The following is a 56,430-nucleotide window of genomic DNA, read 5'->3' as shown; positions in this document are numbered from 1 at the left end:
ATGCAGGAGCCGCGCCTGCTGCCGCCGGATTACCAGGTGCAGCGCGGGCAGGGTGATGCCGGTCAGGACGAGGTCCGGCATGTGCAGGCACGCAAGGTGTCGGACTATATCGCCGGCATGACGGATCGCTATGCGATGCGCGAGCACCGCCGGCTGTTCACGGTCGACGAGATTTAATCCAGCTCGCGCAGCGGATGCGCATGCGCCGGCCAGGCCGGCGCGAAGAAGCGCTCCACCATTGCGGCATCCACTTCATCGAGCGAAGCGGGCTGCCATTTCGGCGCATTGTCCTTGTCGATGACGACCGAACGTATTCCTTCCAGCACCTCGCCGTTCTCGAAGCTGCGCCGGACCATCGTGCGCTCCATGCGCAGGCAGTCCGCCACGCCCAGCGCAGCACCCCGCCGCAACTGTTCCAGCGTCACGCACATCATCAGCGGCGAGCGCTTCTGCATGACGGCCAAGGTCTTCTGCGCAAACGCATCATCGTCATTGGCGAGCAATGCGGCGATGGCATGCACCGACTCCGCCGCGAAGTGCCGGGCAATCTTGCCGCGCTGCGCGGCAAGCAGGCTTGCTTCCGGATCGGCCTCGGCCCGGAACTGCGCGCCGAATTCCAGGACGGCTGCGCGCAGATCCGTGGCGCGGCTCGATGCCAGCATGTCGAACAGGGCGTTCAATGCAGTAGACGGGATGAACACGTCCGCCAGTCCGGCGAGCAATGCGTCGGCCGCGCCGATGACTTCTCCCGTCACGCCAAGATAGGTGCCGATCTGGTCCGGGCAGCGCGACAGGAAATAGCTGCCGCCGACATCCGGAAAAAGCCCGATATTCACTTCCGGCATCGCCATCTTGGTCCGCTCGGTGACGATGCGCATGCGGTTGCTTTCGCCGCCCTGTGCGATGCCCATGCCGCCGCCCATCACGATGCCGTCCATGAGGGCGATATAGGGCTTGGAATAGGTATGGATCAGATGGTTGAGCGCATATTCTTCGGTGAAGAAGTCCTCGAGCAGGGCGCTGCCTGCCTGCGGCGTGCTGTGTCCGGCCTCATAAAAGAAGCGGATGTCGCCGCCGGCGCAGAATGCGCGTTCGCTGCTGCTGCGGATCAGCACCGCGCGCACCGAATCATCGTTGCGCCATGCAAGCAGCGACTGCGTGATGGCGCGCACCATGTCGAGCGAGAGCGAGTTCAATGCCTTGGGGCGGTCCAGCGTGATCATGCCGATGCCGTTGGAAAGAGCGGTTTGGACGAAGTCTGTCATGGGATGGAGTGATTGGCTGTCGGGGGCCGACGATGAAAGGAAGAATAAAAGAACGAGCTTATTGTATCGGCGATGGATGAGGGCCGCAGTCGCCGGCCCGACAGTCCGTGTTCCGGCTGAAGATTCGACTGAAGACAGGAGCAGCGGACATGCATTTGGAAATGCATGTCATCCGGCCAGCAAAAAGGGCGCCTCGGCGCCCTTGATCGTTTGAGAGTGGCTTGCCGTCTTGGCGGCAAGGGAACCTGGGTTCCTTATTCAGCCGGCTGCGGTTCCGGCATGCGTTTGATGGCGTCGCACTGGTAGTCTTGCAGCTTGGCCTTGTACTTGAGTACCTGGCGGTCCAGCTTGTCCATCAGCGTGTCGATCGCCGCGTAGACGTCCTGTGCAAAACTCTCGACATGAATGACGTTTCCCCTTAAGCGCAGATTGACTTCGGCGCGTTGCCGCTTGTCTTTTTCAGAGGGCTTTTCAACCCCAAGGATGACTGCAATATCAATGACATGATCGAAATGCCGAATAATCCTGTCCAGTTTGTTCTCCACGTATTCGCGGATGGCAGGCGTCAGATCGAGGTGATGTCCACTGATTATGAGATTCATACAGCGCTCCTATGATTGGCGTCGCTGGAGGTTCGCAACGTGCCCGCGGCGGTCACGCCGGAACACAGCAACATCGGTACTACGTTGACAACTATAGAGATTTGCGCAGATTGACGGGAGGAATTTTCAAGGCTTCACGGTACTTGGCAACAGTGCGCCGCGCGACCACCATGCCCTGTTCTCCCAGCATGTCCGCAATTTTGCTATCTGAGAATGGATTCTTGGGGTCTTCTGCTCCTATCAACTGTTTGATGAGGGCCCGTATTGCGGTGGAGGAGGCTTCGCCTCCCGCTTCCGTTGCAACATGGCTGCCGAAGAAGTACTTCAACTCGAACATTCCATGCGGGGTAAGCATGTATTTTTGAGTTGTTACCCGAGAGATAGTGCTCTCGTGTAAACCCAGTGTATCAGCAATTTCACGCAAGACAAGGGGGCGCATGGCGACCGCGCCGTGGGAGAAGAAATTGCGCTGGCGGTCGACGATGGCCTGGGCCACGCGCAGGATCGTGTCGAAACGCTGGCGCATGTTCTTGATCAGCCATTTGGCTTCCTGCAGCTGCGAGGAGAGTGATCCCTCACCCTTGCTCTGCTTGAGGATGTTCGCGTACAGCGCATTGACGCGAAGGCGCGGCATGACCTCGTGATTGAGCATCACCTGCCAGCCGTTCTTGGTCTTCTTGACGATCACGTCGGGCACCACGTAGTCCGACGCGTCGGACGCATACAGCGCGCCCGGATGCGGATTGCAGCTCTTGATCACATGCTGGGCCTCGCGCAGGTCTTCCTCGTCGCAGTCGAGCGCCTTCTTCAGCTTGTTGAAGTCGCGCTGCGCGAACAGCGGCAGATACTGTTCGACGATTTCGAGCGAGCGTCGCCGCGTGACCAGCGGCACCTTAGGCATGCGGCGGATCTGGATCGACAGGCATTCGGAGGCATTGCGCGCGCCGACGCCGGCCGGCTCGAAGCTCTGCAGCAGCTTGAGCGCCACGTTGAGTTCGTCGATGTCGATTTCCAGTTCTTCCGGAAGCCGCGCATGGATCTCTTCCAGCGGTTCCTCGAGATAACCGTTGTCGTTCAATGCATCGATGAGGATTTCCACCAGCGCGCGGTCGCGCGGTTCCCTGACGGTGACGCGCATCTGTTCCAGCAGATGTTCGCGCAGCGTGGTTTCATGGGCCTCGAGCTGCGGGCGCGCATCGTCGTCTTCCGGCGCCTTCGAAGTGCGGGCAACATCGTCGAAGCTCCATTCGCTGTCCGCTGCCGGAGCGTCGCCGCCGCCTTCGCCATTGTCGCCGCCTTCGAAACCGCCTTCGGATTCTTCGCGAGAAGACGACGATGCCTCGCCTGCCGGCGCGTCGTTGCTGCCGCTTGCACCCGGGGCGCTGATGGCGCCGTCGGCAAGCAGCCGCACGGAATGATCGAGCGGATCGTCCACGCGTTCAAGCATGGGGTTTTCCGAAAGGATCTGTTCCAGCTCCTGATGCAGCTCGAGCGTTGACAGTTGCAGCAATCGGATCGACTGCTGCAACTGCGGTGTCAGCGCGAGGTGTTGCGATACGCGAAGTTGGAGAGTCTGTTTCATACCTGTCTGCTTCTTCCCTACATCCGGAAGTGTTCGCCCAAATACACGCGCCGCACCGACTCATTGGCAATGATGTCATCCGGGCGGCCGCTTGCCAGTACCGAGCCTTGATTGATGATATAGGCACGGTCGCAAATGCCAAGTGTTTCCCGCACGTTGTGGTCGGTGATCAACACGCCGATGCCACGTTCCTTCAGAAAGCGCACGATGCGCTGGATTTCGATGACGGCGATCGGATCGACCCCCGCAAACGGTTCGTCCAGCAGCACGAAGCGCGGATTGGTTGCCAGCGCGCGCGCGATTTCCACGCGCCGCCTTTCGCCGCCCGACAGCGACAGCGCCTGGTTCTCGCGCAGGCGCTCGATCTGCAGTTCGGCCAGCAGCTTGTTGAGCCGCTTGTCGATGGCTTCCTTGCCCAGCGGCTTGTTATCCTCGCGCTGCAGTTCCAGCACCGCGCGGATGTTGTCTTCCACCGTCAGCTTGCGGAACACCGAGGCTTCCTGCGGCAGGTAGGACAGCCCCAGTGTCGCGCGCCGATGGATGGGCAGGCGCGAGATTGCCGCGCCGTCGAGGTCGATCTCTCCCGCATCCGAGGGCACCAGGCCGACGATCATGTAGAACGATGTCGTCTTGCCGGCGCCGTTCGGACCGAGCAGCCCGACCACTTCGCCGCTTTCCACCTGCAGCGACACGTCGTGCACCACCTGCCGGGCGCCATAGCTTTTCTGCAAGCCGCGAACGACCAATGTGCTTGCCATGCTATTTGCCCTTCGTATCCGTGCGCGGCTGTATCACCGCCTTGATCCGGCCGCCGCCCGGCTTCGTTTCACCGCTCGACGTGTTGTTGACGGTGAAGAATTCCGCACGGCTGTCGTAGGAGATGAATTCGCCTTCCACTTCGTCCATGACCTTGTTTCCTTCGAGGCGGCGCATCTTCGCCCGCACAAACAGCTTCACGATTTCCGTCTTGCCGTTGTATTCGATGCGCTCGGCCTGTCCTTCCATCCACTGATCCGGTCCGCTGTCGCGCTTCTGGCGGAATGTCGCCAGTCCGCCCGGCGCCGCCTGCAGCGTTGCATACTGATAACCGGCCGGGTCCTGCGTGACGGTCAGCTTGTACGCCTTCATGATCAGCGTGCCCCGGGTCAGGATCACATTGCCGGTGAAGACGTTGATCTGCTTGACGTCGTCATAGGCCATCTGGTCGGCTTCGACATTCGTCGGCTTGTCGGAATCCGCCTTCTCCGCATGAACGCCGCCGGCGGCGGACATACCCAGCATCAGCAGCAACCACAAAAATCGTTTCATCGGCGATCCCGGAACAGTAGCATCAAGTTATATCGAATCAGCGTTGCGGAGCTTGATACGTGCCATGAACATTGTTCGACAGCTGCAGCTCGCGCGTCGCATTGTTGGCAACCATGCCGGTGCCTGTCAGCACGGATTGCCCGACGGAGATTTTCACCGGCTTGTCGGTCTTGACGACGTCGTCGTCCGGCAGCACCAGCATGTATTCGGAGCGCACGTGCATGGCCTGGGCATTGGCGGTGGCGGGGCGGTCCAGCTGCACGTTCTCGTACAGGTGGATCTGGCTGTTGTCGTTGTTGACGGTGCCGCGTTCGGCGCGCACCACCATAGGCCCGCGGCCGCTTTCCTTGCCCACGCTGTTGATGACGGGAAGCACGATATCGTAGGAGTCGTCCTGCGGGTTGTGCGTCATCTTCGCTCCCGAAAAATGGTACTGCGCCTTGCCGGTCTTGCCGATCTTCACGTAGCTGAAATTTTCCACGTAAAAATCCGGTTCCTTGCGCTCGGGGGGAGGCATCGCCTCGTCGCCGGCCCTGCGCAGAACTTCGAACAGCCAGAAGCTGCCGAGCGCCAGCGCAATCAGGGGCGCGATGATCGCCACCAGGCGAAAGCGGAACATGCCCGGCCCAGCCTTCATGCCAGATACGGCGCCATGGCCGCCGCATAATTGCCCTGCGCGCGCAGGATGAAGTCGCACAGCTCGCGCGCGGCGCCGCGTCCGCCGTGCGCCTGCGTCACATAATGGACGCGCGACTGCACTTCGGGATGGCCGTTCGGTACGCTGGCGGCAAAACCCACGCGCAGCAGGATGGGCAGATCGATCACGTCGTCGCCGACGAAACCGCAGGCGTCCGCCGCAATGCCGGTCTGTGCCAGCAGCTGTTCAAACGCGGTGCGCTTGTCGTGCACGCCCTGAAAAAGATGCTGAATGCCGAGATCGCCGGCGCGCCGCGCCACCAGCGCCGACTTGCGCGCGCTGATGATGGCGGTCGCCACGCCGGAGGCCTGCAGCAGCTTGATGCCGTGGCCGTCGAGCACGTTGAAGGTCTTGATCAGCTCGCCGTCGGCGCCGTAGTGCAGGCTGCCGTCGGTCAGGACGCCGTCGACATCGAAGATCATCAGGCGGACCCTGGAGGCCCTGGATGCGGCTTGCTGGTCCATCAGATCACCTTGGCGCGTGTCAGGTCATGGATATGCAGCGCGCCGACCAGCACGCCGTCGGTATTGGCCACGAGCAACTGGTTGATGCGGTGCTGTTCCATCAGCTCCACCGCCTCGACCGCCAGCTGGTCGGGGTTGATGGTGCGCGGATTGGCATGCATGACGTCGGCCATCTTCAGCTTGCTCAGGTCCTGGCCGGCTTCGATCAGGCGGCGCAGGTCGCCGTCGGTGAAGATGCCGATCGCCTGGCGGCGGTCGTCGACGATGGCCGTCATGGCCATGCCCTTCTTCGTGATTTCCAGCAGGGCGGAGGGCAGAGGCACGTCGGCCTTCACCGCGGGCACCGCGTCGCCGCTGCGCATGACGTCGCGCACGTGGGTCAGCAGGCGCCGTCCCAGCGCGCCGCCCGGATGGGAGCGGGCGAAGTCTTCCTCGCGGAAGCCGCGCGCGTCCAGCAGCGCGACCGCGAGCGCGTCGCCCAGCGCCAGTGTCGCCGTCGTGCTGGCGGTCGGGGCCAGGTTGAGCGGGCAGGCCTCCTTGTCGACATGCGCGTTGAGGTGGACGTCGGCCAGCTGCGCCAGGCGGGACTGCGGATTGCCGGTGATGGCGATCAGCTTGGCGCCCATGCGCTTGATGATGGGAATGATGGATATGAATTCGGCCGCTTCGCCGGAATACGAGATGGCGATGACCGCGTCGTTTTCGGTGATCATGCCGAGATCGCCGTGCAGCGCCTCGGCCGCATGGACGAACAGCGCCGGCGTGCCGGTCGAGGCCAGGGTGGCCGCGATCTTGCGGGCGATATGGCCCGACTTGCCGATCCCGGACACGACGACGCGCCCGGTGCAGTTCAGCAGCAGGCCGACCGCGTTGATGAAGCTGTCCTCGTTCGGATGGACGAGTCGCTCTTTCAGTACCAGCAGGGCATCGGCTTCGATCTGCAGCGTTTCGCAAGCCAGTGCAAGGGCACGCTGGGCAGTCTCTGCATCAAAAGCTTTCGGCAGGGTTTTTGCATCGGTTACACTCATGCCGGAAGTATAAACGAATTAGCCAAGCAAAAAATCTGCCAGTTCAAACAAAAAATTTTGTCTTGAGCCGGCTCAAGCCGTCTTCTTGCGGGTCAAGATTTTTTCTGCTTGCCTATGCTGAACGTTTCGCAACGCCTGCTGTCCCGTACGGCTGCCGCATCGTCACCGATGCAGGCACTTCCGGCGGACGGTCGGCGTCTTCTAATCAAAACGATAACAAAGAATGCATTCGGCTCTTGAACTCACACTGATCCTGCTGAGCACGGCGGTGCTCGGCGTAGTCGTCTTCCGCATGCTTCATCTGCCGCCCATGCTCGGGTACTTGCTGGTCGGCATTCTCATCGGCCCGCACGGCCTCGGTCTGGCCAGCGAAAACGTGACCACGCATACGCTGGCCGAGTTCGGCGTGGTGTTCCTGATGTTTTCCATCGGCCTCGAATTCTCCCTGCCCAAACTCTCGGCGATGCGCCGCACCGTGTTCGGCCTCGGCATGGCCCAGGTGCTGCTGACCATAGGCGCGACCATGCTGTTCGGCTGGATCGTGGCCCGCCTTCTCCCGCAGGTCATTGACATCAGCTGGCGCGCCGCCTTCGCGCTGGGCGGCGCGCTGGCCATGTCGTCGACGGCGATCGTATCCAAGATGCTGACCGAGCGGCTGGAGCTGGAAAGCGAGCATGGCAGGCAGATCTTCGGAATTCTGCTGTTCCAGGATCTTGCGGTGGTGCCGCTTCTCATCATGGTGCCCGCGCTGGCCAGGAATACCGACGATCTCATGGCGACGCTGCTGCTGGCCGGATTGAAGGCCGGCATCGTGCTGGTGCTGCTGCTGGTCATCGGCCAGCAGCTCATGCGCGGCTGGTTCCGCATCGTGGTCAAGCGGCGCTCGCAGGAGCTGTTCATGCTGAATCTGCTGCTGATCACGCTGGGCGCGGCATGGATCACCGAAAAGGCGGGTCTGTCGCTGGCGCTGGGCGCCTTCGTCGCCGGCATGCTGATCTCGGAAACCGAATACAAGCACCAGGTGGAGGAAGACATCAAGCCCTTCCGCGACGTTCTGCTCGGGCTGTTCTTCATCACCATCGGCATGCTGCTCAACGTGCGCCTGGTGCTGGAAAACTGGTGGCTGGTGCTGCTGCTGCTGACGGCGCCGGTGCTGTTGAAATTCGCGCTCATCGCCGCGCTGGCCAAACTCACCGGCGCGTCCACCGGCGTGGCGCTGCGCACCGGGCTGGGTCTGGCGCAGGCGGGCGAATTCGGCTTCGTGCTGCTCAACCAGGCCGGCGGCCTGCAGCTGATGGATCCGCTCATCATCCAGCTGATCCTGGCCTCGATGGTGCTGTCCATGCTGGCCGCGCCCTTCATCATCGACAAGTCGGATGCAATCGTCATGAAGCTGTCCGCCAACGAATGGATGATGCAGTCGCTGGCGCTGACGCAGATCGCCAGCCGCACGATGACGGTGCAGAAGCATGTGCTGATCGCCGGTTTCGGCCGCAGCGGCCAGAGCCTGGCCAGGCTGCTGGAAGAGGAGGGCATCGCCTACCATGCGCTCGATCTCGATCCCGACCGCGTGCGCGAAGCCCAGGCGGCCGGCGCGAACGTGTCGTATGGCGATGCCGCGCGCAGGGAAAGCCTGGTCGCCGCCGGCGTCCATCGTGCGGCCGCATTGGTGATTACCTTCGCCAGCACGCCGTCGGCACTGAAGGTCTTGCATTTCGCGCATGATCTTGCGCCGGCACTGCCGGTCATCGTGCGCAGCCATGACGACAGCGAACTTGAGAAGCTGCGCGAGGCGGGCGCGGCCGAAGTCGTGCCGGAAGCGATCGAAGGCAGCCTCATGCTGGCTTCGCATGCGCTGGTGATGCTTGGCGTTCCGCTGCGCCGCGTGGTGCATCGGGTGCAGGCGGCGCGCGACGAGCGCTACGCGTCGCTGCGCGGCTACTTCCATGGCGCAGGCGATGCTCCCGACGACGCCGAGCACCTGCATGTGCGCCTGCATTCCGTCAATCTCGGCGAAGGCGCCAATGCGGTCGGCAAGGCGCTCTCCGCGCTCAGGCTCGCCGAACTCGGTGCCGAAGTGACCATCGTGCGGCGCGGAAAGAGCCGCATCGACGTGACGCCGGAGACCGTGCTGCAGGGCGGCGACATCGTGGTGCTGCGCGGCACGACCGACGGCGTCGCCAGGGCCGAGGACCGCTTGCTGCGCTAAGCCGGAATCGCTTGAGATAGCGTTTCGTCATCTGCCGCCGCTCGTTCAGCAGGCATGCCGGAATGATCGGCGGCCTTGAAATTTCCCCGGAAAAACGCGGCCGCGCAGATCTGGCTACAATGCCCAACGGTATTGGCGTCATCGAAAGTTTTTCATGCAAGTGCTTGAGCGCATTCTCGGCATCATCCTGCCGGTCTTTTTCATCATCGCAGTCGGTTACGGCTACGCCCGCCTGCGCGGCGAACGGGTCAGGAACGACATGCTGTCGGTGAACCGCGTCAGCATGGACGTGCTCTGCCCGCTGCTGATCTTCAGCGCGCTGGCGGCCAAGGATTTCGATCTGGCGCGCAGCGGCACGCTGATACTCGCCGGCGTCATCATCTCGCTCGGATCGGGCCTGATCGCCTGGCCGGTGGCGCGCCTGTTCGGTTATGACGCACGTACCTTCGTGCCGCCGATGATGTACAACAACTGCGGCAACATGGGCTTGCCGCTCGCCGCGCTGGCCTTCGGCAGCGCCGGACTGGCCGCGGCCGTGGCCCTGTTCATGGCCTGCAACCTGATCTACTTCTCGGTGGGCATCAAGATCATCGAAAGCGGCCGCAACCAGCGCACGCCGTTCTGGAAATTCCTGGTCAGCCCGATGATGCTGGCCATGGCCATCGGCATGGTGTTCGCGATCTTCCACATTTCCCTGCCCGCGCCGCTGATGACGGCGTTGAAGATGCTGGGCGATGCCTGCATTCCCATCATGCTGTTTGCGCTCGGCGTGCGCATGCTGGACGTGAATTTCAAGAGCTGGCACATCGGACTGGTGGGCGCAATTGTTTGTCCGGTGGGCGGGCTGATCGTTGCGTGGCTGCTTGACCAGGTCATGCCGATGAACGACATGCAGCGCGGGCAGATGTATCTGTTTGCCGCATTGCCGCCCGCCGTTTTCTGCTTCATGGTGGCGGAACAGTACAAGCAGGAGCCTGACAAGGTGGCTTCGATCGTGCTGCTGGGGAATCTGGCTGCGCTGGCTTTCGTGCCGGTGGGGTTGTGGATGGGGATGCCGGGCCGGTAAATTTGCGGGAAAGGCCTTGACTGCTACTTTAGTTTGAAGTTGGTAAGGGTAGTGTCGAGCTCTGTGCCTGTGCAAAGTGCTTTTGTTCGGAGAAAGCTTGAAGGTTGGTTTCTTCGTTGAGGCTTGCCGGGACTGGCCCCGGCGGGCCACCTACTTCTTTGTGTCGACAAAGAAGTAGGCAAGAAAACGACCCCGATACCGACGCCCCTTCGGGGTTCCCAAAAGAGCGCGGCGCCAGGCGGGAAGCGCGGAAACTCGCCTTCGGCTCAGACAGTCCGCGCTTCTTTATCCGCCCGGCGCTGCGCTCTTTTGGCGTCGTCAGAAGGGGCGAGTTTTTACCCCATCCCCACCCTAGCCCTCCACCTCGCCGCTTGCAAGCGGCTCCGACTACGCAGGCGCAACGCATGCGTTGCGAAACCCCTGCTACGTCCCCTTGAAGGGGAGGGGACTGTAGTGCGCTGAACGAGCGAAGACTACGAGTTCAAACGCCGTAGTTGTCGTACCGTCAAAACAATGGAAGCGACATGCACAACCCTCGATTCCCTCCCCTTCAAGGGCGGCCGGCGAGGTGGAGGGCTAGGGTGGGGATGGGGTAAAACCCCTTGTGCGCAGCCGAAAAAGCAGCGGGTGGCGCGGAAAAGAAGCGAAGCTTGTCTGAGCCGAAGGCGAGTTTGCTTCGCTTCCCGCGACACCCGCTGCTTTTTTCGGGAACCCCGCAGGGGCTGCGTACCGGGGACGTTTTCTTGCCTACTTCTTTGTCGACACAAAGAAGTAGGTGGCCCGCCGGGGCCAGTCCCGGCAAAGCAAGCCTCTACGGAGAAAACAATGTTCAAGCTTTCTCCGAACATCAGTCCTTGGCAACAGGTACAGAGCCCCGTTCTATCTAGCCTTCTTCAAGACGCAAAACTATTGCGTCGCCAACACGTCGAACCCGTCGCCAGGCAGCGCCGCGTCATCAATGGACGTGACGACCACATCGCTGACCTGCGCCGACACGGGCCCGCACTGCGACCACGCAACCATCTGCTCAACCGCCTCGGGCGTGCCGCGCACGGCGGCTTCCACCGAGCCATCCATGCGGTTGCGCACCCATCCCGACAGCCGCAGCGCCCGAGCCTGATGGGCAAACGAAGCCCGGTAGCCCACGCCCTGAACCTTGCCGCTGATGCGAAGATGTCTGGCCGTCATTTCTTCTTCAGCATCGGAGCGAGGTACTTGCCGGTGTGGCTGGCGGGATTCTTCGCCACATCCTCCGGCGTGCCGCTGGCGATGATCTGCCCGCCGCCGGCACCGCCCTCGGGGCCGAGGTCGACGATCCAGTCCGCCGTCTTGATCACGTCGAGGTTGTGCTCGATGATCACGACGGTGTTGCCCTGGTCGCGCAGGCGGTGGATCACCTTCAGCAGCAGGTCGATATCGTGGAAGTGCAGGCCGGTGGTCGGCTCGTCCAGGATATACAGCGTGCGGCCGGTGTCGCGCTTGGACAGTTCCAGCGACAGCTTCACCCGCTGCGCTTCGCCGCCCGACAGCGTGGTCGCGCTCTGGCCGAGGCGGATGTAGCCGAGGCCGACGTCGAGCAGGGTCTGCAGCTTGCGCGCCACGACGGGAACGGGCTTGAAGAACTCGTGCGCTTCCTCGACCGTCATCTCCAGCACTTCATGGATGCTCTTGCCCTTGTAATGCACTTCCAGGGTTTCGCGGTTGTAGCGCTTGCCGTGGCAGACGTCGCAAGGGACATACACGTCGGGCAGGAAGTGCATCTCGACCTTGAGCACGCCGTCGCCCTGGCAGGATTCGCAGCGGCCGCCCTTGACGTTGAACGAGAAGCGTCCGGCCGAATAGCCGCGTTCCTTGGCGGTCGGCACGGTCGAGAACAGGTCGCGGATCGGCGTGAACAGACCGGTGTAGGTCGCCGGGTTGGAGCGCGGCGTGCGGCCGATCGGCGCCTGGTCGACGGCGATCACCTTGTCGAAATGCTCGAGGCCGGAGATCGACTCGTAAGGCGCCGGCTCCGCCTGCGAACCGTACAGATGGCGCGAGGCGGCGTGATACAGCGTGTCGTTGATCAGCGTCGACTTGCCCGAACCGGACACGCCGGTGATGCAGGTCAGCAGGCCGACCGGCAGCTCCAGGGTGACGTCCTTGAGGTTGTTGCCGGTGGCGCCGGCGATCACTAGCTGGCGCTCCGGATCGGCCGGCGTGCGCTTCTTCGGCACGTGGATCGCCAGCGTGCCGTTGAGGTATTTCGCGGTCAGCGACTTCTTGTTCTTCAGGATGTCGGGCAGGGGGCCGCGGGCGATGACTTCGCCGCCATGCACGCCGGCGCCGATGCCCATGTCGACCACGTAGTCGGCGCAGCGGATTGCGTCTTCGTCGTGCTCGACCACCAGCACGCTGTTGCCGATGTCGCGCAGGTGCTGCAGCGTCGCGATCAGGCGGTCGTTGTCGCGCTGGTGCAGGCCGATCGAGGGTTCGTCCAGCACGTACATCACGCCGGTCAGGCCGGAGCCGATCTGCGACGCCAGGCGGATGCGCTGCGCCTCGCCGCCCGACAGCGTGTCGGCGCTGCGTTCCAGCGACAGGTAGTCGAGGCCGACGTTGTTCAGGAATTTCAGGCGCGAGACGATTTCCTTGATGATGCGGTCGGCGATCTCCTTCTTGGCGCCGGTCAGCTTCAGCTTCTCGAAGAATTCCAGGGTTTCGCGCAGCGGCGTCGATGCCACTTCGTAGATCGCGCGCTCCTGCCTGCCGTTGCCGACCTTGACATTGCGCGCCTCGATGCGCAGGCGGGCGCCTTCGCACGCGGGGCAAGCCTTCTGGTTGATGAACTTGGCCAGCTCTTCCTTGACCGCGATGGAATCGGTTTCGCGGTAGCGGCGCTGCAGGTTGTTCACCACGCCTTCGAAGGTATGCTCGCGCACCACCGAGCGGCCGCGCTCGTTCACATAGGTGAACGGCACGGTCTGGCGGCCGGAGCCGTACAGCACCACCTGCTGGGCGTTGGCCGGCAGCTTTTCGAAGGGCGTGTCGACGTCGAAGCTGTAATGCTCGGCCAGGCTGGAGAGCATCTGGAAATAGAACTGGTTGCGGCGGTCCCAGCCTTTCACCGCGCCGCTGGCCAGCGACAGGTTGGGGAAGGCGACGATGCGCTTGGGGTCGAAGAACTCGATGTGGCCGAGGCCGTCGCACTCCGGGCAGGCGCCCATCGGGTTGTTGAACGAGAACAGGCGCGGCTCCAGTTCCTGCAGCGAGTAGCCGCAGACCACGCAGGCGAACTTGTTCGAGTACAGGTGCTCCTTGCCGGTATCCATCTCGAGCGCAATCGCGCGTCCCTCGGCCAGCCGCAGGGCGGTCTCGAAGCTTTCCGCCAAGCGCTGCTTGATGTCGGCCTTGACCTTGACGCGGTCGATCACGACATCGATGGTGTGCTTCTCGGTTTTCTTCAGCTTGGGCAGGTCGTCGACTTCATAGATCTTGGCGGCATGCGTGCCGCTCTGGATGCGGAAGCGCACGAAGCCCTGCGCCTGCATCTGCTCGAACAGGTCGACATGCTCGCCCTTGCGGTTGGCCACCACCGGCGCGAGGATCATCAGCTTGGTGTCTTCCGGCATGGCCAGCACGGCGTCCACCATCTGCGACACCGATTGCGCCGCCAGCGGGTTTTCCGGATGGGTGGGGCAGTAGGGCGTGCCGACCCGCGCATACAGCAGGCGCAGGTAATCGTGGATCTCGGTCACGGTGCCGACGGTCGAGCGGGGGTTGTGCGAGGTGGCCTTCTGCTCGATCGAGATCGCCGGCGACAGGCCCTCGATCATGTCCACGTCCGGCTTTTCCATCAATTGCAGGAACTGGCGCGCATAGGCCGACAGCGATTCGACATAGCGGCGCTGGCCTTCGGCATACAAAGTGTCGAAGGCCAGTGAGGATTTTCCGGAACCGGACAGGCCGGTGATGACGATGAGCTTGTTGCGGGGTAGTTCGAGATTGATGTTTTTCAGATTGTGCGTACGGGCACCGCGAATTCTTATTTCTTCCATGAACTGCTTTCAGTTAGGGCTTGTTCCTGACAATTTGTCGATATGCAACAACGTGATGATGCAATGGTGAAACAAAAGCAAAGAAGCACTGCTGCCCGGCAGGAGGCAACGAAAGCGTCGAGGGGATGTCGTTTTGCGGATGCGGCGCATGCGCGCCCATGCATTTTCCGGGCATGGCAACTTCATCAGTCAGCAAGACGGTCGCGGCCGGCGGCTGCCGATGACTAAACCTCAACGACCCTTGTCCTGTCGGGCTTTATACGGGTCAACCTGCTACTATAGCGGGTTTTAAAGTCCGTCGTATCTTCTGGATTCCAGCCCGTGAGCACTGTGTCAGCTACCTCTCCCGCCGACGACATCAGCACCCGCATGAGCCCCACCGAAATTCGTGCCAGCCTGTCATTGGCATCGATTTTCGCGCTGCGCATGCTGGGCATGTTTCTCATCCTTCCCGTGTTTGCCGTGCACGCGAAATCAATGCCGGGCGGGGACAATGCCACGCTGGTCGGCATCGCGATGGGCATCTACGGATTGACGCAATCCTTCGGACAGATTCCATATGGGGTCGCTTCCGACAAATACGGCCGCAAGCGCATAATAATTATCGGGCTTGTCCTTTTTGCCATCGGCTCCTTTATCGCCGCGGCGGCCGACACCCTGTTCTGGGTCACCGTCGGCCGCGCCATCCAGGGCGCCGGCGCCATCTCCGCTGCCGTCACCGCCTTCATCGCCGACACCACGCGCGAAGAGCACAGGACCAAGGCCATGGCCATGGTCGGCGGCTCCATCGGCCTAACGTTCGCGCTGTCGCTGATCGCCGCGCCGGTGATGTACAACCTGATCGGCATGGGCGGCCTGTTCGCGCTGACCGGCATCCTGTCCATCCTCGCCATCCTGGTGGTGCTGTACGTGGTGCCGGAAGCGCCGCCGATGATCGCAACCCGGCGCGTGCCGTTTTCCGAAATCCTGGCCGACAGGGAACTGATGCGCCTGAACTACGGCGTGTTCGCGCTGCACATGACCCAGATGGCGATGTTCGTGGTGGTCCCGGCGGCGCTGGTCGACTATGCCGGCCTGCCTCTGGCCGCGCACTGGAAGGTCTACCTGCCGGTGGTGCTGCTGTCTTTTGCCCTGATGCTGCCGCCGGTGTTCGCCGGCGAGCGCCGCGGCCGGATGAAGCATGTCTTCCTGGGCGCCATCGCGCTGATGCTGCTGGTGCAGCTCGGGCTGTGGCTGTTCATGTCGCATGGCGGCGCCCACTGGATGCTGCTGGTCGGATTGTTGTTGGCGTTTTTCGTATCTTTCAATATTCTTGAGGCTTGCCAGCCGTCCCTGGTGTCGCGCATCGCACCGCCGGCGGCCAAAGGGTCGGCGCTGGGCGTCTACAACACCCTGCAGGCGCTCGGACTGTTCTGCGGCGGCGCGCTCGGCGGTTGGCTGAAGCAGCATGTCGGCGCATCGTCGGTGTTCGCCGTGGGGGCGGGGCTCACTGTTGTCTGGCTTATAATTGCCGCCAGCATGAGGAACCTGCCGCGCCGCGGCAGCGCGGCCCCCGCACAGGCTGCGGAAGCCGCCTGAGTCGGGCGGGCGGCGCTATCGCATTGCATATCGATCTTTACGATCATTATTGAGTCAGTCAGCTTGAGGAGAAATTTATGGCATCGGTCAACAAGGTCATCATCGTCGGCAACCTGGGGCGCGATCCGGAAACGCGCTACATGCCGAACGGCGATGCAGTCACCAACGTCGCGGTCGCGACCACCGAAAGCTGGAAAGACAAGAACAGCGGAGAAAAGAAGGAATTGACCGAATGGCATCGGATCACCTTCTACCGCAAACTCGCCGAAATCGCCGGTCAGTACCTGAAGAAGGGTTCGCAAGTCTACGTCGAGGGCCGCCTGCAGACCCGCAAGTGGACCGACAAGGAAGGCGTCGAGCGCTACACCACCGAAATCATCGCCGATACCATGCAGATGCTGGGCAGCCGCCAGGGCATGGGCGGCGGCGCACCGTCGATGGACGATGATTACGGCAGCAGCGCCCCGGCGCCGCGCCAGAGCAGCCCGAGCATGGGCGGCGGCGGAGGTGCAGGCGGTGCTTCCCGCGGTGCCAGCCGTCCTGCGCCGAATTTCAGCGACATGGACGACGATATTCCGTTCTGAGACCCTGCTGCAGATCGCCGGATCGGCAGCAAGGTCCGGAAAATTCGAAAAGCCCCGTCATGGGGCTTTTTTTATGCAAAATCATGAACTTGCCACACATTGTGTAACGTTCACTGGAAGTTTTTTGGTGTCGTTGAAATTTCTTGCCTACAATTTGTTAAGATGCTGCAACATGTGGCCTGAACAGGGCTCAATCTTCCTCGACTACGAAGACGTCGACCGAAAGCTTCTTATAAAGACCAGCGTTTAACCATGTTTTCCATGCGCCGCGACCGGACCGAACTTGCTGCACAGGTACAGCTTGAGAGCCTCATGGAGGCGGCTGGCGATGCGGTGTTCCGGCTCGATGCCAAGGGCGTGATTCTTTATGCAAGCCGGCGCGCGGGCGAGCTGATGTCGCCGGGGGAAAGCCTGGCCGGACAGCGCCTGGAAGATTTCGTGATGCCGGCCGACCGGCCCGTCGTCGGCATGGTGATTTCGCAGGTGTTCGGCACCGGCCAGCCGGGCAAGGTTAATGTCCGCCTCAAGACCCTGTCGGCCTCGCTGTGGGTCGAGCTGCAAGTGACCGCTTACGCCGGCGCCGACGGCGACCCGGAACTGCTGGCGGTGGGCCGCGACATCTCCAGCCAGCAGGCCACCGAGGAAAGGCTGCGCCACATGGCCACCCATGATGCGCTGACCGGCCTGCCCAACCGTTCCCTGCTGTCCGACCGCATCCGCATGGCGATTGCCCAGTCGCGCCGCACCGGGCGCGGGTTTGCCGTCCTGGCGCTGGACCTGGACGGTTTCAAGAAGGTCAATGACGCCCTCGGCCATCCGGTCGGCGACGCCCTGCTGAGAGTGGCGGCGACGCGCCTGGCCGATACCTTGCGCGACGTCGATACGCTCGCGCGCGTCGGCGGCGACGAATTCGTGGCGGTGCTGCCCGGCGCCATCTCCGAGCCGGAAATCCAGATCATCGCCCGCCGCATGATCTCCACCATGCAGCTGCCTTTCGAAATCCAGGGACATGCCCTGTATGTCGGCACCTCGATCGGCGTGGCGGTGTTCCCCGAGCACGGCGACAGCGAAGTCAAGCTGCTCGCGCATGCCGATACCGCGATGTACCGCGCCAAGGAAACCGGCAAGGCGCGCTGCGTGATCTACAACCACGAGAAATTCACCCAGCCGGAACACGACGTCTCGATGGAGGCGGCGATGTTCCAGGCGGTGCGCGACGGCGAATTCCTGCTGCATTACCAGCCCATCGTCGATGCCCGCAGCCGCCAGATCATGGGCTTCGAAGCGCTCATGCGCTGGGCTCGGCCGGGGCAGGGCATGGTGTCGCCGGCGCAGTTCATTCCCATGGCCGAGAGCAACGGCCTGATCAACCTGCTCGGCGCCTGGGCGCTGAAGTCGGCCTGCGTGCAGATCAAGCGTTTCGAGGAAATCGCCGGCCGGCCGCTGTATGTCTCGGTCAACGTCAGCCCGCGCCAGTTCCGAAACGACCAGTTCCTCGACATCATGGACGAGGCCATGGCCCTGTCCGGGCTCGACGGCCAGCAGCTGCTGCTGGAGATCACCGAAGGCATCCTGATGTCCGACCCCGAGCATGCGGAAGCGCTTCTGACCGCGATGACCGCGCGCAATGTCAGGATCGCCATCGATGACTTCGGCACCGGCTATTCCTCGCTCGCCTACCTGAAGCGCTTCCCGATCGCCACGCTGAAGATCGACCGCGCCTTCATCAAGGACGTGCCGACCTCGGTCAAGGATGTGGCCATCTGCAACGTGGTGCTGAGCCTGGCCAGCCATCTCAATCTGAGCACGGTCGCGGAAGGCGTGGAAAACGAAGAGCAGCTGGAATTCCTCGCCGCCCACGGCTGCGGCCTGATCCAGGGCTTTCATACCGGCCGCCCGCTGCTGCCGGGCGATATCGTCACGCTGCTCAAGTCGCAGCAGCCGCCGTCCCGCCCGGCCAGCCCGAGGCAAGCCGAAGCGCCGGCCGCCGTCATGCAATAGCGAGACCGACTCCATGAATGCACCCTTGCACCAAGAGCCGGTCAACGCCGACAAGACCATGGAGCTGCTGTGGTCGCGCGTGCGCCAGCGCGGCGACCTGCCCGGTTTTTCCAAGGTCGTGAGCGCCATCCTCGGCGCCATGCGCGGCGACGACGATCGTGAATTCAACATGACGCGCACCGTCCTGCAGGACCCGGCGCTGACGCAGAAAGTCCTGCGGCTTGCCAACAGCGCCATGTATTCCGTCTTCGGCCAGGGCATCAATACCGTGTCCAAGGCGGTGATGGTGCTGGGGACCGAAGCCATCGGGCATCTCGCCCTCGGCCTGAAGCTGGTGGACGGCCTGTCGGCCGCGTCGTCGGAGTCGGCCAATGCCCGCGCGGAAATGCAGAAGGCGGTGCTCGCCGGCCATATCGCGCGCCAGCTCGCCTCATCGGCCAGCTCGCGCGACGCCGAAGAGGCGGTGGTGTGCTCCATGCTGCATTCGCTGGGCCGCATGATGGTGAGCTTTTACCTCTCCGACCGCTGGCAGCTGGTGCTTGAGCATTGCGCGCGCACCGGCGCCGGCGAGGATGCCGGCGCACAGGCGATCCTGGGCCTGAATCTGGACGAAGTCGGCCGGCGCGCCGCCCGGCATTGGGGATTGCCTGCGGCGGTCGTCGAAACCATGCATGACATGCCGGCGAGGAAGCCGGAGGAGCCGCTCGATCACAAGGACTGGCTGATCGCCATGTCGACCGTCTCGACGCGCTGCTCCGGCCTGCTTGCCTCCAATGATGACAATGCGGACATCGAGATCCAGCTTGCGGCGCTGGCCGCCGACTATGCCGACATGCTCGGCATCGATCCTTCGCAGATGCTGTCGGCGTTCGACGCCGCGCAGCGCAAGGCGGTGACCGAGGATGCGGTCGTCATTCGCCAGCGCCGGCGCACCGATCTGGAAGCCAAACCCGAGCCCGAACCCGAGCCGGTGAAACTGGGCAAGCCCGCCGACGCGGCCGCGCTGCTGACGCGCGGCGTGGCGGATCTGCGCGGCGCGCTGCCGACGGCCAGCAGCGGCCAGCTGCTGACCATGGCGCTGGAGACGGTCCATCAGGGACTGGGTTTCAGCCGGACCATTGCCTTTTTGCGCGACCGCGAGAAATCGCGCTATGCGGTGAACATCTATTTCGGCGAGGGGCTGCAGGATCTGCTTGCGCAGCTCATGTTCAGCGACGCCTACCAGCCCGACGTGTTCCATGCCGCGTTGGCCAACGACAAGATGATCTTCGTCGAAAACGCCCAGAATTCCGCCTTCGCCAGCAAGCTGCCGCGCTGGTGGCGCGACGCCTTGCCGACGGTGCGCAGCTTCACCGTGCTGCCCCTGACCCTGAACCGTCAGCCGGTCGGCTTCATCTACGGCGATTGGGACATGGACAGGCCGCCGGCGAAGATCGAGCAGGCCGAGGTGGTGCCGCTGAACGAGCTGCGCACGCTGATCGTCCGCGGCCTCGAACGGCGCCGTGCCGCCGAACCGGCATGGACCCGCAATATCCTGTAAGTGCATCGAGCGCTTCGCTGCATCGTCTTCCTGAGAAGTATCAATGCATGCCAAACGCATGCGCGCCAAGCTATTGCAACTTGATCCACTCCGCCCGCGCAAGCGGACAGGTATGACTGGCTCCCTATCCCGGCAACCCCAACTTTCCGCCAATTCCGCCATTACCGTACTTCTCAACGCCCGCGCCGGCGATACCAACGCGGCGGCTTTCCGCAAGGAAGTCACGGACGCGCTTGCTGAGGCTGGCGCATCGTTCCGCGTCATGGAAATGACGCCGGGCAACGACTTCCTCGCCGCGGCTCGGCAAGCCGTGCTGGATGCGAAAGACCATGACGGCATCGTCGCCGCCGCCGGCGGCGACGGCACCATCAACACGGTCGCGGCGCTGTGCTGCGAGCACGATGTCAAGATGGGCATCATTCCCGCAGGCACCTTCAATTATTTCGCCCGCGACCTGTCCATACCCACGGATGCAGCCGAAGCCGCGCGCAACCTGGTTGAGGGCAGGATCGAACGCGTCTCGGTCGGCTATATCAATGACCGCATCTTCCTGAACAACGCAAGCTTCGGCCTTTACAGCAAGCTGATCCGGCACCGGGAGGAAGTGAAATCCAGGTTTGGCCGCTTCCGCATCGTTGCGGTGCTGGCGGCGCTGGTTTCGCTGTTTCGCGGACAAAAGCCTTTCAGCATCGCAATGCATGTCGGAAAGGAAAAGCTGGTGCGGCGGACCTGCATGGTGTTCGTGACCAACAACCTGATGCAGCTGTCGCATCTCGACAAGGAGGTGGCGCAGCAGACGCCGGAAGACGGCATGGCTGTCTTCGTGATGCGGCCTGTCACCCGGCTGGATATCTGCCGGCTCATCCTGCGCGGGGTGATGCGCAACCTGGCGAGCGACTCGCAGCTCGAAACCTTCTGTACCGACAGCTTCGAGGTCGAAACCCGCCGCAGCGGCATCGATGCGGTGGTCGACGGGGAAATCGTCAGGTGCCGCACACCGCTGTCATTCCGTACCGTGCGAGGGGCGCTGCAGGTCGTCGTGCCGGCCAGGACGTCTGCATGACCCTGATCGTCCACTTGTCCGATACCCATTTCGGTACCGAGATACCGGCGGTCGTGGATGCATTGCGCAACATCGTTTCCGCCCGCAAGCCGGACCTGATTATCGTGTCAGGCGACATCACGCAGCGTGCGCGCCGCGCCGAATTCGATGCCGCCAAGCGCTTCTTCCAGTCGCTTCCGCCCCCGTTGCTGGTCATCCCGGGAAACCACGACATTCCGCTCTTCGATCTGCTTGCCCGCGGGCTTTTTCCCTACAGGAATTACTGCGCGGCGCTGGGCAGGCAGAGCGGCACCTGGTTCGGCGGCGATGTGGCCGTGTTCGGTTTCAACAGCACCAGTCCGCTGCGGCATACCCGCGGCAAGCTTTCGCCGGCGCATTTCAAGGCGACGCTGAAGGAGGCTCCGCCGGAATCGCCCCGCAACTGCATCCGCATTGCCTGCGTCCACCAGCCCCTGCATACCGCTTGGATGCAGGATGCGCATAACAGGCTGATCGATGTCGAAGCAACAGCCGAACAGTTTTCCCGGCATGATTTCGATCTCGTCCTGAGCGGCCATGTGCATGTGCCCTACATCGCCACCACGCGCGAGAGTTTTCCTGCTCTGAACCGGCATTTCATATTGAGCGGGGCGGGCACCGCCACCTCGTACAGGACACGGCCCGGCGCACCCAACTCCTTCAACTTCATCGAAACCGGAAGCAACGGGGAAGACGCGGAAGTCGACATCACGCTATGCCGCTTCGATGAAGAAAAAAGCGAGTTTCTGGAGAACCCGCCATATCGCTTCCGGCGCGTTCAAGACGGCTGGAAGGAAATTCCGCCCGACATATCGCAGGTTGCCGCCCCGGGATAGTTGAACCGGTTCCCAGCCGTCATGCAGCCGGGTGCTTGCGATAAAATGCGCCCACCCGCCGCATCCGCATGGCCTAACGACCGCTCACCATGGCACGACTTCCGCGTCTAGTTGTACCGAATCAGCCGCATCACATCCTGCAGAGCGGCATCGACCAGCAGCCGATATTCCGCGATGCGGCCGACCATACCCAGTTTCTCGGCTGGCTGCGGGACGCAGCAAGGCAATTCAAGGTGGCGGTGCATGCTTATGTGCTTTTGCCGTCGCAGATCCAGCTTCTGGTGTCGCCGTCCGACAACACCGGGCTGGCGCGCATGATGCAGTGGGTGGGACGGCACTATGTCCCTTATTTCAATGCCAAGTATCAGCGTGCCGGCACGCTCTGGCAGAGCCGCTACAAGGCCACGGTCATCGAGTCGGAAAACTATTTCCTGACATGCAGCCAGTACATCGAACTGAGTCCGGTAAGGCATGGCCTGGCAGGCATGCCGGGCGAATATCCATGGTCCAGCCATGCCCATCATGCCGGCATGCGTTCGGACCCGCTGATCCACGATCATCCGCTGTTCTGGGCGCTCGGCAACACGCCTTTCGACCGTGAAGCGGCTTACCGCAGCCTGATCGACCAAGGTCTGGTGGAGAGCCAGTGGCTTGCATTGGAAACCGCGGTCGCGAAGGGGTGGCCGCTGGGCTCGGAAAAGTTTCTCAAGGTTCTTGCCAAGCAGACAAGCCGCAGGGTGAGTCCTGCCAAGCGGGGAAGGCCGGCCAAGCCGAAAGCCGAAGCTGAACCGATTTAGCTCCTGTCAGAAAGTCTCGCTTGTCTAACCATCTGATATCAAGAAGCGCACCAAGTCTGTGCAAATTCTCTCTGTCCCCATTTATTTGTGTGCAAAGTTGGTGAAATACTTAATTTGACTCCGACCCTATTTAATTTAGATTGAACTATCTATTGCGCTGCACTATCCTTCTGCTTCAATACCCCAAAAGTTGCGGAGAATCTTTATGCACGCGCAAGGTCTTTACGATCCTTCCAATGAACACGACGCCTGCGGCGTCGGTTTCATCGCCCACATCAAAGGCAAGAAAAGCCATTCCATCGTCGAGCAGGGTCTGCTCATCCTGAAGAATCTCGACCACCGGGGCGCAGTCGGCGCCGATCCGCTGATGGGCGACGGCGCGGGCATTCTGATCCAGATCCCCGACCAATACTACCGTGAAGAAATGGCGAAGCAGGGCATCAACCTGCCGCCGCCCGGCGAATACGGCGTCGGCATGGTCTTCCTGCCGAAGGAGAACGCCTCCCGCATCGCCTGCGAACAGGAAATCGAGCGCGCCGTGTCCGCCGAAGGCCAGGTCGTCCTGGGCTGGCGCGACGTGCCGGTCGACTTCGACATGCCGATGTCGCCGACCGTCCGCGCCAAAGAGCCGGTCATCCGTCAGATCTTCATCGGCCGCGGCCCGGACATCATGGTCACCGACGCGCTCGAGCGCAAGCTGTACGTGATCCGCAAATCCTCCGGCCACGCGATTCAGGCACTGAACCTGATCCACGGCAAGGAATTCTTCGTGCCGTCGATGTCGGCGCGCACAGTTGTATACAAGGGCCTGCTGCTGGCCGACCAGGTCGGTGTTTACTACAAGGACCTGCAGGATCCGCGCTGCGTCTCCGCGCTGGCCCTGGTTCACCAGCGCTTCTCGACCAACACCTTCCCCGAGTGGCCGCTGGCTCACCCCTACCGCCTGATCGCCCACAACGGCGAAATCAACACCGTCAAGGGCAACTTCAACTGGATGCGCGCCCGTGAAGGCGTGATGAAGTCGGCCGTCCTCGGCGACGACCTGCAGAAGCTGTTCCCGCTGATCTATGAAGGCCAGTCCGACACCGCCTGCTTCGACAATGCGCTCGAACTGCTGCTGATGGCCGGCTACCCGCTCGCCCAGGCGATGATGATGATGATCCCGGAAGCCTGGGAAAACCATACATTGATGGACGACAACCGCCGCGCCTTCTACGAATACCACGCCGCGATGATGGAGCCGTGGGACGGCCCCGCCGCGATGGCCTTCACCGACGGACGCCATATCGGCGGCACGCTCGACCGCAACGGCCTGCGTCCGGCGCGTTACATCCAGACCGATGACGATTTCGTCGTCATGGCTTCCGAGTCCGGCGTGCTGCCGATCCCGGAATCGAAGATCATCAAGAAATGGCGCCTGCAGCCGGGCAAGATGTTCCTGATCGACCTCGACGCCGGCCGCATCATCGACGACAAGGAACTCAAGGACACCTACGCCAACGCCAAGCCGTACAAGCAGTGGATCGATTCCGTGCGCATCAAGCTCGACGAACTCGATGCCGAGCCGGTCGAGCCGAAGTCCGAGATCGCGCTGCTGGACCGCCAGCAGGTGTTCGGCTACACCCAGGAAGACCTGAAGTTCCTGATGGCGCCGATGGCGTCCGCCGGGGAAGAAGCCGTCGGTTCGATGGGCAACGACTCGCCGCTGGCCGTCATGTCCAACAAGAACAAGACGCTCTACAACTACTTCAAGCAGCTGTTCGCCCAAGTGACCAACCCGCCGATCGACCCGATCCGCGAAGCCATGGTCATGTCGCTGGTATCCTTCATCGGCCCGCGTCCGAACCTGCTCGACACCAACAACATCAACCCGCCGATGCGGCTCGAAGTGTCGCAGCCCATCCTCGACTACGCCGATATCGCCAAGCTGCGCAACATCAGCAAGCACACCGGCGGCAAGTTCAAGTCGCATGAACTGAACATCTGCTACCCGGTCGCTTGGGGCAAGGAAGGCATCGAGGCGCGCCTGGCATCGCTGTGCGCGAAAGCCGTCGACGCCGTCAAGTCGGGCCACAACATCCTGATCATCTCCGACCGCAAGTTCGATTCGGAGCAGGTCGCCATCCCGGCGCTGCTGGCAACGTCGGCCATCCACCTGCACCTGGTCAGCAAGGGCCTGCGCACCTCGACCGGCCTGGTCGTGGAAACCGGTTCCGCCCGCGAAACCCACCACTTCGCACTGCTCGCCGGCTACGGCGCGGAAGCCATCCATCCCTACCTCGCGATGGATACGCTGTGCGAAATGGCCAAGGGCCTGCCGGGCGCGCTGTCGGCTGACAAGGCGATCTACAACTTCCAGAAGGCCGTCGGCAAGGGCCTGATGAAGGTCATGTCCAAGATGGGCATCTCGACCTACATGTCCTACTGCGGCGCGCAGATCTTCGAAGCCATCGGCCTCAACAAGGCGCTGGTCGACAAGTACTTCAAGGGCACCGCGTCCAACGTCGAAGGCATCGGCGTGTTCGAGGTTGCCGAGGAAGCGCTGCGCCTGCACAAGCTGGCCTTCTCCAACGACCCGGTGCTGGCCAACGCGCTCGACGCCGGCGGCGAATACGCATTCCGCGTGCGCGGCGAAGACCACATGTGGACGCCGGACGCGATCGCCAAGCTGCAGCATTCGACCCGTTCCAACAACTTCAACACCTACAAGGAATACGCGCAGATCATCAACGATCAGTCCAAGCGCCACATGACCTTGCGCGGCCTGTTCGAGTTCAAGATCGATCCGTCGAAAGCCATCCCGATCGACGAAGTCGAACCGGCCAAGGAAATCGTCAAGCGCTTCGCCACTGGCGCCATGTCGCTCGGCTCGATCTCGACCGAAGCGCACGCCACGCTGGCGATCGCGATGAACCGCATCGGCGGCAAGTCCAACACCGGCGAAGGCGGCGAGGACGAGAACCGCTACCGCATGGAACTGAAGGGCATTCCGATCAAGAAGGGCGAAACGCTCGCTTCCGTGATCGGCAAGGACCGCGTCGAAGTCGACCTGCCGCTGCTGGCCGGCGATTCGCTGCGCTCGAAGATCAAGCAGGTGGCATCGGGCCGTTTCGGCGTCACCACCGAGTACCTGACTTCCGCCGACCAGATCCAGATCAAGATGGCGCAGGGCGCGAAACCGGGCGAAGGCGGCCAGCTGCCGGGCCACAAGGTCTCCGAGTACATCGCCAAGCTGCGTTTTTCGGTGCCGGGCGTCGGTCTGATCTCGCCGCCGCCGCACCATGACATCTACTCGATCGAAGACCTGGCGCAGCTGATCCACGACCTGAAGAACGCCAATCCGAAAGCTTCGATCTCGGTCAAGCTGGTGTCCGAAGTCGGCGTCGGCACGGTGGCCGCGGGCGTTGCCAAGGCCAAGGCCGATCACGTCGTGATCGCCGGCCATGACGGCGGCACCGGCGCCTCGCCGCTGTCGTCGGTCAAGCATGCCGGCTCGCCTTGGGAACTCGGCCTGGCCGAAACCCAGCAGACCCTGGTGCTGAACCGCCTGCGCAGCCGCATCCGCGTGCAGACCGACGGCCAGATCAAGACCGGCCGCGACGTCGTCATCGGCGCGCTGCTCGGCGCCGACGAATTCGGTTTCGCGACTGCGCCGCTGGTCGTCGAGGGCTGCATCATGATGCGCAAGTGCCACCTGAATACCTGCCCGGTGGGCGTCGCCACCCAGGACCCGGTCCTGCGCGCGAAATTCCAGGGCAAGCCGGAACACGTGGTGAACTACTTCTTCTTCGTCGCCGAAGAAGCGCGCCAGATCATGGCCCAGCTGGGCGTTCGCAGCTTCAACGAGCTGATCGGCCGAGCCGACCTGCTCGACAAGTCGAAGGCGATCGCGCACTGGAAGGCCAAGGGCCTGGACTTCAGCAAGATCTTCTACCAGCCTGAAGTGCCGGAGTCCGAGCCGCGCTACCAGGTCGAAGAGCAGGATCACGGCCTCGACGGCGCGCTCGATCACAAGCTGATCGCGCAGGCCAAGGCCGCGCTGGAGAAGGGCGAGAAAGTGTCCTTCATCTCGCCGGTGCGCAACCGCAACCGCACCGTCGGCACCATGTTGTCGGGCGAGGTCGCCAAGCGCTACGGCCATGAAGGCCTGCCGGACGACACCATCCACATCCAGCTGCAGGGCACCGCAGGCCAGTCGGCCGCCGCCTTCCTGGCGCACGGCATCACGCTGGACCTGGTCGGCGAAGGCAATGACTACGTCGGCAAGGGCCTGTCGGGCGGCCGCATCATCGTGCGTCCGAACACCGAGTTCCGCGGCTGGGCTGTCGACAACATCATCGTCGGCAACACCGTGCTGTACGGCGCGATCGCCGGCGAAGCCTTCTTCAACGGCGTGGCGGGCGAACGTTTCGCGGTGCGCAACTCCGGCGCGGTCACCGTCGTCGAAGGCACCGGCGACCACGGCTGCGAATACATGACCGGCGGCACCGTGGTCGTGCTCGGCGCAACCGGCCGCAACTTCGCGGCGGGCATGTCGGGCGGCGTGGCCTACGTCTACGATCCGGACGGCGAGTTTGCCAAGAAGTGCAACATGTCGATGGTGGCCCTCGATCCGGTGCTGTCCTCGGCCGAGCAGGAAGCCAAGTTCGACAAGTCGGTATGGCATGCCGCCACCCGCGGCGCCGAGCGCCAGACCGACGAGGCGATCCTCAAGGGCCTGATCGAACGCCACTTCAAGTACACCGGCAGCACCCGTGCGCGCAACCTGCTCGACGACTGGGCCAATGGCCGCAGCAAGTTCGTCAAGGTCTTCCCGACCGACTACAAGCGGGCTCTGGGCGAAATGTATGCCGCCGCTCAGGCAAAAGAAAAGGTCGCAGCGTAATCAAGGTATTTGCTGTTTTGTCCCTCCTCCCCAGTCCCTGGCGGAGGAGGTTAGGTAGAGGAATGTCCGTCGCCGCAATTCTCAACGGCGGCAGACGCTTCCCGGCCCGAAGCGCCCCGGTAGGGACGCCAGGGAGACAAATAAGAACACTGAAGGAACATCATGGGTAAAGTCACCGGTTTTCTGGAATTCCAGCGCTTGCAGGAAGCAAGCGAAGCCCCCGTCGCACGCAAGAAGCATTACAAGGAATTCGTCGTCCATCTGAGCGACGCCGACGCCAAGGTGCAGGGCGCACGCTGCATGGATTGCGGCATCCCGTTCTGCAACAACGGCTGCCCGGTCAACAACATCATTCCCGACTGGAATGACCTGGTTTACCACGGCAATTACAAGGAAGCGCTGGACAACCTGCATTCCACCAACAACTTCCCGGAATTCACCGGCCGCATCTGCCCGGCACCCTGCGAAGCTGCCTGCACGCTGGGCATCAACAATGATCCGGTGGGCATCAAGTCGATCGAGCATTTCATCATCGACAAGGGCTGGGAAAACGGCTGGGTCGTCCCTCAGATCCCTTCTGCCAAGACCGGCAAGAAGGTTGCCGTCGTCGGCGGCGGTCCCGCAGGCATGGCGGCTGCCCAGCAGCTGGCGCGCGCCGGCCACGACGTCACCGTGTTCGAGAAGAACGATCGCATCGGCGGCCTGCTGCGCTACGGTATCCCCGACTTCAAGATGGAAAAGTCGCACATCGACCGCCGCGTCGAGCAGATGAAGGCCGAAGGCGTGACCTTCCGCACCGGCGTCTTCGTCGGCAAGGATTTCCCGTCCAACGTCTACAACTGGGCCAAGGAAACCATTTCCCCCGACCAGCTGAAGAAGGATTTCGATGCGGTCGTGATCACCGGCGGTGCGGAAAACCCGCGCGACCTGCCGGTTCCGGGCCGTGAACTCAAGGGCGTCCACTTTGCGATGGAATTCCTGCCGCTGCAGAACAAGGTCAATGCCGGCGACAAGGTCAAGGACCAGATCATGGCAAGCGGCAAGCACGTCATCGTCATCGGCGGCGGCGATACCGGCTCCGACTGCGTGGGCACTTCCAACCGCCACGGCGCTGCCTCCGTCGTCCAGTTCGAGCTGCTGCCTCAGCCGCCCGAAGAAGAAAACAAGCCGCTGGTCTGGCCTTACTGGCCGACCAAGCTGCGCACCTCCTCGTCACACGAAGAAGGTTGCGAACGTGACTGGGCAGTGGCGACCAAGCGCCTGGAAGGCAAGAACGGCAAGGTTGAAAAGCTGATCGCCGCCCGTGTCGAATGGAAAGACGGCAAGATGCAGGAAGTGCCGAACTCCGAGTTCGAACTGAAGGCCGATCTGGTGCTGCTGGCGATGGGCTTTGTCTCGCCGGTACAACAGGTGCTGGATGCCTTCGGCGTCGAAAAGGACCCCCGCGGCAATGCCAAGGCAAGCACCGAGGGCGACAACTGCTACAAGACCTCGGTCGACAAGGTCTTCGCCGCAGGCGACATGCGCCGCGGCCAGTCGCTGGTGGTCTGGGCCATCCGCGAAGGCCGCCAGTGCGCGCGTGCCGTCGATGAATACCTGATGGGTTCGTCGGTCCTGCCGCGCTAAGGCGTATAAGCTGTTTTTGTTGCAAGAAGCCCGCCAGATCATCGAATTTGGCGGGCTTTTTTGTTGGTTTTTCGGCGCGGCTTGGTTTATGCCAAAAGTGCGATTGCAATTTCTGCACTACAATCTCACCTTTGCGTAAACATTCCCCCGCTGTGCCTAATCTCGTCGAAATCCGCGATCTTCATTTTGCCTATGGGCCGCGGCCTATCCTCTCCGGACTCCATATGGATTTCCCTCAGGGGAAGGTGGTCGCCGTCATGGGCGGCTCCGGCTCGGGCAAGACGACGATCCTGCGCCTGATCGGCGGACAGATCTCCCAGCAGCGGGGTACGGTCACAGTGGCCGGCGAAGCCATCGATCCCCGCAACAGCAAGGCGCTCTATGTACAGCGCCGGAAGATGGGCATGCTGTTCCAGCACGGTGCGCTGTTTACCGATCTGTCGGTATTCGAAAATGTCGCCTTCCCGCTGCGCGAGCATACGCGGCTGCCGGAAGACATGATCCGCGACCTCGTCCTGATGAAGCTGCATGCGGTCGGCCTGCGCAACGCGGCCCAGCTCAAGCCCTCGGAGATTTCCGGCGGCATGGCGCGGCGGGTGGCACTGGCGCGCGCGGTGGCGCTCGATCCGCAGCTGATCATGTACGACGAGCCCTTCGCAGGCCTTGACCCCATCTCGATGGGCGTGACCGCCAACCTGATCCGTCATCTCAACGATGCCCTGGGTTCGACTTCCATCGTGGTATCGCATGACGTGCACGAAACCTTCCACATCGCCGATTACGTCTACTTCCTTTCGCAAGGGAAGATCGTCGCCCACGGCACGCCGGAGCAGATGCGTTCCTCCGACGATCCCTATGTGAAGCAGTTCGTCCACGCCCAGGCGGACGGGCCTGTGCCTTTCCACTACCCGGGCCGCACGCTCGCGGAAGACTTGCAGATGGGAGGGCGGCGATGATCGTCAACGCGGTGTCGGCCATTGGCCGCTGGGTAAGGGAATCGGTTTCCAACGTCGGTTTTGCCGCGCGCTCCTTCCTTTCCGTCCTGATGGCATCGGCCGGGCTGTGGCGCCGCCCGCGCCTGATCACGGACCAGATTCATTTCATCGGCAATTATTCGCTGGTGATCATCGCGGTGTCTGGCCTGTTCGTCGGCTTCGTGCTCGGCCTGCAGGGCTATTACACCCTGAACCGCTACGGCTCCGAACAGGCGCTCGGCCTGCTGGTGGCGCTGTCGCTGACGCGCGAGCTGGGGCCGGTGGTGACCGCCTTGCTGTTCGCCGGGCGCGCCGGCACGTCGCTGACTGCCGAGATCGGGCTGATGAAGGCGGGCGAACAGCTGTCGGCCATGGAAATGATGGCGGTGAATCCGCTCGAGCGCGTGGTCGCGCCGCGCTTCTGGGCAGGGGTGATCGCCATGCCCATCCTGGCCGCCATCTTCAGCGCCGTCGGCATTCTCGGCGGCTATATCGTCGGCGTGCTGATGATCGGCGTCGACGAAGGGGCGTTCTGGTCGCAGATGCAGGCCGGGGTCGACATCTGGAAGGATATTGCCAACGGCGTCATCAAGAGCGTGGTCTTCGGTTTTGCGGTAACGTTCGTTGCCTTGTTTCAAGGGTATGAGGCGCAGCCGACGCCGGAAGGCGTTGCGCGCGCGACGACCCGCACCGTGGTCATCGCTTCCCTGACCGTGCTGTGGCTGGACTTCCTGCTGACCGCTCTCATGTTCAATTGAGGTAAGGTAAAAACGGCAACGTCGCCACCGCGGACGCAATCTAAACAGTTTTTTCTTGACGTGAAACCATACAAGCGGTTTTGCAACCTATAGTGTGAGTGTGTAGTCATGCAACGTAAATCATTGGACCTCTGGGTCGGCATGTTCGTCCTGTTGGGTGCAGCCGCACTCGTGTTTCTGGCATTGAAGGCCGGCAACATGAGTTCCCTGTCATTCGCGCCCACCTATACCGTCACGACGCGGTTCGACAACATCGGCGGCCTCAAGCCCCGCGCCCCGGTCAAGAGTGCCGGCGTGGTGGTGGGGCGTGTGGCCGACATTCGTTTCGACGACAAGACTTATCAGGCTCTCGTAACCCTGAGCCTTGAAAGCAATTACAAGTTTCCCAAGGACAGTTCGGCGAAGATTCTGACGTCGGGCCTGCTTGGCGAACAGTACATCGGCCTGGAACCGGGCGGAGATACCAACAATCTTGCCGCCGGCGACCGTATCAAGATGACCCAGTCTGCCGTGGTGCTGGAAAACCTGATCAGTCAGTTTCTCTACAGCAAAGCGGCGGAAGGAAAGGAAGGCGAATAACAATGAAGGCAGTACCGCTAATAACAACAAGCCTGATTGCCGCGGCGATTGGACTGTCCGGTTGCGCCTCTACCAGCAACAATCCCAAGGACCCGTTTGAAGGTTTCAACCGGGCCATGTTCACTTTCAACGACAAGCTTGACCAGGCTGCGGTGAAGCCTGCGGCGGAGGTGTATAGCAATGTCGTTCCGCAGTTCGTGCAGATCGGCATCAGCAACTTCTTCGGCAACCTCGGCGACGTCTGGACGGCGTTCAACAATCTGCTCCAGGGCAAGGTGGAAGACGGCATGTCCGACGTCATGCGGTTTGCCGTCAACTCGACCTTCGGCCTTGCCGGCGTGCTGGACATCGGGTCCGAGGCCGGCTTGGCCAAGCATAGGGAAGACTTCGGCCAGACGCTGGGCAAGTGGGGGGTCAAGTCGGGTCCCTATATCGTGCTTCCCGTCTTCGGTTCTTCCACCTTGCGGGACACGGCTGCATTGCCGGTGGATATGAGCGGCGATCTTTGGAGTTACTATGATCCGGTGCACTGGCGCAATACCGGCACCGTGGTCCGCCTGATCGATCTGCGCGCAAGTGTTCTCGATGCCTCCAACCTGCTTGAAGAAGCGGCACTGGACCGCTATGTATTCGTACGTGATGCCTATTTGCAGCGCCGGCAGAGCAAGGTGTACGACGGAGAGGTTCCGGAAAGCAAATATGAGCATGATGTCGGTCCGACCGAAGCCGCCGAGGAGCCGGCAGGCAAGAGTACGCCGGTATCCGCGTCGGAACCGGCCACCGGACCGGTTGTCAAACTGGAAAAAAATGAAGGCACGGGTGCAATGCCCGGCGCGGAGACGAAACAATAGACCGTTGCCCGGTATGCCGATAAGGCATGTCGCGCGTTTCCCGAACTGCGGCGCGGCGTTCGCGCTGCATGTTGCTCCTGCAAACTGCTTATTTCACTCAGGAATCTATGAAACTGCTCAAGACTCTATTTGCCATCGCCAGCCTGACGATCGGTGCGCTCGGCTTTGCTCCTGCCGCCTCCGCTCAGGAAGCGCCCGACGCGCTGGTCAAGCGCATCAGTCAGGAAGTGCTTGACGCCGCCAAGAGCGACAAGGATATCCAGGGCGGAAACCAGAAGAAAGTGCTCGAACTGGTCGAAGCCAAGATTCTTCCGCATGTCGACTTTCAGCGCATGACCGCGCTTGCGGCTGGCCGCTTCTGGCGTGAAGCCACGCCCGAACAGCAGAAGCAGCTGACCACGGAGTTCCGTTCACTGCTGATCTATACCTATTCGGGCGCCATTTCCCAGGTCCGTGACCAGAAGCTGGAATTCAAGCCCCTGCGCGCCGATGCGTCCGATACCGAAGTCGAAGTGCGTTCGCAGGTCGTGCAGCCGCGCGGCGGCGATCCCATCCAGCTGAACTACCGTCTCGAAAAATCGCCGAGCGGCTGGAAGATCTATGACGTCAACGTGCTCGGCGCCTGGCTGGTCGAAACCTACAAGGGCAACTTCGCCTCGGAAATCAGCAAGGGCGGCATCGACGGCCTGATCAAGACGCTGTCGGACAGGAACAAGCGCCTGGCCGCCAGCGCCGCGAAATCCTCCAAGTCCTGATACCGGCCCGTCCATGTATCAGCCCACCCTGACGCTGACCGTCAACAATGCGCAAACCGTGCTCGAAGCCGGTTTGCGCGCGATCGCCGAAGGCCAGACCCAGATCGACCTTGGTGGCCTGTCGGTGGTCGATTCGGCCGCGGTGGCCACCATGCTGGCATGGCAGCGCGCCGCGCAGCGTGCCGGCAAGCCGCTGGCCTTCCGCAATCCTTCCACCAGCCTGCAGAGCCTCATCGAACTGTACGGCGTCGCCGAGCTCGTTTCCATCACACACGCCGGCGAACATCACGGCGATCTCGCCCATCATTGACGGTCTGCCGCCGCTCCGGCGGCCCGTCCCCGCTCCGGCTTCCTGACCGGAAATCCAATATAATCAAGGGTTCCGTCAAAGCTTGCGCCTTCCTGCGCGCAAGCAGCCTTCCCGATAAAGTGATCAAGCCGCCATGGCTGCCCTTCAAATCGTCAATGTTGAAAAACGCTACAAGTCGCTGCAGGCGCTTGGCGGCGTTTCCCTGTCCATCGAGCCGGGAGAGTTCTTCGGCCTGCTGGGTCCCAACGGTGCGGGAAAGACAACCCTGATTTCCATCATCGCCGGACTCAACCGCGCCGATTCCGGCACGGTATCGATTCACGGCCATGATGTCGTCAAGGACTATCGCGAAGCCCGCAAGCGGCTCGGCGTCGTGCCGCAGGAGCTGGTGTTCGATCCCTTCTTCACGGTGCGCGAGACGCTGCGCATGCAATCCGGCTATTTCGGTCTGAAGAAGAACGACGACTGGATCGATGAAGTCATGGCCAATCTGGACCTGACCAACAAGGCCGATACCAATACCCGCGCACTGTCCGGCGGCATGAAGCGGCGCGTGCTGGTGGCGCAGGCGCTGGTGCACCGGCCGCCGGTCATCGTGCTCGACGAACCGACCGCCGGCGTTGATGTGGAATTGCGCCAGACGCTGTGGAAATTCATTTCCCGGCTCAACCGCGAAGGCCACACCATCGTCCTGACCACGCATTACCTGGAAGAAGCCCAGGCGCTGTGCAACCGCATCGCCATGCTTAAGGCGGGCAAGGTCGTCGCACTGGATTCGACTTCCGCCTTGCTCAAGCGGATTTCCGGCTCGCAGCTGATCGTCCACCTGGCGCGCGGCAGCCTGCCCGATGCGCTCAAGCCCCTGGTGTCCCATCCCGACGAACTCATCGCCGGCGGCAAGTACACGCTGCGCGTCAACGACTATACCGAAGTCGAGCCCATCCTCGCCGCCTTGCGCGAGGCCGGCGCCGTGATCGACGACATGCATCTGCAGCAGGCCGACCTGGAAGACGTGTTCATCCAGATCATGGAAGGGGAGAAGTGATGACAGGGTTCCAGACTCTTTTCTACAAGGAAATTTTGCGTTTCTGGAAAGTCGCGACCCAGACCATCACCGCGCCCATCGTGACCGCCATGCTGTACCTGCTGATCTTCGGCCATGTGCTGGAAGCGCATGTGCAGGTCTATCCGGACGTGCGCTATACCGCCTTCCTGGTGCCCGGCCTGGTGATGATGAGCGTGCTGCAGAATGCCTTCGCCAACAGTTCGTCCTCGCTGATCCAGTCCAAGATCACGGGCAACCTGGTGTTCGTGCTGCTGCCGCCGCTGTCGCACTGGGACCTGTTCGCCGCCTATGTGCTGGCGGCCGTGGTGCGCGGCCTGGCGGTCGGCGCCGGCGTGTTCCTGATCACCACGTGGTTTACCGACCTGAGCTTCTTTGCACCGTGGTGGATTGCCATTTTCGCCCTGCTGGGCGCCTCCATCCTCGGCACCATGGGACTGATCGCAGGCATCTGGGCGGAAAAGTTCGACCAGCTCGCGGCCTTCCAGAATTTCCTGATCATGCCGGCAACCTTTTTGTCGGGGGTGTTTTATTCCATCCATTCGCTGCCGGTTTTCTGGCAGACGGTATCGCACTTCAATCCGTTTTTTTATATGATTGACGGCTTCCGCTACGGCTTCTTCGGCAAGTCCGACGTCGATCCATTGTTCAGCTTTTTCATTGTCAGCGTGTTTTTCGTGCTGCTCGCGGGCTTCGCGATCCGCATGCTCAAACGCGGATACAAGCTGCGTCACTAAGAATCACCCAGACCGTCAGGTCAACCAGGTCCCGAAGGGAAGACCATGCTACCTACACCCGAGCTTGTCAAAAGCTATATCGCCGCCGGCCTCAACTGCACCCACCTCGAAGTGGAAGGCGACGGCCAGCATTTCAATGCCGTGATCGTGTCCGATGCCTTCGCCGGCAAGCGCCTGATCCAGCGCCACCAGCTGGTGTATGCCGCACTCGGCGACCGCATGCGCGAGGAAATCCATGCGCTGTCGATGAAGACGCTCACCCCTGACGAATTCCAGAAATAATGGACAAACTGCTTATTACCGGGGGCAACCGCCTGTCCGGCGACATCACCATTTCCGGCGCCAAGAACGCCGCCTTGCCCATCCTGTGCGCCGGCCTTCTCACGGCCGACACGGTGCAGCTGTCGAACGTGCCGCATTTGCAGGACGTCAACACCATGCTCAAGCTGCTGCGCCAGATGGGCCTGCGCGTCGAGCAGGATGACGACCGCTTTTCCCTCAACGGCGGCGCCATCGACAAGTGCGAAGCGCCGTACGAGATGGTGAAGACCATGCGCGCATCGATCCTGGTGCTCGGCCCGCTGCTGGCGCGCTTCGGTGAAGCCAGGGTATCGCTGCCCGGCGGCTGCGCGATTGGCTCGCGTCCGGTCGACCAGCACATCAAGGGCCTGCAGGCGATGGGCGCCGAGATCAGCATCGAGGCCGGCTACATTCACGCCAAGGCCAAGAAGCTCAGGGGCGCGCGCATCGTCACCGACATGATCACCGTCACCGGCACCGAAAACCTGCTGATGGCCGCCACACTGGCCGAAGGCGAGACGGTTCTGGAAAATGCGGCGCGCGAGCCGGAAGTCACCGACCTCGCCAACCTGCTGGTGGCCATGGGCGCGAAGATCGAAGGCATCGGCACCGACCGCCTGGTGATCCAGGGCGTCGACAAGCTGCACGGCGCATCCCACACCGTGATCGCCGACCGCATCGAAACTGGCACCTTCCTGTGCGCAGTGGCGGCAGCCGGCGGCGACGTCACGTTGAAGAACACCCGCAGCGACATTCTCGACGTGGCCTTGGACAAGCTGCGCGAAGCCGGCGCCGTGCTGACCACGGGCAGCGACTGGATCCGCGTGCAGATGTCGGCGCGCCCGAAAGCGATCAGCTTCCGCACCACCGAATACCCGGGCTTCCCGACCGACATGCAGGCGCAGTTCATGGCGCTCGACTGCATCGCCGAAGGCAGCAGCCGCGTCACCGAAACCATCTTCGAGAACCGCTTCATGCACGTGCAGGAACTCAACCGCCTCGGCGCGTCCATCGACATCGACGGCCACACGGCGATCGTGCAGGGCGTCGAGAAGCTGGTCGGCGCACCGGTGATGGCGACCGACCTGCGCGCATCCGCTTCACTGGTGATCGCCGCGCTGGCGGCCCAGGGCCAGACGCTGGTCGACCGCATCTATCACCTCGACCGCGGCTACGACCGCATGGAAGTCAAGCTGTCCGCCGTCGGCGCCAACATCGAGCGGGTCAAGTAAATGAACCGGCAACTGACACTCGCACTCTCCAAGGGCCGCATCTTCGAAGAAACGCTGCCGCTGCTGGAAGCAGCCGGCATCACGGTCACCGAAAACCCGGAAAAGTCGCGCAAGCTGATTCTGCCGACCAACGATCCGGATGTGCGCGTCATCATCGTGCGCGCTTCCGACGTGCCGACCTACGTGCAGTACGGCGCGGCCGATTTCGGCGTGGCCGGCAAGGATGTGCTGCTCGAACACGGCGGCGAAGGGCTGTACCAGCCGATCGACCTCAACATCGCCAAGTGCCGGCTGTCGGTCGCGGTGCCCGCCGGCTTCGACTATGCCAATGCGGTGCGCCAGGGCGCGCGCCTGCGGGTGGTGACCAAGTACGTCAAGTGCGCGAGCGAACACTTCGCCGCCAAGGGCGTCCATGTGGACCTGATCAAGCTCTACGGTTCGATGGAGCTCGGCCCGCTGGTCGGCCTGTCGGATGCGATCGTCGACCTGGTGAGCACCGGCAGCACGCTGCGCGCCAACAACCTGGTCGAGGTCGAACACATCCTCGACATCTCTTCGCGCCTGGTGGTCAACCAGGCGGCACTGAAACTCAAGCGCGAGCGCCTGCAGCCGATCCTGGAGGCCTTCGAAAAAGCTTCGAAAGCGGCATAACGACATCATGACCCTCCAGATTCGCAAACTCGATTCCAGCGTCTCCGATTTCAAGGCGCAGCTGTCCGCCGTGCTCGCGTTCGAAGCCAGCGAGGATGAAGCCATCGACCGCGCCGCCGCGCAGATCCTCGCCGACGTCAAGGCGCGCGGCGACGCCGCCGTGCTCGAGTACACCAACCGCTTCGACAAGCTCGACAGCGGCAGCGTCGCCAGCCTCGAGATCGGCAAGGAAGAGCTGCGCGCGGCTCTGGATGCGCTCGCGCCCGAGCGCCGGGCCGCGCTGCAAACCGCCGCCGACCGCGTTCGCGCCTATCACGAGCGGCAGAAGGCCGAAACCGGCAGCGACGGTTTCACCTACACCGAAGCCGACGGCACCGTGCTCGGCCAGAAAGTCACGCCGCTCGACCGCGTCGGCATCTACGTCCCCGGCGGCAAGGCCGCCTATCCGTCGTCGGTGCTGATGAATGCGATTCCGGCCAAGGTGGCCGGCGTGCAGGAAGTCATCATGGTGGTGCCCACGCCCAACGGCGTGAAGAACGAACTGGTGCTGGCCGCCGCCGCGATTGCCGGCGTCGACCGCGTGTTCACCATCGGCGGCGCGCAGGCGGTCGGCGCGCTGGCCTACGGCACGGCCACCATTCCGCAGGTCGACAAGATCGTCGGCCCGGGCAACGCCTATGTCGCCGCCGCCAAGCGGCGCGTGTTCGGCATCGTCGGCATCGACATGATCGCCGGCCCCTCCGAGATCCTGGTGCTGTGCGACGGCACGACCGACCCGGACTGGGTGGCGATGGACCTGTTCTCGCAGGCCGAGCATGACGAACTGGCGCAGTCCATCCTGGTCTGCCCGGACGACGCCTATATCGCCAAGGTCGAGGCCAGCATCAACCGCCTGCTCGACGCCATGCCGCGCAAGGAAGTGATCCGCACTTCGCTCACCAACCGCGGCGCGCTGGTCAAGGTGCGCGACATGGACGAAGCCTGCGAGATCGCCAACCTGATCGCGGCCGAACACCTGGAAATCTCGGCGGAAGAGCCGCAGCAGTGGGCCGACAAGGTGCGCCATGCGGGCGCGATGTTCCTGGGGCGCTTCTCGTCGGAATCGCTCGGCGACTACTGCGCCGGCCCCAACCACGTGCTGCCGACTTCCCGCACCGCGCGCTTTTCGTCGCCGCTGGGCGTCTACGATTTCCAGAAGCGTACCAGCATCATCCACGTCAGCGAAGCCGGCGCACAGACGCTGGGCAGGATCGCAGCAGAACTCGCCTACGGCGAAGGTTTGCAGGCACACGCCGGTTCGGCCGAGTACCGGCTCAAATGAAGGCGTCGGAAAGGCGCCGGATGGTCGCTGCTGCCAAGGCCGCGGGCGCCTTGCCGCAGCCGCAGGACGCACGCTCGTCTTCGGGTGAGCGGCAATGACGTCCTGGATCAACACCGTCCATTGCGAAGATGCGTTGCATGGCCTGGCCCGCATTCCCGACGGCAGCATCGATTTGCTAATCGCCGATCCGCCCTACGGCTTGGGTAAGGATTACGGCAACGATTCCGACAAGCGCGACGCCGAAGCCTATCTGCAATGGACCGAGGAGTGGGTCGATGCGGCGCTGCCCAAGCTCAAGGCCAACGGCAGCTTCTACATTTTCCTGACCTGGCGCTACTCGCCGGAAATCTTCGTCATGCTGAAAAAGCGCATGACCATGATCAACACCATCATCTGGGACCGCCGCGTGCCTTCGATGGGCGGCAGCACCCGCCGCTTCTCGTCGGTGCACGACACCATCGGCTTCTTCGCGAAGGCGCGGGATTATCATTTCGATCTCGACGCCGTGCGCATCCCGTATGATGCCGAGACCAAGAAGGCAAGATCGCGGTCGATTTTCGTCGGTGCCAAATGGCTGGAACTGGGCTACAACCCGAAGGATGTCTGGAGCGTGTCGCGCCTGCACCGCGAACACCGCGAGCGCGCCGATCATCCGACGCAGAAGCCGCTGGAAATCATCGAGCGCATGATCAAGGCGTCCTGTCCGCCCGACGGTGTTGTGCTCGATCCCTTCATGGGCAGCGGCACGACTGCGGTGGCGGCCAGGCGCTGCGGCCGGAATTTCGTCGGCTTCGAACTCAACGCCGAGTACTGCCGGCTGATCGAATCCCGTCTGGCGGCGCTGGACGACAAGGTTGCATGAACCCTTTTTTCGCGGCGCGCAGCTTGCTGCCTGCCGCTTTCTTCAGATCGAGATAAACCAACCATGTCCCTGATCGACAACATCATCCGAGCCGACGTGCGTGCGCTGGCGGCCTATCATGTGCCGGACTCCGCCGGCTTCATCAAGCTCGACGCGATGGAAAACCCGTACACGCTGCCGGAGCACCTGCGCAGCGCGCTCGGCCAGCGGCTCGCCGACGTGGCGATGAACCGCTATCCGGTGCCGTCCTACACCGAGCTCAAGCAGAAGATCTGCGCCGGCCTCGGCGTGCCCGGCGGTTATGACGTGGTCCTCGGCAACGGCTCCGACGAGCTGATCACCATGCTGTCGGTGGCCTGCGCGAAACCCGGCGCCAAGGTGCTGGCGCCCACGCCGGGCTTCGTCATGTATGCGATGTCGGCCAAGTTCGCCGGCCTCGAATTCGTCGGCGTGCCACTCAACCCGGACTTCAGCCTCGACAAGCCGGCGATGCTGGCCGCCATTGCCGAACACAAGCCCGCCATCATCTATCTGGCCTACCCCAACAATCCGACCGGCAACCTGTTCGATGAAAACGACATGGTCGAGATCATCCGGGCCGCGCAGGATACCGGCATCGTGGTGGTCGACGAGGCCTACCAGCCCTTCGCCCAGACCAGTTTCATGCCGCGCCTGCCGGAATTTGCTAATCTGGTGGTCATGCGCACCGTGTCCAAGCTCGGTCTGGCCGGCATCCGGCTGGGCTACATGTCGGCCGGCAGCGAACTGCTGGCGGAATTCGACAAGGTCCGGCCGCCGTACAACATCAATGTGCTGACCCAGGCCGCAGCCGAATTCGTGCTCGACCATGTGGATGTGCTCGATGAACAGGCGGCCAGTCTGCGGGAAGAGCGCACGCGCCTGGCGGCGGCATTGAGCGTGCTTCCGGGCGTCGAAGTGTTCCCGTCGGCAGCGAATTTCCTGCTGGTACGCGTTGTGCACGAAAAGACAAACAGCAATGCTGTTTTTTCCGCATTATTGGATCATAAGGTTTTGATCAAAAATGTCGGTAAAATGCACCCATTGCTGGAAAACTGCTTGCGGATTACCGTCAGCACCCCCGAAGAAAACCGCTTGCTGCTCGATGCCTTCATGGCATCGCTGGCTCCATAAATCATAGTAACTACTCACATGTCCACGCCCCGCGTTGCAGAGGTCACTCGCAATACCAACGAGACGCAAATCCGCGTCGCGATCAACCTCGACGGTACCGGTCAGCAAAAGCTCAATACCGGTGTTCCCTTCCTTGACCACATGCTCGACCAGATCGCCCGCCATGGCCTGATCGACCTCGACATCGAAGCCAAGGGCGACCTGCATATCGATGCCCACCATACGGTGGAAGACGTCGGCATCACGCTGGGCCAGGCGTTTGCCAAGGCCATCGGCGACAAGAAGGGCATCCGCCGCTACGGGCATGCCTACGTGCCGCTCGACGAAGCGCTGTCGCGCGTGGTTGTTGATTTCTCCGGACGTCCGGGTATCGAATTCCACGTGCCGTTCAAGCGCGCGATGATCGGTGCCTTCGATGTCGACCTGACGCATGAATTCTTCCAGGGCTTCGTCAATCACGCGCTGGTCACATTGCATATCGATAATCTGCGCGGCGAAAACGCGCACCATCAGTGCGAAACCGTATTCAAGGCATTCGGCCGCGCACTGCGCATGGCCGCCGAACTCGATCCGCGGGCGGCGGGAACGATTCCCTCGACCAAGGGCAGCCTGTAACGACGTAAATGACGTTGACGATATGGAAGGCGTACAGCGTCGATTGACATTTCAGACATGAACAAAATCGTTGTAGTGGATTACGGCATGGGCAACCTGCGCTCGGTAGCGCAGGCGCTGCGCCATGTCGCGCCGGAAGCCGATGTGCGCATTTCCGGCGAACTGGCCGATATCCGGGCCGCCGACCGCCTGGTCCTGCCGGGGCAGGGCGCGATGCCTGATTGCATGCGCTGCCTGCGCGAATCCGGCCTGCAGGAAGCCGTCATCGAATCGACCCGCACCAAGCCGCTCCTGGGCGTGTGTGTCGGCGAGCAGCTGCTGTTCGACCTGAGCGAGGAAGGCAATACGCCCGGCATCGGCCTGATTCCGGGAAAAGTCGTGCGTTTCCGCCTCGACGGCATGCTGCAGGAAGACGGATCGCGCTTCAAGGTGCCGCAGATGGGCTGGAACCGGGTCCGGCAGACGCTGTCCCATCCGCTGTGGAATGGCATTGCTGACAACAGTTACTTCTATTTCGTGCACAGCTATTATGCCCAGCCGGAAAATCGCGTTCATACTGCCGGCGAAACCGACTACGGTGCGCCCTTTGCATGCGCGGTCGCCAAAGATAATATATTCGCTACCCAGTTTCACCCGGAAAAGAGTGCTGCGGCAGGTTTGCAGCTTTACAAGAATTTTGCGCACTGGAATCCCTGATTCCGTAAAATTGTTTCTATTCCAACATCACTTTCGTCAACCCATTCCATTACACATGTAGCCATGCTGCTCATACCTGCCATCGACCTCAAGGACGGTCATTGCGTGCGCCTGAAACAGGGCGATATGGACCAAGCCACCGTGTTTTCCGAAGATCCCGCCGAAATGGCGCGGCACTGGTTGATGCAGGGTGCGCGCCGGCTGCACCTGGTCGACCTGAATGGCGCCTTCGCCGGCAAGCCGAAGAATGAAGCCGCGGTGAAATCCATCATCCAGGTCGTGCGCGAGTTTGCGATCGAAAACGACACCGACGAGATTCCGATCCAGCTCGGCGGCGGCATCCGCGACCTCGACACCATCGAGCGCTATCTCGACGACGGCTTGTCCTACATCATCATCGGCACGGCCGCGGTGAAGAATCCGGGCTTCCTGCATGATGCCTGCAGCGCCTTCCCGGGCCAGATCATCGTCGGCCTCGATGCCAAGGACGGCAAGGTCGCGACCGACGGCTGGAGCAAGCTCTCCGGCCATGAGGTGATCGACCTGGCAAAGAAGTTCGAGGACTACGGCTGCGAAGCCATCGTCTACACCGACATCGGCCGCGACGGCATGATGGCCGGCGTCAACATCGACGCCACCGTCAAGCTGGCGCAGAGCATGACCATCCCCGTGATCGCATCCGGCGGCGTTCACAACATCAAGGACGTCGAAGCGCTCTGCGCGGTCCAGGATGAAGGCATCGAAGGCGTGATCTGCGGCCGTTCCATCTACGAAGGCACGCTCGACCTGCGCGCCGCCCAGGAGCGCGCAGACGCCTTGAGCGGCGTCGAGGAAGAGACGGAAGAAGAGTAAGCATGTCCCTTGCAAAACGCATCATCCCTTGCCTCGACGTGACCGCAGGCCGCGTGGTCAAGGGCGTCAATTTCGTCGAACTGCGCGATGCCGGCGATCCGGTCGAAATCGCCCGCCGCTATGACGAGCAGGGCGCCGACGAACTGACCTTTCTCGACATCACCGCCACCTCCGATGGCCGCGACCTGATCCTGCACATCATCGAAGCGGTGGCCTCCCAGGTCTTCATTCCGCTGACCGTCGGTGGCGGCGTGCGCACCGTGGAAGATGTGCGCCGCCTGCTCAATGCCGGCGCCGACAAGATCAGCATCAACAGCACCGCCATTGCCAATCCGCAAATGGTGGCCGATGCCGCGCAGAAGTACGGCTCGCAATGCATCGTGGTGGCGATCGACGCCAAGCGCAAGGCGGAAGGCGGCTGGGAAGTCTTCACCCATGGCGGACGCAAGGCTACCGGCCTGGATGTGGTCGAGTGGGCCAAAAAGATGGAAGGCCTGGGCGTCGGTGAAATCCTGCTCACCAGCATGGACCGCGACGGCACCAAGAGCGGCTTCGATCTCGAACTGACGCGTGCCGTGTCGGATGCGATCTCTATTCCGGTGATCGCCTCGGGCGGCGTCGGCGGCCTCAAGGATCTCGCCGACGGCATTCAGGTCGGCAAGGCCGACGCGGTGCTGGCGGCCAGCATTTTCCATTACGGCCAGCACACCGTGCAGGAAGCGAAGAGCTTCATGTCCGGCCAGGGCATACCGATGAGGCTGGCATGAGCATCGCCGGCAAATGGCTGAACAAGGTGAAATGGGACGAGCACGGACTGGTTCCCGTGATTGCCCAGGAAGTCGGCACCAACGATGTGCTGATGTTCGCCTGGATGAACCGCGATGCGCTCGCCAGGACGGTCGAGCTGGGCGAGGCCGTGTACTGGAGCCGCTCCCGCAGGAAGCTGTGGCACAAGGGCGAGGAATCGGGCCATACGCAGAAAGTGCATGAGATCCGGCTCGATTGCGATGAAGACGTCGTGCTGCTGAAGGTCGAGCAGGTCGGCAAGATCGCCTGCCATACCGGCCGGCACTCCTGCTTCTTCCAGAAATTCGAAGGCGATTCGAACAGCGGCGACTGGCAGGCTGTCGATCCTGTCCTCAAGGACCCCGACGCCATCTACAAATAGCGGCATGCAGGAATGCATGCCGCTGGCCGCGCGATCGACGAATCAGCAGCAACGGCAAAACCACAGACATCAACAGACATCAACAGAGAGAAGGCGGTCATCCGTCTCCCGCCATGAGTGAAATCCTGAAACGCGTCGCCGACGTCATCGAATCCCGCAAGATCGCCAACGGCGGCGATCCTGAAAAATCCTATGTCGCGCGCCTGTTTTCCAAGGGCGACGATGCCATCCTGAAGAAAATCGGCGAGGAAGCCACCGAAACCGTGATGGCTGCAAAGGATGCGCGTGCCGGCGGCGATGTTTCCAAGGTGCTTTATGAATGCGCGGATCTCTGGTTTCACTCGATGGTGCTGCTTGCGCAATTCGATCTGAAGCCGCAGGACGTGATCGACGAGCTCGCGCGCCGTGAAGGACTGTCCGGCATCGAAGAGAAAGCCGCCCGGACAAAGTGACCGAAGTGACCAAAGTCACGCCTGGCCGCAGCAGCTTCGGGTTCACTGTTCCGCCATCGCACCATCCACAGTTTGCCATCGTCAACAGAACATCAAACAGGACAAATCATGACCGACTGTATCTTCTGCAAGATTGCCTCAAAACAGATTCCCACCAAGACTGTCTATGAAGATGACGACCTGATCGCGTTTCATGACATCAATCCTGCTGCGCCGGTTCATTTTTTAATTGTCCCGAAACAACATGTTGCTACACTAGCAGACTGCAGTGAAAGTCATTCCAAGTTGTTGGGTAAAATGATGCTGCTGGCGCCGAAGCTTGCGAAGGAGCAGGGCTGCGGTTACGTGGCGGCGGATGGCGGCGTGGGCACCGGCGGATTCAAGACACTGTTCAATACCGGACCCGACGGCGGACAGGAGGTGTACCATCTCCATCTGCATGTCATCGGCGGTCCGCGCCCCTGGCGCGGTGATCGCTGATCCGGTCCGCCGGCAACAGATTGAAATAGGGCGCTTGCGTCCATGAGGAGAAAGCAATGGGTTCATTTAGCATTTGGCACTGGCTGATCGTTCTGGTTGTCGTCATGCTGATTTTCGGCACCAAGAAGATCGGCAATATCGGTTCCGACCTCGGCAAGGCCGTCAAGGGTTTCAAGGATGGCGTCAAGGGCGACGAAGAGAAGGCTGCCGCCGACAAGGCAACCATCGATGTCGAAGCGAAAGAAAAGAAAAGCTGATCGCGGCGATGACGACATGCGCAGGACTCGCGTCCATGCCGCGAATGCAAACCTTGCCCGCTTCCCATCATGATTGATCTCGGCCTTTCCAAACTTGCGCTGATCGGCGTGGTCGCCCTGGTTGTTGTCGGACCCGAGCGCCTGCCGAAAGTCGCGCGCATGGCCGGCACGCTGTTCGGCCGCGCCCAGCGCTACATCAATGAAGTGAAGTCCGAAGTCAGCCGCGAGATCGAACTGGACGAGCTGCGCAAGATGCAGAAGGAAATGCAGGAGGCGGCTACCAGCGTCGAGCAGACCATCGCGCAGAATGTCGCCGAGATGCAGACCGAGGTGCAGGAGGCATTGGCCAATCCCCTGCTGGAACCGACGACGCCGGACCAGATCGCGGTGAAGGCCAAGGACTTCCGGAAGAAGAAACTGGCACGCAGTTCGGCCGTCCCTTCCTGGTACAAGAAGCAGAACGGGCGGCGCACCCATGTCATGTCGGGCGCGGCGCGGGTGGCCAGGTTCCGGCCTGCATCGGCGCGCAAGTCCACGGGCTCGTTTCATCAATGAGTCCCCTCCGGCTCTTGAGCCCTTAGTCCTTACTCCTTTGTCCTCTAGCCATCCAGCATGCCGATCCTGCAGACAATGCCGATCAGTTTCCCGAGCAAGGGCCATGCAGCCCTGCATGCCGGATGTTCCTCCCATCGCGGCCGGACCGGCCATGAAACCCTACGTATCACATTTGCATAACACCTCCGTATGATCAACGACGACGACACGGCTGGTGCCGGAGATACCTTCATTTCACACCTGGTGGAGTTGCGCAACCGGGTCATGCGGGCATCCATTGCGATCATTATCGTGTTCCTGTGCCTGATGCCATGGGCCGGCAGCATCTACGACATTCTCGCAATGCCGATGATGATCGCTCTGCCTCCGGGCAGCAAGATGATCGCAACCGGGGTGATCACTCCCTTCCTCATTCCGGTGAAGGTCACGCTGCTGCTGGCGTTCCTGATTGCATTGCCGGTGGTGCTTTACCAGGCATGGGCCTTCGTCGCACCCGGTTTGTATGCCCATGAAAAGAAGCTGGTCGCGCCTTTGGTGGTGTCGTCCTCGCTGCTGTTCATCGCCGGCGTCGCCTTCTGCTATTTCTTCGTCTTCGGCGTGATCTTCAAGTTCGTCAATGAATTCGCGCCGGCATCGATCAGCGTCGCGCCGGATATCGAAAGTTATTTCGGTTTCGTGATGACGCTGTTCATCGCGTTCGGCGTCACCTTCGAAGTGCCGATCGTGGTGATCGTGCTGGTGCGCATGGGCCTGGTGACGGTGGAAAAACTCAAGGAAGTGCGTCCCTATGTGATCGTCGGCGCTTTCGTCATTGCCGCGGTCGTCACGCCGCCCGATATCATGAGCCAGCTGCTGCTGGCGGTTCCGATCTGCCTGCTGTTCGAAGTCGGCCTGCTGATCGCGCCGGTATTCGCCCGGGCGACACGGGCGCCGGAAGAAGCCAGCGATCAGGCCTGATTTTCCAGCGCGATAAGGTACCAAAAACAAAGGCCGGCATTTGCGGCCTTTGTTTTTGGTCGGGTGGTTTCCGTTACTTGGCTTGCCGCAGCCAATGCACGAGAGGATAGGCATCCTTGAAGCCGGACACGATTTCCTTGCCCAGATCGGCGGGAATCGCCTTCTTCAGGCTGCGCTCCTTCCAGACGATGAAACTCTTGTGCTTGATGTACTCGAGATGCGGCACATCGGCATCGAAGCCTTTCGGCGGCCGCGACAGCTTGCCCTCGTCCTGAAGGTCGCCGTAGGTCTCCTTCAGCTTCCGGTTCTTCAATACCTTGGAAAACCCCGCCGCATCGGCGACCACATGCTGGCGGATCGCGCGCAGGCGGTCGGAAGGCGGCATGTATTCGCCGCCGGCGAACAGCAGCGTTCCCTCGGCGTCGACATGGAAATAATAGGCCGGACCGCCGCCCTGGCTCGGCTTTTTCAGGCCGCTTGCCGTCAGCGCTGCGGAAAACGTCGTCTTGTAAGGGCTCTTGTCCTTGGAGAAGCGCATGTCGCGGTTGATGCGGAACAGCGCCTTTTTCGGATTGCAGCCCGCCACCTCCGGATCGAACTTCACGATCTGGGGAATCATGCCGGTCACCAGTTCAAGGAATTCTGCACGGAGGATGTCATAGCGCGGCTTGTTCATGACGAACCAGGCGCGGTTGTTGTTCTCGCTCAGTTCGGAAAGAAATTGAATCAGGTCGCGTGTATGCATGTAGGGATTCCTTGGAAGAAGACGCTCATGGCGCTCACTGCGCTCACTCCTGCTCTTCGCGCCGCGGCTTCGGCCGCTTGCCGACGGTAACTTCGATCGTCGATTCCTGCGTCTTGCGCAATACCGTCATCCGGGCCTTGTTGCCCGGCGTGAGCTGCGCGATCAGGTTGAGCATGTCGGTGGTGTCGCTGACCGCCTTGCCTTCGACCGCCACCAGGATGTCGCCGGGGCGCATGCCTGCCTTGTCGGCCGGGCCGTTCTTGAGCACGCCGGCAATGATGGCGCCCGACTTGCGGGTCAGGCCGAAGCTCTCCGCAAGTTCCGGCGTGATGTCCTGCGGTTCGACGCCGATCCAGCCGCGCACTTTCTGTCCCGTCGCGATGATGGATTCCATCACGTCCTTGACCGTGGTGACCGGAATCGCGAAGCCGATGCCGAGCGAGCCGCCGCTGCGCGAATAGATCGCGGTATTGATGCCGAGCAGGTGGCCGCTGGTATCGATCAGCGCACCGCCGGAGTTGCCGGGATTGATGGCGGCATCGGTCTGGATGAAATTCTCGAAGGTATTGATGCCGAGATGGTTGCGCCCCAGGGCCGAGACGATGCCCATGGTCACGGTCTGCCCCACGCCGAAAGGATTGCCGATGGCAAGCACCACATCGCCCACCCGTGCCTGATCGGCATTGCCGAGCGTAATGGCGGGCAGATTCGGCAGGTCGATCTTCACCACCGCAAGGTCGGTTTCCGGATCGGTGCCGACCACCTTGGCCACGGCCTTGCGGCCGTCCGCCAGCGCGACTTCGATTTCGTCGGCGGTCTCGATGACATGGTTGTTGGTCAGCACATAGCCCTGCGGACTGATCACCACGCCGGAGCCCAGGCTGAACTGCCTGTCCTCCTGCTGGTCGCCGAAGAAGCGGCGGAACAGCGGATCGTCCATGAAGGGCGTCTTGGGCTGGCGCGCGCCCTTGGTGGTGAAGATATTCACCACCGCCGGCATCGCCAGCCTTGCTGCTTCGCGGTAGGAATCCTGAGCCGGGGCCGAAGACGGTGCCTGAAGAATTTGTGCCGGCGAGGTCACCACAGGCTTGCCGCGGGAGCCGCCAAGCAGGCTGACAGCCCATTCCGGCTTCAGGCTCGCTACAATGAACCAGAGCGCCAGGCCGACGGTAACGGTTTGGGCGAACAATAGCCAGAGACGTCGCATATTAAGGATAACGGTGATGCATAAAACGATGAGTAGGGAAGGGCTTGCAAAACATCTGGAGCAAACGCTCGATATTAACCGTTTTCGCGACTATTGCCCAAACGGCTTGCAAGTCGAAGGACGCGGCGAAATCCGCAAGATCGTCACCGGCATCACCGCCAGCCTGGCCCTGCTGGAGGCGGCCGCTGCGGCCGGCGCGGATGCCATCATCGTGCATCATGGCTACTTCTGGAAGGGCGAGGATGCGCGCGTGATCGGCCCCAAGCACCGGCGCCTCAAGTTGCTGCTGACGCATGACGTCAACCTGTTCGCCTATCACCTGCCGCTCGACATGCATCCGGAATTCGGCAACAACGTCCAGCTGGCCAGGCAGCTCGACCTGGTGCCGGACGGGCGCTTCGGCGACGACAGCCTCGGATGGCTCGGTTTCGCGCAGGATGCCGGACTGAAAACCGTAGGCGATCTTGCCGGGCATGTCGCTGCAAGATTGCAGCGCGCGCCGCTGCTGATCGGCGACCCGGCGCAGCCGCTGGGCCGCATAGGATGGTGTACCGGTGCCGCGCACAGCATGCTGGGCAACGCGATCGCCGCCGGTGCGTCAGTCTATCTGAGCGGAGAAATTTCGGAGCCGACGGTTCATCTGGCGCGAGAGGCCGGCGTTGCCTATCTCGCATGCGGACATCATGCGACCGAGCGCTACGGCGTAAAGTCCCTGGGCGAGCATCTGGCCAGTCATTTCGATATCGAGCATGAGTTTATTGATATCGATAATCCCGTCTGAATCCTCTCCGAATCCTTCCGACGGCGGCAATAAACCGAAAGTTGGTCATGCCGATCCGAGGATGCAGGTATGATTGCGCTTGGTAAGGAGTAATTATGGTGCAAGAAACATCGCGCGAGCCGATCGGCGTAATGATCGTGGAAGACGACGCAGTCACGCGCAAGGCGCTGTCGCTCGCCATCGAATCGGACCCGAGGCTCAAGCTGCTCGACGCGGTCGAGAGCGTCAAGGATGCGCTGGCATGGCTGGATGTCAATGTGCCCCAGGTGCTGATGACCGACCTCGGCCTTCCCGACGGATCGGGAATCGAGGTCATTCATGCCTGCACCAGCCGGCATCCGCAAACCGACATCATGGTCGTCACCATGTCGAGCGACGAAGCCAATGTGCTGGCCTGCATCGAAGCCGGCGCGTCAGGCTATGTGCTCAAGGATGCCGGCAAGACCGACATCGCCCGCGCGGTGCTCGATCTGCGTTCGGGCGGCGCACCCATGAGCCCGGCGATTGCGCGCATGGTGCTGGCCAAGGTCCGCGGCGACAAGAAGCCGGTTGCGGCAAGAGAGCAGGACCCGGCCACCAGCCTGACCAAGCGCGAGTCGGCAATTCTGGACCTGATCGCCCGCGGCGACAGCTATGGCGAAGTTGCCAAGATTCTTTCCGTTTCCGTGGGCACGGTTCAGACCCATATCAAGAACATCTACGGCAAGCTGGCCGTCCATTCCCGCGGCGAAGCCGTTTTCGAAGCCCATCGCCGCGGATTGCTGCAGATCGGGCAGCCGCGCGTTCCCAAGTGATACCAATCCCAAGGCATGTTATGCCTTGGGATTGGTATAAGTCCATAGGCCAGAAACTCGCCCCGTCCCGAATCTCTCCCTGGCATGACCCGGGATCGAGCAAGCCCTGCGCGTTGAGTTTATCGCTTCAATGAATCCCGAATTTCCCTCAGAAGCACGATATCTTCGGGCGTTGGTACCGGAGCCGCTTCCGCCTCGGGCTCCTTGCGCCTGGCCTTGTTGACAAGGCGAACCATCTGGAAAATGATGAATGCCAGTATCAGGAAGTTCAGCAGGATGGTCATGAAATTGCCGTAGGCCAGGACCGCGCCGGCTTTCTTGGCTTCGGCCAGCGTCATGGCCGTTCCCTGGCCATTGAGCGGCAGGTAATAGTTGGAAAAATCGAGGCCGCCGACTACCCGGCCGACGACAGGCATGATTACGTCCTGCACCATCGAATCGACGATCTTGCCGAACGCAGCGCCGATGATGACACCCACCGCCAAGTCGATCACGTTCCCCTTGATTGCAAAAGCTTTGAATTCCTGCAGCATCCCCATCGGTTTTCCTTTCCTCTTCCGTAATGTCGTCAGCGGTATGCATGGTTGATCCGGATTCCGGCAACCAAGGCGCATGCATGCGTCATTCTTGCAGAAAATCCAAGATTTTCGAAGTTGAAAGACTGGAAATGCTCCAGAAAAGCGTTACCGATAAACAAAAAGTTCCCGTAATTTTCGTGCGGGAAAAGGGTTTCCCTTTAATTCAGTACAAGCGTCCGTTATAATCTAAGGTTGCTAGAAGTTTCGTACAGATTTCGTATATTTCGTATAAATAAAAAGTGGGGTTGGTATGAGTAACGAAAAGCAGGTCGATTCCGGTCGGCGGGGCTTGCTTGCCGCGACATGTGCGGTAGGCGGGGTGGCCGGACTGGCCACAGCGGGGGCCTTTGTCTCCACTTTCCAGCCGTCCGAGCGAGCAAAAGCCGCCGGTGCTCCGGTTGAGGTCGATATTGCCGGCCTCGCCCCGGGAGAGCTGAGAACCGTCGAATGGCGCGGCAAACCCGTATGGATCCTCAAGCGCTCGCCGGAAATGGTTGCATCGCTGAAGAAGACCGATGGCGAAGTCGCCGACCCCAAGTCGGAACGCAATCCCGACGAACTGACCCCCGAATACGCCCGCAACGAATACCGCTCGCGCAAGCCCGACATCCTCGTCGCCGTCGGCATCTGCTCGCATCTCGGCTGCTCCCCGACCACCAAGCTGCAGCCCGGACCGCAGCCCTCGCTGCCCGACGACTGGCAGGGCGGCTTCCTCTGCCCGTGCCACGGCTCGACCTTCGACCTGGCCGGCCGCGTCTACAAGAACAAGCCTGCACCTGACAACCTGCAGGTGCCGCCGCACATGTATGTCGGCGACACCAAACTCGTGATCGGAAAAGACGAGAAAGGCGAAGCATAATCATGGCGACACAACAAAAACCGACACCGACCGGTACGCCTGTTCCGCTGTCAGGCAAGGCGCTGGCATGGATCGACGAGCGCTTCCCGCTGACATCGACCTGGAAAGCCCATATCTCCGAATACTACGCACCGAAGAATTTCAACTTCTGGTACATGTTCGGCTCGCTCGCGCTGCTGGTGCTCGTGATCCAGATCGTGACAGGCATTTTCCTGGTCATGCATTACAAGCCTGATGCCAATCTCGCATTCGCATCGGTCGAGTACATCATGCGCGACGTGCCCTGGGGCTGGCTGGTGCGCTACATGCACTCCACCGGCGCATCGGCTTTCTTCATCGTCGTCTATCTGCACATGACGAAGGCCCTCCTGTACGGTTCCTACCGCAAGCCGCGCGAACTGCTGTGGCTGTTCGGCGTGGGCATCTTCCTGTGCCTGATGGCGGAAGCCTTCTTCGGCTACCTGCTTCCCTGGGGCCAGATGTCCTACTGGGGCGCGCAGGTGATCGTCAACCTGTTCGGCGCAATTCCCTTCATCGGTCCCGACCTGTCGCTCTGGATCCGCGGCGACTACGTGGTGTCCGATGCAACGCTGAACCGCTTCTTCTCCCTGCATGTCATCGCGATTCCGCTCGTGCTGATCGGCCTGGTCGTTGCTCACATCGTCGCACTGCATGAAGTGGGTTCCAACAATCCGGACGGCGTGGAAATCAAGAAGCACAAGGATGCCAACGGCGTGCCCCTAGACGGCATTCCCTTCCATCCCTATTACACGGTGCATGACGTATTCGGTGTCGCGATCTTCCTGATCGTGTTCAGCGCCGTGGTCTTCTTCGCTCCGGAAATGGGCGGCTACTTCCTCGAGTACAACAACTTCATTCCGGCCGATCCGCTGAAGACGCCCCCGCATATCGCACCGGTCTGGTACTTCACGCCGTTCTACTCGATCCTGCGTGCAACCACATCGCAGTTCATGTACGCGCTTGAGATCGGCGTGATCGCGTATGTCGCCCTGATCATGATGAAGTCCCGTCTTGCCGGCGGCATCAAGATTGCGATTGCAGTCATCGGTGCGGTCGCCGTGATCGCGATGTTCGTCTTCGACGCCAAGTTCTGGGGCGTGGTGCTGATGGGCGTGTCGGTGCTGATCCTGGCTGCGCTGCCGTGGCTCGACCATTCGCCGGCGAAGTCCATCCGCTATCGTCCGACATGGCATGGCTACGTGTACCTGGTATTCGGTATCGCCTTCCTGGCACTGGGCTATCTCGGCGTTCAGCCGCCGACTCCGGTCGGCACGCTGGTTGCCCAGATCTGCACCTTCATCTACTTCGGCTTCTTCCTGCTGATGCCGTGGTGGAGCACGATGGGCAGCTTCAAGCCCGTGCCGGACCGTGTCACATTCCAGCCGCACTAAGCCGCAAAAAGGGATAACAAAACCATGAAATTGTTGAAGAAATTCATTGCGGTCATGGCACTTGTGCCGGCGATGGCGATTGCCTCCGAAGCAACATTTCCGCTGGACTCGGCGCCGGACCGCACCAAGGATTTGCCCTCCTTGCAGAACGGCGCCAAGCTGTTCGTCAATTACTGTCTGAACTGCCATTCTGCCGCGGCAATGCGCTACAACCGGCTGCGTGACATCGGCCTGACCGACGAGCAGATCAAGAACAATCTGCTGTTCACATCGGAAAAGGTCGGTGATCTGATGACGGTAGCCATGCCTGCCAAGGATGCCAAGACCTGGTTCGGCGCGGTTCCGCCGGATCTGTCCGTGATTGCCCGGGCGAAGGCTTCCAGCGAAGGTTCCGGCGCAGACTGGCTCTACACCTACCTGCGCACCTTCTACAAGGACGATACGCGCCCGACAGGCTGGAACAACCTCGTGTTTCCGAACGTCGGCATGCCGCACGTGATGTGGGAACTGCAAGGTGTGCGTGCAGCCAAATTCGTTGAAGAGAAGGACCCGCACGACGCCGCCAAGGTCGTTCACAAGTTCGCAGGTTTCGAACAGGTGAAGCCGGGAACGATGTCTGCGATCGACTTCGACAACGCAACTGCCGACCTGGTCTCGTATCTGAACTGGATGGGTGAGCCCGCACAGAACAGCCGCAAGCGTCTTGGCGTCGTCGTTCTGCTTTTCCTCAGCTTCTTCCTGCTGCTGGCATGGCGATTGAACGCGTCGTACTGGAAAGACGTCAAGTAGCAATTTTCGGCCTGTCAATCCGAAGAGAATGACAGGCGTTTTTTCTGGGGTGAGCCGTCCGACGTCTCACCCCTTTGTTTCTAAGGAACTACAACATGATGGTTCTCTATTCGGGCACAACCTGCCCCTTTTCCCAGCGTTGCCGTCTCGTCTTGTTCGAGAAGGGCATGGATTTCGAAATCCGCGATGTTGACCTTTTCAACAAGCCGGAAGACATTTCCGTCATGAATCCGTACGGCCAGGTGCCCATCCTCGTGGAGCGCGACCTGATCCTGTACGAATCCAATATCATCAACGAGTACATCGACGAGCGCTTTCCGCATCCGCAGCTGATGCCGGCGGATCCGCTGATGCGCGCCCGTGCACGCCTGATGCTGTTCAATTTCGAAAAGGAATTGTTCGTTCATGTCCATACGCTGGAGAACGACAAGTCCAAGGGCTCGGAAAAAGTGCACGAAAAGGCACGCGCCGAAATCCGTGATCGCCTGACGACGCTGGCTCCCTTGTTCCTGAAGAACAAGTACATGCTCGGCGACGAATTCTCGATGCTCGACGTCGCGGTGGCTCCGCTGCTGTGGCGTCTTGATCACTACGGCATCGAACTCTCGAAGACAGCGGCGCCTCTGATGAAGTATGCGGAACGTATCTTCTCCCGTCCTGCCTATATCGAAGCACTGACGCCCTCTGAAAAGGTAATGCGACGCTGATTGGATGCGCCATCCGTCTCTTCTGACAGGTGGCGCATTCGCATTTGCATTTGCGGCCAGGAAGCCATGTCCGAAATCTCTACAAAACCCTATCTGCTGCGCGCGATCTATGAGTGGTGTACCGACAACGGATACACGCCTTATCTCGCCGCCGCTGTCGATGCGCATACGCGTGTGCCGCGCGAGTTCGTCAAGAACGGCGAAATCGTGCTGAACATCAGCTTCACCGCAACCAGCGGATTGAAGATGGAAAATGACGTCGTCAGCTTCAATGCGCGGTTTGGCGGAGTTTCCCGCGAAATCGTGATTCCTGTCGACAACGTCGTTGCCATTTACGCTCGGGAGAATGGCCAGGGCATGGCCTTTGAGGTCACCAGCCATCCGGCCCGCGATGAAGAGCCGCAGGTCGCGGACGAGGCATCGAAAGGGCCGACTCTGTCCGCTGTACCGTCCGGCGACGACGAGGCCGCAGCTTCTCCGGATGGCACCGGTCCGGATGACGACAACGATCCGCCAAAAAAAGGCGGAAGACCTACCCTAACTCGCATCAAATAGCGTATAATTCGGGTCTTCAAGTTTTCGCCGGCTTAGCTCATTTGGTAGAGCAGTTGACTTGTAATCATCAGGTGGCCAGTTCGAATCCGGCAGCCGGCACCAATAAAAACCCGTGAATAGAAATATTCACGGGTTTTTTCGTATGCAGGCGTCGTTAAAGGGTTTTTATAGATATAGCAAAAATATTTTTGTTTTCACTGCATTCCTCCAAAACAAAGTTCGTTTTCGTAGAGTTATAACGCTATGAATGACAGAAATTGGTGTTATTAAAATCAACTAGGAAGTGAAACCGCACGACTGGATCGCATAGTCTGCGCGTGAGCGTAGAGTTCAGCAACGTGTTCCATCCATTGTGCAGTTGCTGTCATGCGTATAGCCAAAAGGTAAAGGCAAACAAAAGAGATGCCAATCCATTGGTATGGGCCAAATACCATACCTTCGTTTATCACTTTGGCATAAGAAAGATAGGTAGTCACAGCAACAGGTATGACACCAATCTTGTCTAACGCACCAACTAGCAAGCCGATTCGTTCACGAATTTGTCTTGCCATCGTTATATACATCACCTTCGCGTAGTTCAGATGATGTACTTCGAAAGATATAGATAGTTGATGAATCAAGTCCATGTCATCGTTGAATGCTTCGGCTAGTGGACTTGAAACCTCTCGCTCGGGATTCTTTAGCTTAATAACCTCTGGAACGAGCTGTGCAACTTGGTATGCCAAGGCGCTAATGGACGCGCCCGATATGGAAATCAAAGATAGCCATCCAAGCCACTCTAGTTGGTAGTAGCGGAAAAGGATGCCTGCGATAACGCCCGATATCAATGAGGCAATAGAGCCGATAAAGAACACCTTCTGGCAGGTATTTTCATAAAGCCGGAGACGAAAATCTCTCGTTTTGCGCTCAAGGACGATTGCTACAACATCACTTGGAGTAATGATCTTCATATAAGCTAATGTACAGTGCGCCGTTATAATAACTGTTCGCTAGGTACAGCCAAAATTTTCTAATCAGGTTCAATAGTGCTTTCTTCTCTTACGTATATTCTTGGCACCTTACCGCAGTGATCCACTGCAATAAAAAACCCGTGAATAGAAATATTCACGGGTTTTTGTAACGACCCACTGAAAACCTGCTCAGGTGATAATCACGAAAGGAAATCACATGAGCATGACGATGGAAGAAGAATTCAAACGGTGGACGGCCAAGCGCAAGGCTGCGTTGGTTACCGAAATTA

At 61.3% G+C, this 56,430-nt stretch carries 57 protein-coding genes and 1 tRNA gene (1 of these 58 only partly in view); 44 read left to right on the top strand and 14 right to left on the bottom strand.

Annotated features, from left to right (window positions below; all coding sequences use genetic code 11):
- On the top strand, positions 1–177 hold the 3' portion of the coding sequence (locus IGW03_RS20150; protein ID WP_194724333.1) for a deoxyguanosinetriphosphate triphosphohydrolase. The gene continues 984 nt to the left of window position 1, outside the view; only the last 177 of its 1,161 coding nucleotides appear in the window; its start codon lies off the left edge, out of view; its stop codon occupies positions 175–177.
- Here the strand turns inward: IGW03_RS20150 and IGW03_RS20145 are convergent.
- From IGW03_RS20145 to IGW03_RS20110, 8 genes are all read right to left on the bottom strand, one after another.
- On the bottom strand, positions 174–1,265 hold the full coding sequence (locus IGW03_RS20145) for an enoyl-CoA hydratase/isomerase family protein (protein ID WP_194724332.1): 1,092 nt from the start codon (positions 1,263–1,265) through the stop codon (positions 174–176). The two genes, IGW03_RS20150 and IGW03_RS20145, sit on opposite strands and share 4 nt — an antisense overlap.
- Positions 1,266–1,519: 254 nt before the next feature.
- Positions 1,520–1,867 carry a ribosome hibernation-promoting factor, HPF/YfiA family gene (gene hpf / locus IGW03_RS20140; protein WP_194724331.1) on the bottom strand — a complete coding sequence of 116 codons (348 nt, stop codon included), beginning with the start codon at positions 1,865–1,867 and terminating at the stop codon, positions 1,520–1,522.
- Positions 1,868–1,958: 91 nt separating this feature from the next.
- Positions 1,959–3,449, bottom strand: a complete 1,491-nt coding sequence (locus tag IGW03_RS20135) for an RNA polymerase factor sigma-54 (RefSeq protein ID WP_194724330.1) — start codon at positions 3,447–3,449, stop codon at positions 1,959–1,961.
- A gap of 17 nt (positions 3,450–3,466) precedes the next feature.
- Positions 3,467–4,207 (bottom strand): LPS export ABC transporter ATP-binding protein, encoded by a 741-nt coding sequence (gene lptB, locus IGW03_RS20130; protein WP_194724329.1) that lies wholly within the window; start codon positions 4,205–4,207, stop codon positions 3,467–3,469.
- 1 nt (position 4,208) lies between these two features.
- Positions 4,209–4,757 (bottom strand): lipopolysaccharide transport periplasmic protein LptA, encoded by a 549-nt coding sequence (gene lptA, locus IGW03_RS20125; protein WP_194724328.1) that lies wholly within the window; start codon positions 4,755–4,757, stop codon positions 4,209–4,211.
- 37 nt (positions 4,758–4,794) lie between these two features.
- Positions 4,795–5,376 (bottom strand): LPS export ABC transporter periplasmic protein LptC, encoded by a 582-nt coding sequence (lptC, locus tag IGW03_RS20120; protein WP_228535831.1) that lies wholly within the window; start codon positions 5,374–5,376, stop codon positions 4,795–4,797.
- A gap of 14 nt (positions 5,377–5,390) precedes the next feature.
- A complete protein-coding gene (locus IGW03_RS20115) occupies positions 5,391–5,918 on the bottom strand; it encodes a KdsC family phosphatase (protein WP_194724326.1) in 528 nt (175 codons plus the stop codon).
- Complete coding sequence (locus IGW03_RS20110) at positions 5,918–6,946, bottom strand: KpsF/GutQ family sugar-phosphate isomerase (RefSeq protein ID WP_194724325.1); 1,029 nt, start codon at positions 6,944–6,946, stop codon at positions 5,918–5,920. Before IGW03_RS20110 ends, IGW03_RS20115 begins: the two co-directional genes overlap by 1 nt.
- A gap of 223 nt (positions 6,947–7,169) precedes the next feature.
- Between IGW03_RS20110 and IGW03_RS20105 the strand changes: the two genes are divergently transcribed.
- Together IGW03_RS20105 and IGW03_RS20100 are read left to right on the top strand one after the other, a co-directional pair.
- Positions 7,170–9,155 carry a monovalent cation:proton antiporter family protein gene (locus IGW03_RS20105; protein WP_194724324.1) on the top strand — a complete coding sequence of 662 codons (1,986 nt, stop codon included), beginning with the start codon at positions 7,170–7,172 and terminating at the stop codon, positions 9,153–9,155.
- Between the two features lie 154 nt (positions 9,156–9,309).
- Positions 9,310–10,221 (top strand): AEC family transporter, encoded by a 912-nt coding sequence (locus tag IGW03_RS20100; protein ID WP_194724323.1) that lies wholly within the window; start codon positions 9,310–9,312, stop codon positions 10,219–10,221.
- Positions 10,222–11,127: 906 nt separating this feature from the next.
- On the opposite strand, the gene IGW03_RS20095 is transcribed toward IGW03_RS20100, so the two are convergent.
- Positions 11,128–11,409 carry an acylphosphatase gene (locus IGW03_RS20095; RefSeq protein WP_194724322.1) on the bottom strand — a complete coding sequence of 94 codons (282 nt, stop codon included), beginning with the start codon at positions 11,407–11,409 and terminating at the stop codon, positions 11,128–11,130.
- Positions 11,406–14,258, bottom strand: a complete 2,853-nt coding sequence (gene uvrA / locus IGW03_RS20090) for an excinuclease ABC subunit UvrA (protein ID WP_194724321.1) — start codon at positions 14,256–14,258, stop codon at positions 11,406–11,408. Before uvrA ends, IGW03_RS20095 begins: the two co-directional genes overlap by 4 nt.
- Before the next feature lie 369 nt (positions 14,259–14,627).
- Here uvrA and IGW03_RS20085 point away from each other — a divergent pair, with 369 nt between their 5' ends.
- From IGW03_RS20085 to tatC, 33 genes are all read left to right on the top strand, one after another.
- Entirely contained in the window at positions 14,628–15,836 is a 1,209-nt protein-coding gene (locus IGW03_RS20085) for an MFS transporter (protein ID WP_194724373.1), read from the top strand.
- Positions 15,837–15,913: 77 nt separating this feature from the next.
- Positions 15,914–16,420 carry a single-stranded DNA-binding protein gene (ssb, locus tag IGW03_RS20080; RefSeq protein ID WP_194724320.1) on the top strand — a complete coding sequence of 169 codons (507 nt, stop codon included), beginning with the start codon at positions 15,914–15,916 and terminating at the stop codon, positions 16,418–16,420.
- A 252-nt stretch (positions 16,421–16,672) separates the two neighbouring features.
- Positions 16,673–18,421 carry a putative bifunctional diguanylate cyclase/phosphodiesterase gene (locus IGW03_RS20075; protein ID WP_228535829.1) on the top strand — a complete coding sequence of 583 codons (1,749 nt, stop codon included), beginning with the start codon at positions 16,673–16,675 and terminating at the stop codon, positions 18,419–18,421.
- 13 nt (positions 18,422–18,434) lie between these two features.
- Positions 18,435–19,961, top strand: a complete 1,527-nt coding sequence (locus tag IGW03_RS20070; RefSeq protein ID WP_194724319.1) for an HDOD domain-containing protein — start codon at positions 18,435–18,437, stop codon at positions 19,959–19,961.
- 112 nt (positions 19,962–20,073) lie between these two features.
- A complete protein-coding gene (locus tag IGW03_RS20065) occupies positions 20,074–21,024 on the top strand; it encodes a diacylglycerol/lipid kinase family protein (RefSeq protein ID WP_194724318.1) in 951 nt (316 codons plus the stop codon).
- Positions 21,021–21,878, top strand: a complete 858-nt coding sequence (locus IGW03_RS20060) for a metallophosphoesterase family protein (RefSeq protein ID WP_194724317.1) — start codon at positions 21,021–21,023, stop codon at positions 21,876–21,878. Before IGW03_RS20065 ends, IGW03_RS20060 begins: the two co-directional genes overlap by 4 nt.
- Positions 21,879–21,967: 89 nt before the next feature.
- Complete coding sequence (locus tag IGW03_RS20055) at positions 21,968–22,675, top strand: transposase (RefSeq protein WP_194724316.1); 708 nt, start codon at positions 21,968–21,970, stop codon at positions 22,673–22,675.
- A gap of 205 nt (positions 22,676–22,880) precedes the next feature.
- Positions 22,881–27,560 carry a glutamate synthase-related protein gene (locus IGW03_RS20050; protein ID WP_194724315.1) on the top strand — a complete coding sequence of 1,560 codons (4,680 nt, stop codon included), beginning with the start codon at positions 22,881–22,883 and terminating at the stop codon, positions 27,558–27,560.
- A 162-nt stretch (positions 27,561–27,722) separates the two neighbouring features.
- Complete coding sequence (locus tag IGW03_RS20045; protein ID WP_194724314.1) at positions 27,723–29,186, top strand: glutamate synthase subunit beta; 1,464 nt, start codon at positions 27,723–27,725, stop codon at positions 29,184–29,186.
- Positions 29,187–29,338: 152 nt separating this feature from the next.
- Entirely contained in the window at positions 29,339–30,142 is an 804-nt protein-coding gene (locus tag IGW03_RS20040; RefSeq protein WP_194724313.1) for an ABC transporter ATP-binding protein, read from the top strand.
- Positions 30,139–30,918 carry a lipid asymmetry maintenance ABC transporter permease subunit MlaE gene (mlaE, locus tag IGW03_RS20035; protein ID WP_194724312.1) on the top strand — a complete coding sequence of 260 codons (780 nt, stop codon included), beginning with the start codon at positions 30,139–30,141 and terminating at the stop codon, positions 30,916–30,918. Before IGW03_RS20040 ends, mlaE begins: the two co-directional genes overlap by 4 nt.
- A 108-nt stretch (positions 30,919–31,026) precedes the next feature.
- A complete protein-coding gene (gene mlaD / locus IGW03_RS20030; RefSeq protein WP_194724311.1) occupies positions 31,027–31,497 on the top strand; it encodes an outer membrane lipid asymmetry maintenance protein MlaD in 471 nt (156 codons plus the stop codon).
- Positions 31,498–31,499: 2 nt separating this feature from the next.
- Complete coding sequence (locus tag IGW03_RS20025; RefSeq protein ID WP_194724310.1) at positions 31,500–32,348, top strand: MlaA family lipoprotein; 849 nt, start codon at positions 31,500–31,502, stop codon at positions 32,346–32,348.
- A gap of 107 nt (positions 32,349–32,455) precedes the next feature.
- The gene (locus IGW03_RS20020; protein WP_194724309.1) at positions 32,456–33,103 is read left to right on the top strand and encodes an MlaC/ttg2D family ABC transporter substrate-binding protein; all 648 of its coding nucleotides are present in this window, start codon (positions 32,456–32,458) and stop codon (positions 33,101–33,103) included.
- 13 nt (positions 33,104–33,116) lie between these two features.
- Positions 33,117–33,413: an STAS domain-containing protein gene (locus IGW03_RS20015; RefSeq protein ID WP_194724308.1), complete on the top strand. Its 297-nt coding sequence runs from the start codon at positions 33,117–33,119 to the stop codon at positions 33,411–33,413.
- A 133-nt stretch (positions 33,414–33,546) separates the two neighbouring features.
- Entirely contained in the window at positions 33,547–34,458 is a 912-nt protein-coding gene (locus IGW03_RS20010) for an ABC transporter ATP-binding protein (RefSeq protein ID WP_194724307.1), read from the top strand.
- Positions 34,458–35,213, top strand: coding sequence for an ABC transporter permease (locus IGW03_RS20005; protein ID WP_194724306.1), 756 nt, complete (start codon positions 34,458–34,460; stop codon positions 35,211–35,213). Before IGW03_RS20010 ends, IGW03_RS20005 begins: the two co-directional genes overlap by 1 nt.
- 45 nt (positions 35,214–35,258) lie before the next feature.
- On the top strand, positions 35,259–35,495 hold the full coding sequence (locus IGW03_RS20000; RefSeq protein WP_194724305.1) for a BolA family protein: 237 nt from the start codon (positions 35,259–35,261) through the stop codon (positions 35,493–35,495).
- Positions 35,495–36,745: a UDP-N-acetylglucosamine 1-carboxyvinyltransferase gene (murA, locus tag IGW03_RS19995; RefSeq protein ID WP_194724304.1), complete on the top strand. Its 1,251-nt coding sequence runs from the start codon at positions 35,495–35,497 to the stop codon at positions 36,743–36,745. Before IGW03_RS20000 ends, murA begins: the two co-directional genes overlap by 1 nt.
- Positions 36,746–37,396: an ATP phosphoribosyltransferase gene (gene hisG / locus IGW03_RS19990; RefSeq protein WP_194724303.1), complete on the top strand. Its 651-nt coding sequence runs from the start codon at positions 36,746–36,748 to the stop codon at positions 37,394–37,396.
- A gap of 7 nt (positions 37,397–37,403) precedes the next feature.
- Positions 37,404–38,717 carry a histidinol dehydrogenase gene (gene hisD / locus IGW03_RS19985; RefSeq protein WP_194724302.1) on the top strand — a complete coding sequence of 438 codons (1,314 nt, stop codon included), beginning with the start codon at positions 37,404–37,406 and terminating at the stop codon, positions 38,715–38,717.
- A gap of 94 nt (positions 38,718–38,811) precedes the next feature.
- A complete protein-coding gene (locus IGW03_RS19980) occupies positions 38,812–39,579 on the top strand; it encodes a DNA-methyltransferase (protein WP_194724301.1) in 768 nt (255 codons plus the stop codon).
- 63 nt (positions 39,580–39,642) lie between these two features.
- Positions 39,643–40,731, top strand: coding sequence for a histidinol-phosphate transaminase (gene hisC / locus IGW03_RS19975; RefSeq protein ID WP_194724300.1), 1,089 nt, complete (start codon positions 39,643–39,645; stop codon positions 40,729–40,731).
- Positions 40,732–40,749: 18 nt separating this feature from the next.
- On the top strand, positions 40,750–41,346 hold the full coding sequence (hisB, locus tag IGW03_RS19970; RefSeq protein ID WP_194724299.1) for an imidazoleglycerol-phosphate dehydratase HisB: 597 nt from the start codon (positions 40,750–40,752) through the stop codon (positions 41,344–41,346).
- Between the two features lie 57 nt (positions 41,347–41,403).
- Positions 41,404–42,042: an imidazole glycerol phosphate synthase subunit HisH gene (hisH, locus tag IGW03_RS19965; protein ID WP_194724298.1), complete on the top strand. Its 639-nt coding sequence runs from the start codon at positions 41,404–41,406 to the stop codon at positions 42,040–42,042.
- Positions 42,043–42,105: 63 nt separating this feature from the next.
- Positions 42,106–42,894, top strand: a complete 789-nt coding sequence (gene hisA / locus IGW03_RS19960; protein WP_194724297.1) for a 1-(5-phosphoribosyl)-5-[(5-phosphoribosylamino)methylideneamino]imidazole-4-carboxamide isomerase — start codon at positions 42,106–42,108, stop codon at positions 42,892–42,894.
- A gap of 2 nt (positions 42,895–42,896) precedes the next feature.
- The gene (gene hisF / locus IGW03_RS19955) at positions 42,897–43,661 is read left to right on the top strand and encodes an imidazole glycerol phosphate synthase subunit HisF (protein WP_194724296.1); all 765 of its coding nucleotides are present in this window, start codon (positions 42,897–42,899) and stop codon (positions 43,659–43,661) included.
- Positions 43,658–44,062: a phosphoribosyl-AMP cyclohydrolase gene (gene hisI, locus IGW03_RS19950; protein WP_194724295.1), complete on the top strand. Its 405-nt coding sequence runs from the start codon at positions 43,658–43,660 to the stop codon at positions 44,060–44,062. Before hisF ends, hisI begins: the two co-directional genes overlap by 4 nt.
- A gap of 113 nt (positions 44,063–44,175) precedes the next feature.
- Positions 44,176–44,514: a phosphoribosyl-ATP diphosphatase gene (locus tag IGW03_RS19945; protein ID WP_194724294.1), complete on the top strand. Its 339-nt coding sequence runs from the start codon at positions 44,176–44,178 to the stop codon at positions 44,512–44,514.
- Positions 44,515–44,622: 108 nt separating this feature from the next.
- Positions 44,623–44,994, top strand: a complete 372-nt coding sequence (locus tag IGW03_RS19940; protein ID WP_194724293.1) for a histidine triad nucleotide-binding protein — start codon at positions 44,623–44,625, stop codon at positions 44,992–44,994.
- 56 nt (positions 44,995–45,050) lie between these two features.
- Positions 45,051–45,251 (top strand): Sec-independent protein translocase subunit TatA, encoded by a 201-nt coding sequence (gene tatA, locus IGW03_RS19935; protein ID WP_194724292.1) that lies wholly within the window; start codon positions 45,051–45,053, stop codon positions 45,249–45,251.
- A gap of 69 nt (positions 45,252–45,320) precedes the next feature.
- Positions 45,321–45,806: a Sec-independent protein translocase protein TatB gene (gene tatB / locus IGW03_RS19930; protein ID WP_194724291.1), complete on the top strand. Its 486-nt coding sequence runs from the start codon at positions 45,321–45,323 to the stop codon at positions 45,804–45,806.
- A gap of 189 nt (positions 45,807–45,995) precedes the next feature.
- On the top strand, positions 45,996–46,763 hold the full coding sequence (gene tatC / locus IGW03_RS19925; RefSeq protein ID WP_194724290.1) for a twin-arginine translocase subunit TatC: 768 nt from the start codon (positions 45,996–45,998) through the stop codon (positions 46,761–46,763).
- Positions 46,764–46,836: 73 nt separating this feature from the next.
- Here tatC and IGW03_RS19920 read toward each other — a convergent pair whose 3' ends face one another.
- Together IGW03_RS19920 and IGW03_RS19915 are read right to left on the bottom strand one after the other, a co-directional pair.
- Positions 46,837–47,508, bottom strand: coding sequence for a DUF2461 domain-containing protein (locus IGW03_RS19920; RefSeq protein ID WP_194724289.1), 672 nt, complete (start codon positions 47,506–47,508; stop codon positions 46,837–46,839).
- Between the two features lie 43 nt (positions 47,509–47,551).
- The gene (locus IGW03_RS19915; protein ID WP_194724288.1) at positions 47,552–48,715 is read right to left on the bottom strand and encodes a Do family serine endopeptidase; all 1,164 of its coding nucleotides are present in this window, start codon (positions 48,713–48,715) and stop codon (positions 47,552–47,554) included.
- 28 nt (positions 48,716–48,743) lie between these two features.
- On the opposite strand from IGW03_RS19915, the gene IGW03_RS19910 reads away from it, so the two are divergent.
- Together IGW03_RS19910 and IGW03_RS19905 are read left to right on the top strand one after the other, a co-directional pair.
- Entirely contained in the window at positions 48,744–49,496 is a 753-nt protein-coding gene (locus tag IGW03_RS19910) for a Nif3-like dinuclear metal center hexameric protein (RefSeq protein WP_194724371.1), read from the top strand.
- Between the two features lie 95 nt (positions 49,497–49,591).
- A complete protein-coding gene (locus IGW03_RS19905) occupies positions 49,592–50,290 on the top strand; it encodes a response regulator (RefSeq protein WP_194724287.1) in 699 nt (232 codons plus the stop codon).
- 119 nt (positions 50,291–50,409) lie between these two features.
- Here the strand turns inward: IGW03_RS19905 and mscL are convergent, their stop codons facing one another.
- Positions 50,410–50,829: a large conductance mechanosensitive channel protein MscL gene (gene mscL, locus IGW03_RS19900; RefSeq protein ID WP_323745000.1), complete on the bottom strand. Its 420-nt coding sequence runs from the start codon at positions 50,827–50,829 to the stop codon at positions 50,410–50,412.
- Between the two features lie 289 nt (positions 50,830–51,118).
- Between mscL and petA the strand changes: the two genes are divergently transcribed.
- From petA to IGW03_RS19870, 6 genes are all read left to right on the top strand, one after another.
- Entirely contained in the window at positions 51,119–51,727 is a 609-nt protein-coding gene (petA, locus tag IGW03_RS19895) for a ubiquinol-cytochrome c reductase iron-sulfur subunit (protein ID WP_194724286.1), read from the top strand.
- 2 nt (positions 51,728–51,729) lie between these two features.
- The gene (locus IGW03_RS19890; RefSeq protein ID WP_194724285.1) at positions 51,730–53,139 is read left to right on the top strand and encodes a cytochrome b; all 1,410 of its coding nucleotides are present in this window, start codon (positions 51,730–51,732) and stop codon (positions 53,137–53,139) included.
- 24 nt (positions 53,140–53,163) lie between these two features.
- Complete coding sequence (locus IGW03_RS19885; protein ID WP_194724284.1) at positions 53,164–53,928, top strand: cytochrome c1; 765 nt, start codon at positions 53,164–53,166, stop codon at positions 53,926–53,928.
- Positions 53,929–54,023: 95 nt separating this feature from the next.
- Positions 54,024–54,635, top strand: coding sequence for a glutathione S-transferase N-terminal domain-containing protein (locus IGW03_RS19880; protein ID WP_119769585.1), 612 nt, complete (start codon positions 54,024–54,026; stop codon positions 54,633–54,635).
- 66 nt (positions 54,636–54,701) lie between these two features.
- The gene (locus IGW03_RS19875) at positions 54,702–55,190 is read left to right on the top strand and encodes a ClpXP protease specificity-enhancing factor (protein WP_194724283.1); all 489 of its coding nucleotides are present in this window, start codon (positions 54,702–54,704) and stop codon (positions 55,188–55,190) included.
- A gap of 26 nt (positions 55,191–55,216) precedes the next feature.
- Positions 55,217–55,292 (top strand) — tRNA-Thr (locus IGW03_RS19870).
- A 170-nt stretch (positions 55,293–55,462) separates the two neighbouring features.
- Here the strand turns inward: IGW03_RS19870 and IGW03_RS19865 are convergent.
- Positions 55,463–56,140: a hypothetical protein gene (locus IGW03_RS19865; RefSeq protein WP_194724282.1), complete on the bottom strand. Its 678-nt coding sequence runs from the start codon at positions 56,138–56,140 to the stop codon at positions 55,463–55,465.
- Positions 56,141–56,430: the final 290 nt, after the last annotated feature.

The sequence above is a fragment of the Noviherbaspirillum malthae genome, from assembly GCF_015352985.1.
Classification (GTDB): domain Bacteria; phylum Pseudomonadota; class Gammaproteobacteria; order Burkholderiales; family Burkholderiaceae_D; genus Noviherbaspirillum; species Noviherbaspirillum malthae.
This window is presented reverse-complemented; position numbering and strand designations above follow the sequence as displayed.

Coding starts and splice junctions, on each gene's coding strand:
- tatB (WP_194724291.1), top strand. CDS start 45,321: ATGATTGATCTCGGCCTTTCCAAACTTGCGCTGATCGGCGTGGTCGCC.
- IGW03_RS20060 (WP_194724317.1), top strand. CDS start 21,021: ATGACCCTGATCGTCCACTTGTCCGATACCCATTTCGGTACCGAGATA.
- IGW03_RS20050 (WP_194724315.1), top strand. CDS start 22,881: ATGCACGCGCAAGGTCTTTACGATCCTTCCAATGAACACGACGCCTGC.
- IGW03_RS20005 (WP_194724306.1), top strand. CDS start 34,458: ATGACAGGGTTCCAGACTCTTTTCTACAAGGAAATTTTGCGTTTCTGG.
- mlaD (WP_194724311.1), top strand. CDS start 31,027: ATGCAACGTAAATCATTGGACCTCTGGGTCGGCATGTTCGTCCTGTTG.
- hisB (WP_194724299.1), top strand. CDS start 40,750: ATGTCCACGCCCCGCGTTGCAGAGGTCACTCGCAATACCAACGAGACG.
- uvrA (WP_194724321.1), bottom strand. CDS start 14,258: ATGGAAGAAATAAGAATTCGCGGTGCCCGTACGCACAATCTGAAAAAC.
- lptC (WP_228535831.1), bottom strand. CDS start 5,376: ATGTTCCGCTTTCGCCTGGTGGCGATCATCGCGCCCCTGATTGCGCTG.
- IGW03_RS20055 (WP_194724316.1), top strand. CDS start 21,968: ATGGCACGACTTCCGCGTCTAGTTGTACCGAATCAGCCGCATCACATC.
- IGW03_RS19945 (WP_194724294.1), top strand. CDS start 44,176: ATGAGTGAAATCCTGAAACGCGTCGCCGACGTCATCGAATCCCGCAAG.
- IGW03_RS20025 (WP_194724310.1), top strand. CDS start 31,500: ATGAAGGCAGTACCGCTAATAACAACAAGCCTGATTGCCGCGGCGATT.
- IGW03_RS19890 (WP_194724285.1), top strand. CDS start 51,730: ATGGCGACACAACAAAAACCGACACCGACCGGTACGCCTGTTCCGCTG.
- hisG (WP_194724303.1), top strand. CDS start 36,746: ATGAACCGGCAACTGACACTCGCACTCTCCAAGGGCCGCATCTTCGAA.
- IGW03_RS20015 (WP_194724308.1), top strand. CDS start 33,117: ATGTATCAGCCCACCCTGACGCTGACCGTCAACAATGCGCAAACCGTG.
- IGW03_RS20000 (WP_194724305.1), top strand. CDS start 35,259: ATGCTACCTACACCCGAGCTTGTCAAAAGCTATATCGCCGCCGGCCTC.
- lptA (WP_194724328.1), bottom strand. CDS start 4,757: ATGAAACGATTTTTGTGGTTGCTGCTGATGCTGGGTATGTCCGCCGCC.
- mlaE (WP_194724312.1), top strand. CDS start 30,139: ATGATCGTCAACGCGGTGTCGGCCATTGGCCGCTGGGTAAGGGAATCG.
- IGW03_RS20100 (WP_194724323.1), top strand. CDS start 9,310: ATGCAAGTGCTTGAGCGCATTCTCGGCATCATCCTGCCGGTCTTTTTC.
- lptB (WP_194724329.1), bottom strand. CDS start 4,207: ATGGCAAGCACATTGGTCGTTCGCGGCTTGCAGAAAAGCTATGGCGCC.
- hisD (WP_194724302.1), top strand. CDS start 37,404: ATGACCCTCCAGATTCGCAAACTCGATTCCAGCGTCTCCGATTTCAAG.
- IGW03_RS20020 (WP_194724309.1), top strand. CDS start 32,456: ATGAAACTGCTCAAGACTCTATTTGCCATCGCCAGCCTGACGATCGGT.
- IGW03_RS20145 (WP_194724332.1), bottom strand. CDS start 1,265: ATGACAGACTTCGTCCAAACCGCTCTTTCCAACGGCATCGGCATGATC.
- IGW03_RS19980 (WP_194724301.1), top strand. CDS start 38,812: ATGACGTCCTGGATCAACACCGTCCATTGCGAAGATGCGTTGCATGGC.
- IGW03_RS20010 (WP_194724307.1), top strand. CDS start 33,547: ATGGCTGCCCTTCAAATCGTCAATGTTGAAAAACGCTACAAGTCGCTG.
- IGW03_RS20095 (WP_194724322.1), bottom strand. CDS start 11,409: ATGACGGCCAGACATCTTCGCATCAGCGGCAAGGTTCAGGGCGTGGGC.
- IGW03_RS20110 (WP_194724325.1), bottom strand. CDS start 6,946: ATGAGTGTAACCGATGCAAAAACCCTGCCGAAAGCTTTTGATGCAGAG.
- IGW03_RS19915 (WP_194724288.1), bottom strand. CDS start 48,715: ATGCGACGTCTCTGGCTATTGTTCGCCCAAACCGTTACCGTCGGCCTG.
- IGW03_RS19940 (WP_194724293.1), top strand. CDS start 44,623: ATGACCGACTGTATCTTCTGCAAGATTGCCTCAAAACAGATTCCCACC.
- IGW03_RS19885 (WP_194724284.1), top strand. CDS start 53,164: ATGAAATTGTTGAAGAAATTCATTGCGGTCATGGCACTTGTGCCGGCG.
- IGW03_RS19875 (WP_194724283.1), top strand. CDS start 54,702: ATGTCCGAAATCTCTACAAAACCCTATCTGCTGCGCGCGATCTATGAG.
- IGW03_RS20070 (WP_194724319.1), top strand. CDS start 18,435: ATGAATGCACCCTTGCACCAAGAGCCGGTCAACGCCGACAAGACCATG.
- IGW03_RS19865 (WP_194724282.1), bottom strand. CDS start 56,140: ATGAAGATCATTACTCCAAGTGATGTTGTAGCAATCGTCCTTGAGCGC.
- IGW03_RS19910 (WP_194724371.1), top strand. CDS start 48,744: ATGAGTAGGGAAGGGCTTGCAAAACATCTGGAGCAAACGCTCGATATT.
- IGW03_RS20065 (WP_194724318.1), top strand. CDS start 20,074: ATGACTGGCTCCCTATCCCGGCAACCCCAACTTTCCGCCAATTCCGCC.
- hisI (WP_194724295.1), top strand. CDS start 43,658: ATGAGCATCGCCGGCAAATGGCTGAACAAGGTGAAATGGGACGAGCAC.
- IGW03_RS20105 (WP_194724324.1), top strand. CDS start 7,170: ATGCATTCGGCTCTTGAACTCACACTGATCCTGCTGAGCACGGCGGTG.
- hisF (WP_194724296.1), top strand. CDS start 42,897: ATGTCCCTTGCAAAACGCATCATCCCTTGCCTCGACGTGACCGCAGGC.
- IGW03_RS19880 (WP_119769585.1), top strand. CDS start 54,024: ATGATGGTTCTCTATTCGGGCACAACCTGCCCCTTTTCCCAGCGTTGC.
- mscL (WP_323745000.1), bottom strand. CDS start 50,829: ATGGGGATGCTGCAGGAATTCAAAGCTTTTGCAATCAAGGGGAACGTG.
- petA (WP_194724286.1), top strand. CDS start 51,119: ATGAGTAACGAAAAGCAGGTCGATTCCGGTCGGCGGGGCTTGCTTGCC.
- IGW03_RS20135 (WP_194724330.1), bottom strand. CDS start 3,449: ATGAAACAGACTCTCCAACTTCGCGTATCGCAACACCTCGCGCTGACA.
- ssb (WP_194724320.1), top strand. CDS start 15,914: ATGGCATCGGTCAACAAGGTCATCATCGTCGGCAACCTGGGGCGCGAT.
- IGW03_RS20075 (WP_228535829.1), top strand. CDS start 16,673: ATGTTTTCCATGCGCCGCGACCGGACCGAACTTGCTGCACAGGTACAG.
- hpf (WP_194724331.1), bottom strand. CDS start 1,867: ATGAATCTCATAATCAGTGGACATCACCTCGATCTGACGCCTGCCATC.
- IGW03_RS19920 (WP_194724289.1), bottom strand. CDS start 47,508: ATGCATACACGCGACCTGATTCAATTTCTTTCCGAACTGAGCGAGAAC.
- IGW03_RS20085 (WP_194724373.1), top strand. CDS start 14,628: ATGAGCCCCACCGAAATTCGTGCCAGCCTGTCATTGGCATCGATTTTC.
- murA (WP_194724304.1), top strand. CDS start 35,495: ATGGACAAACTGCTTATTACCGGGGGCAACCGCCTGTCCGGCGACATC.
- tatC (WP_194724290.1), top strand. CDS start 45,996: ATGATCAACGACGACGACACGGCTGGTGCCGGAGATACCTTCATTTCA.
- hisA (WP_194724297.1), top strand. CDS start 42,106: ATGCTGCTCATACCTGCCATCGACCTCAAGGACGGTCATTGCGTGCGC.
- hisC (WP_194724300.1), top strand. CDS start 39,643: ATGTCCCTGATCGACAACATCATCCGAGCCGACGTGCGTGCGCTGGCG.
- hisH (WP_194724298.1), top strand. CDS start 41,404: ATGAACAAAATCGTTGTAGTGGATTACGGCATGGGCAACCTGCGCTCG.
- IGW03_RS19905 (WP_194724287.1), top strand. CDS start 49,592: ATGGTGCAAGAAACATCGCGCGAGCCGATCGGCGTAATGATCGTGGAA.
- tatA (WP_194724292.1), top strand. CDS start 45,051: ATGGGTTCATTTAGCATTTGGCACTGGCTGATCGTTCTGGTTGTCGTC.
- IGW03_RS20115 (WP_194724326.1), bottom strand. CDS start 5,918: ATGGACCAGCAAGCCGCATCCAGGGCCTCCAGGGTCCGCCTGATGATC.
- IGW03_RS20045 (WP_194724314.1), top strand. CDS start 27,723: ATGGGTAAAGTCACCGGTTTTCTGGAATTCCAGCGCTTGCAGGAAGCA.